General features: G+C 41.3%; 52 protein-coding genes (2 of these 52 cut by a window edge). 11 read left to right on the top strand and 41 right to left on the bottom strand.

The window, feature by feature from the left end; translation table 11 throughout:
* The 3 genes from KO511_RS08380 to KO511_RS08370 form a co-directional block, all read right to left on the bottom strand.
* On the bottom strand, positions 1–35 hold the 5' portion of the coding sequence (locus tag KO511_RS08380) for a M4 family metallopeptidase (RefSeq protein WP_215986995.1). Its footprint begins 2,305 nt before the window's first position; 35 of the gene's 2,340 nt are visible here — the first part of the coding sequence; it begins with the start codon at positions 33–35; its stop codon lies off the left edge, out of view.
* A 674-nt stretch (positions 36–709) separates the two neighbouring features.
* The gene (locus tag KO511_RS08375) at positions 710–1,138 is read right to left on the bottom strand and encodes a YccF domain-containing protein (RefSeq protein ID WP_215986994.1); all 429 of its coding nucleotides are present in this window, start codon (positions 1,136–1,138) and stop codon (positions 710–712) included.
* An 81-nt stretch (positions 1,139–1,219) separates the two neighbouring features.
* Positions 1,220–1,945 carry a sulfite exporter TauE/SafE family protein gene (locus tag KO511_RS08370; protein WP_215986993.1) on the bottom strand — a complete coding sequence of 242 codons (726 nt, stop codon included), beginning with the start codon at positions 1,943–1,945 and terminating at the stop codon, positions 1,220–1,222.
* 355 nt (positions 1,946–2,300) lie between these two features.
* Between KO511_RS08370 and KO511_RS08365 the strand changes: the two genes are divergently transcribed.
* Positions 2,301–3,530, top strand: coding sequence for a hypothetical protein (locus KO511_RS08365; RefSeq protein WP_215986992.1), 1,230 nt, complete (start codon positions 2,301–2,303; stop codon positions 3,528–3,530).
* A gap of 130 nt (positions 3,531–3,660) precedes the next feature.
* Here the strand turns inward: KO511_RS08365 and KO511_RS08360 are convergent, their stop codons facing one another.
* From KO511_RS08360 to KO511_RS08340, 5 genes are all read right to left on the bottom strand, one after another.
* Positions 3,661–5,205 carry a cryptochrome/photolyase family protein gene (locus tag KO511_RS08360; protein ID WP_215986991.1) on the bottom strand — a complete coding sequence of 515 codons (1,545 nt, stop codon included), beginning with the start codon at positions 5,203–5,205 and terminating at the stop codon, positions 3,661–3,663.
* A gap of 1 nt (position 5,206) precedes the next feature.
* Positions 5,207–6,529, bottom strand: coding sequence for a DASH family cryptochrome (locus tag KO511_RS08355; RefSeq protein ID WP_215986990.1), 1,323 nt, complete (start codon positions 6,527–6,529; stop codon positions 5,207–5,209).
* Positions 6,530–6,688: 159 nt separating this feature from the next.
* Complete coding sequence (locus tag KO511_RS08350) at positions 6,689–7,687, bottom strand: succinylglutamate desuccinylase/aspartoacylase family protein (protein ID WP_215986989.1); 999 nt, start codon at positions 7,685–7,687, stop codon at positions 6,689–6,691.
* Positions 7,688–7,737: 50 nt separating this feature from the next.
* The gene (locus KO511_RS08345; protein WP_215986988.1) at positions 7,738–8,463 is read right to left on the bottom strand and encodes an RNA methyltransferase; all 726 of its coding nucleotides are present in this window, start codon (positions 8,461–8,463) and stop codon (positions 7,738–7,740) included.
* 99 nt (positions 8,464–8,562) lie between these two features.
* Entirely contained in the window at positions 8,563–9,741 is a 1,179-nt protein-coding gene (locus tag KO511_RS08340) for an MFS transporter (protein ID WP_215986987.1), read from the bottom strand.
* 254 nt (positions 9,742–9,995) lie between these two features.
* Between KO511_RS08340 and KO511_RS08335 the strand changes: the two genes are divergently transcribed.
* Both KO511_RS08335 and KO511_RS08330 read left to right on the top strand, forming a co-directional pair.
* Positions 9,996–10,727, top strand: a complete 732-nt coding sequence (locus KO511_RS08335) for a PilZ domain-containing protein (protein WP_215986986.1) — start codon at positions 9,996–9,998, stop codon at positions 10,725–10,727.
* Positions 10,728–11,317: 590 nt separating this feature from the next.
* Positions 11,318–11,776 (top strand): GNAT family N-acetyltransferase, encoded by a 459-nt coding sequence (locus tag KO511_RS08330; protein ID WP_215987047.1) that lies wholly within the window; start codon positions 11,318–11,320, stop codon positions 11,774–11,776.
* Positions 11,777–11,795: 19 nt separating this feature from the next.
* On the opposite strand, the gene KO511_RS08325 is transcribed toward KO511_RS08330, so the two are convergent.
* Together KO511_RS08325 and KO511_RS08320 are read right to left on the bottom strand one after the other, a co-directional pair.
* Complete coding sequence (locus tag KO511_RS08325; RefSeq protein WP_215986985.1) at positions 11,796–12,692, bottom strand: DMT family transporter; 897 nt, start codon at positions 12,690–12,692, stop codon at positions 11,796–11,798.
* Between the two features lie 153 nt (positions 12,693–12,845).
* Positions 12,846–13,976: a tetratricopeptide repeat protein gene (locus KO511_RS08320; RefSeq protein ID WP_215986984.1), complete on the bottom strand. Its 1,131-nt coding sequence runs from the start codon at positions 13,974–13,976 to the stop codon at positions 12,846–12,848.
* Positions 13,977–14,344: 368 nt separating this feature from the next.
* Between KO511_RS08320 and nagB the strand changes: the two genes are divergently transcribed.
* A complete protein-coding gene (gene nagB, locus KO511_RS08315) occupies positions 14,345–15,145 on the top strand; it encodes a glucosamine-6-phosphate deaminase (protein ID WP_215986983.1) in 801 nt (266 codons plus the stop codon).
* 103 nt (positions 15,146–15,248) lie between these two features.
* Here the strand turns inward: nagB and KO511_RS08310 are convergent, their stop codons facing one another.
* Positions 15,249–16,022 carry a PilZ domain-containing protein gene (locus KO511_RS08310; RefSeq protein WP_215986982.1) on the bottom strand — a complete coding sequence of 258 codons (774 nt, stop codon included), beginning with the start codon at positions 16,020–16,022 and terminating at the stop codon, positions 15,249–15,251.
* Positions 16,023–16,692: 670 nt separating this feature from the next.
* On the opposite strand from KO511_RS08310, the gene sstT reads away from it, so the two are divergent.
* Positions 16,693–17,910, top strand: coding sequence for a serine/threonine transporter SstT (gene sstT, locus KO511_RS08305; RefSeq protein WP_215986981.1), 1,218 nt, complete (start codon positions 16,693–16,695; stop codon positions 17,908–17,910).
* Positions 17,911–18,163: 253 nt separating this feature from the next.
* A complete protein-coding gene (locus KO511_RS08300) occupies positions 18,164–19,330 on the top strand; it encodes a CyaA/EF/ExoY family adenylyl cyclase toxin (protein WP_215986980.1) in 1,167 nt (388 codons plus the stop codon).
* A 45-nt stretch (positions 19,331–19,375) separates the two neighbouring features.
* Here the strand turns inward: KO511_RS08300 and pstB are convergent, their stop codons facing one another.
* The 23 genes from pstB to KO511_RS22520 form a co-directional block, all read right to left on the bottom strand.
* The gene (gene pstB / locus KO511_RS08295) at positions 19,376–20,125 is read right to left on the bottom strand and encodes a phosphate ABC transporter ATP-binding protein PstB (RefSeq protein WP_215986979.1); all 750 of its coding nucleotides are present in this window, start codon (positions 20,123–20,125) and stop codon (positions 19,376–19,378) included.
* A 47-nt stretch (positions 20,126–20,172) separates the two neighbouring features.
* Positions 20,173–21,036 carry a phosphate ABC transporter permease PstA gene (gene pstA / locus KO511_RS08290; protein WP_215986978.1) on the bottom strand — a complete coding sequence of 288 codons (864 nt, stop codon included), beginning with the start codon at positions 21,034–21,036 and terminating at the stop codon, positions 20,173–20,175.
* 20 nt (positions 21,037–21,056) lie between these two features.
* Positions 21,057–21,989, bottom strand: coding sequence for a phosphate ABC transporter permease subunit PstC (gene pstC, locus KO511_RS08285; protein WP_215986977.1), 933 nt, complete (start codon positions 21,987–21,989; stop codon positions 21,057–21,059).
* 91 nt (positions 21,990–22,080) lie between these two features.
* Positions 22,081–22,902 carry a phosphate ABC transporter substrate-binding protein gene (locus KO511_RS08280; RefSeq protein WP_215986976.1) on the bottom strand — a complete coding sequence of 274 codons (822 nt, stop codon included), beginning with the start codon at positions 22,900–22,902 and terminating at the stop codon, positions 22,081–22,083.
* A 216-nt stretch (positions 22,903–23,118) separates the two neighbouring features.
* Complete coding sequence (locus KO511_RS08275; protein ID WP_215986975.1) at positions 23,119–24,555, bottom strand: coniferyl aldehyde dehydrogenase; 1,437 nt, start codon at positions 24,553–24,555, stop codon at positions 23,119–23,121.
* A gap of 121 nt (positions 24,556–24,676) precedes the next feature.
* A complete protein-coding gene (gene dsbD, locus KO511_RS08270; RefSeq protein WP_215986974.1) occupies positions 24,677–26,419 on the bottom strand; it encodes a protein-disulfide reductase DsbD in 1,743 nt (580 codons plus the stop codon).
* The gene (locus KO511_RS08265; RefSeq protein ID WP_215986973.1) at positions 26,416–27,297 is read right to left on the bottom strand and encodes an FAD:protein FMN transferase; all 882 of its coding nucleotides are present in this window, start codon (positions 27,295–27,297) and stop codon (positions 26,416–26,418) included. The genes dsbD and KO511_RS08265 overlap by 4 nt, the downstream gene beginning before the upstream one ends.
* The gene (locus KO511_RS08260; protein WP_215986972.1) at positions 27,287–28,510 is read right to left on the bottom strand and encodes a DUF3570 domain-containing protein; all 1,224 of its coding nucleotides are present in this window, start codon (positions 28,508–28,510) and stop codon (positions 27,287–27,289) included. Before KO511_RS08260 ends, KO511_RS08265 begins: the two co-directional genes overlap by 11 nt.
* A 17-nt stretch (positions 28,511–28,527) precedes the next feature.
* A complete protein-coding gene (locus KO511_RS08255; RefSeq protein ID WP_215986971.1) occupies positions 28,528–29,001 on the bottom strand; it encodes a DUF4266 domain-containing protein in 474 nt (157 codons plus the stop codon).
* Positions 28,998–29,462, bottom strand: a complete 465-nt coding sequence (locus KO511_RS08250) for a TlpA family protein disulfide reductase (RefSeq protein ID WP_215986970.1) — start codon at positions 29,460–29,462, stop codon at positions 28,998–29,000. Before KO511_RS08250 ends, KO511_RS08255 begins: the two co-directional genes overlap by 4 nt.
* Before the next feature lie 25 nt (positions 29,463–29,487).
* Positions 29,488–30,681 (bottom strand): hypothetical protein, encoded by a 1,194-nt coding sequence (locus KO511_RS08245; RefSeq protein WP_215986969.1) that lies wholly within the window; start codon positions 30,679–30,681, stop codon positions 29,488–29,490.
* A complete protein-coding gene (gene tadF / locus KO511_RS08240) occupies positions 30,674–31,243 on the bottom strand; it encodes a tight adherence pilus pseudopilin TadF (RefSeq protein ID WP_252724287.1) in 570 nt (189 codons plus the stop codon). Before tadF ends, KO511_RS08245 begins: the two co-directional genes overlap by 8 nt.
* On the bottom strand, positions 31,233–31,667 hold the full coding sequence (locus tag KO511_RS08235) for a TadE/TadG family type IV pilus assembly protein (RefSeq protein ID WP_215986968.1): 435 nt from the start codon (positions 31,665–31,667) through the stop codon (positions 31,233–31,235). The genes tadF and KO511_RS08235 overlap by 11 nt, the downstream gene beginning before the upstream one ends.
* Entirely contained in the window at positions 31,667–32,395 is a 729-nt protein-coding gene (locus tag KO511_RS08230) for a tetratricopeptide repeat protein (protein WP_215986967.1), read from the bottom strand. The genes KO511_RS08235 and KO511_RS08230 overlap by 1 nt, the downstream gene beginning before the upstream one ends.
* Positions 32,392–33,243 carry a type II secretion system F family protein gene (locus tag KO511_RS08225; RefSeq protein ID WP_215986966.1) on the bottom strand — a complete coding sequence of 284 codons (852 nt, stop codon included), beginning with the start codon at positions 33,241–33,243 and terminating at the stop codon, positions 32,392–32,394. The genes KO511_RS08230 and KO511_RS08225 overlap by 4 nt, the downstream gene beginning before the upstream one ends.
* Positions 33,240–34,151: a type II secretion system F family protein gene (locus tag KO511_RS08220; protein WP_252724286.1), complete on the bottom strand. Its 912-nt coding sequence runs from the start codon at positions 34,149–34,151 to the stop codon at positions 33,240–33,242. The genes KO511_RS08225 and KO511_RS08220 overlap by 4 nt, the downstream gene beginning before the upstream one ends.
* A complete protein-coding gene (locus KO511_RS08215; RefSeq protein WP_215986965.1) occupies positions 34,148–35,476 on the bottom strand; it encodes a CpaF family protein in 1,329 nt (442 codons plus the stop codon). Before KO511_RS08215 ends, KO511_RS08220 begins: the two co-directional genes overlap by 4 nt.
* Positions 35,476–36,642, bottom strand: a complete 1,167-nt coding sequence (locus KO511_RS08210) for a P-loop NTPase (RefSeq protein WP_215986964.1) — start codon at positions 36,640–36,642, stop codon at positions 35,476–35,478. The genes KO511_RS08215 and KO511_RS08210 overlap by 1 nt, the downstream gene beginning before the upstream one ends.
* A complete protein-coding gene (locus KO511_RS08205; protein ID WP_215986963.1) occupies positions 36,639–37,268 on the bottom strand; it encodes a CpaD family pilus assembly lipoprotein in 630 nt (209 codons plus the stop codon). The genes KO511_RS08210 and KO511_RS08205 overlap by 4 nt, the downstream gene beginning before the upstream one ends.
* A gap of 7 nt (positions 37,269–37,275) precedes the next feature.
* Positions 37,276–38,679, bottom strand: a complete 1,404-nt coding sequence (locus KO511_RS08200; protein ID WP_215986962.1) for a type II and III secretion system protein family protein — start codon at positions 38,677–38,679, stop codon at positions 37,276–37,278.
* 18 nt (positions 38,680–38,697) lie between these two features.
* Positions 38,698–39,537 carry a Flp pilus assembly protein CpaB gene (gene cpaB, locus KO511_RS08195; protein ID WP_215986961.1) on the bottom strand — a complete coding sequence of 280 codons (840 nt, stop codon included), beginning with the start codon at positions 39,535–39,537 and terminating at the stop codon, positions 38,698–38,700.
* 21 nt (positions 39,538–39,558) lie between these two features.
* On the bottom strand, positions 39,559–39,741 hold the full coding sequence (locus tag KO511_RS08190) for a Flp family type IVb pilin (RefSeq protein ID WP_215986960.1): 183 nt from the start codon (positions 39,739–39,741) through the stop codon (positions 39,559–39,561).
* A 39-nt stretch (positions 39,742–39,780) separates the two neighbouring features.
* A complete protein-coding gene (locus tag KO511_RS22520; protein ID WP_215986959.1) occupies positions 39,781–42,423 on the bottom strand; it encodes an Lcl domain-containing protein in 2,643 nt (880 codons plus the stop codon).
* A gap of 162 nt (positions 42,424–42,585) precedes the next feature.
* Here KO511_RS22520 and KO511_RS08180 point away from each other — a divergent pair, with 162 nt between their 5' ends.
* The 4 genes from KO511_RS08180 to KO511_RS08165 all read left to right on the top strand — a co-directional run bounded on the left by KO511_RS08180 (position 42,586) and on the right by KO511_RS08165 (position 48,942).
* The gene (locus KO511_RS08180) at positions 42,586–44,694 is read left to right on the top strand and encodes a hypothetical protein (protein ID WP_215986958.1); all 2,109 of its coding nucleotides are present in this window, start codon (positions 42,586–42,588) and stop codon (positions 44,692–44,694) included.
* Positions 44,695–44,875: 181 nt separating this feature from the next.
* Positions 44,876–45,598, top strand: a complete 723-nt coding sequence (gene nfsA, locus KO511_RS08175; protein WP_215986957.1) for an oxygen-insensitive NADPH nitroreductase — start codon at positions 44,876–44,878, stop codon at positions 45,596–45,598.
* A gap of 454 nt (positions 45,599–46,052) precedes the next feature.
* Positions 46,053–47,804, top strand: coding sequence for an SgrR family transcriptional regulator (locus KO511_RS08170; protein WP_215986956.1), 1,752 nt, complete (start codon positions 46,053–46,055; stop codon positions 47,802–47,804).
* 190 nt (positions 47,805–47,994) lie between these two features.
* Positions 47,995–48,942 (top strand): hypothetical protein, encoded by a 948-nt coding sequence (locus KO511_RS08165; RefSeq protein ID WP_215986955.1) that lies wholly within the window; start codon positions 47,995–47,997, stop codon positions 48,940–48,942.
* 6 nt (positions 48,943–48,948) lie between these two features.
* Here KO511_RS08165 and KO511_RS08160 read toward each other — a convergent pair whose 3' ends face one another.
* The 7 genes from KO511_RS08160 to KO511_RS08130 form a co-directional block, all read right to left on the bottom strand.
* Positions 48,949–49,326: a VOC family protein gene (locus KO511_RS08160; protein WP_215986954.1), complete on the bottom strand. Its 378-nt coding sequence runs from the start codon at positions 49,324–49,326 to the stop codon at positions 48,949–48,951.
* 189 nt (positions 49,327–49,515) lie between these two features.
* Positions 49,516–50,517 carry an HD domain-containing phosphohydrolase gene (locus tag KO511_RS08155; protein ID WP_215986953.1) on the bottom strand — a complete coding sequence of 334 codons (1,002 nt, stop codon included), beginning with the start codon at positions 50,515–50,517 and terminating at the stop codon, positions 49,516–49,518.
* A 14-nt stretch (positions 50,518–50,531) separates the two neighbouring features.
* The gene (locus KO511_RS08150) at positions 50,532–53,258 is read right to left on the bottom strand and encodes a response regulator (protein WP_215986952.1); all 2,727 of its coding nucleotides are present in this window, start codon (positions 53,256–53,258) and stop codon (positions 50,532–50,534) included.
* 17 nt (positions 53,259–53,275) lie between these two features.
* Positions 53,276–53,854 carry a PP2C family protein-serine/threonine phosphatase gene (locus KO511_RS08145; RefSeq protein WP_215986951.1) on the bottom strand — a complete coding sequence of 193 codons (579 nt, stop codon included), beginning with the start codon at positions 53,852–53,854 and terminating at the stop codon, positions 53,276–53,278.
* Positions 53,854–54,255, bottom strand: a complete 402-nt coding sequence (locus KO511_RS08140) for an anti-sigma regulatory factor (protein ID WP_215986950.1) — start codon at positions 54,253–54,255, stop codon at positions 53,854–53,856. Before KO511_RS08140 ends, KO511_RS08145 begins: the two co-directional genes overlap by 1 nt.
* Positions 54,256–54,313: 58 nt before the next feature.
* Entirely contained in the window at positions 54,314–54,691 is a 378-nt protein-coding gene (locus KO511_RS08135; protein ID WP_215986949.1) for an STAS domain-containing protein, read from the bottom strand.
* On the bottom strand, positions 54,684–56,255 hold the full coding sequence (locus KO511_RS08130; RefSeq protein ID WP_215986948.1) for a PAS domain-containing protein: 1,572 nt from the start codon (positions 56,253–56,255) through the stop codon (positions 54,684–54,686). The genes KO511_RS08135 and KO511_RS08130 overlap by 8 nt, the downstream gene beginning before the upstream one ends.
* Before the next feature lie 277 nt (positions 56,256–56,532).
* On the opposite strand from KO511_RS08130, the gene KO511_RS08125 reads away from it, so the two are divergent.
* Positions 56,533–57,671, top strand: the 5' portion of a protein-coding gene (locus tag KO511_RS08125; protein ID WP_215986947.1) for an HlyD family type I secretion periplasmic adaptor subunit. 253 nt of this gene lie beyond the right edge of the window; 1,139 of the gene's 1,392 nt are visible here — the first part of the coding sequence; it begins with the start codon at positions 56,533–56,535; its stop codon lies off the right edge, out of view.

Here is a 57,671-nt window from a genome sequence, read left to right as displayed (position 1 = left end):
ACGGCTATGGCCAATAGACGGTTGTCTAATTTCATTATGATTCTCCTTATCATGGCATTTATAAATGCCACTAGAACCATAACACTAACGATTAAAAAAAAAACAACCCATTCTTAACATAAATTTAATAAACCAAACAAGTGCACAACATTTGTTGTATTTACTTTATAAATTATAAAATAACCAATCAAAAAAAGAATAACTATCGAATTATAATTTAAAAAAATAAATAGACAAAAAAGTCATAATAATAAAAAATATAACCGAATGTTTTACAGCAAGGACTTAAGGTGCATAGAGTAAAGAATAATCATCTACCAAGTTAAAAATAAACATAAACTAGATTCATAATAAAAACCACAACATAGAGTTAGATGCATCAGTAAAAATCAATTTAATAACATAATAAAAAATATGCGGGCATATATTTATGATCTTCTACCAAAATAAAACTCAACAAGTGAGTGTTAATATTTTTTTGAAGTGTGAATTAATATAATAAGAGTAATATTTAAAATATAACCTCAGAATAAAAACTGGATTTCAGGTAAAGTAATATCTTAATAATAAAGATGTTGGACTTAAATATTACAAATTTTAAGCACTATGTTCAGTATAAAAAAGAGAGGCTTAAAGGGAGTGATCTCAGTGGAGTATATGTCCGTCCACCGAGATCATAAGATATACTACTAAAGTATGCCGTTAAGATTTACTGACCATACTTAGCCATAGCGGCTTGCTCTTTCGGTACTATGGTTTTTCCAATAGGAGCGAGTGAAATGTAAGCAAGCTTTAGGTGCTGAATGGCAAATGGAATGCCTATAATAGTCACAAAACAAGCAACAGCTGACATAATATGGCCGATTGCCAGCCAGATACCTGCAAAGAGGAACCAGATAACATTGCCTATTAGCCCCAATGAACCGGTGCCGATATCTTTTCGATTAGTCAGGTCATCACGCGCAACTGCTTCATACCCAAACGGAAAAAAGGAAAAATTTCCAATAACGAAACATGCACGCCCCCAAGGGATACCAATAATGCTTATAAAAGCGAGAAGACCGAAGAACCACCACATCAGGCCCATCATCACTCCACCCAGAACAAACCAAATCACGTTGCCTATGATTCTTAACACTTAACATACTCCCTGATAAATCTGCTATATCCATTATCATGATACATTCTTAATCCAAAATGAATATTGGTAAAAATATTATTACAAACCCTGCCACAGTGCGGTAATACCACTAATGGTGCATAACAATAAAGCCACCAAGCGAATTTTTTCTTTCGGTAAAGTCTGAGTTGTGGATAGTGCTAACTTGTAACCAAGCCAGCTTGCGGGAAGTAACGGAATAGTAATCCATAAATGATGGAGGGTTAAGAAACCAGCGGGAATTTGCACTATCAACGACATGATTGAGCTAAAAACAAAAAATGCAGATAAATTCCCCCTAAGTTGATTGGCTTCCTGATGTTGCAACAATAAAGCCATTGGTGGCCCACCGATGCCGGAGCTGGTTCCAAAAAAACCAGAAAAGAAACCGGCTACTCCCATCCTAGTAGAAGTGGGCTCAATGCGAAAAGGGAGAAGGCTCACTCCAACGGCAAGCAGTACCAAGAGGCCTAACCATAATGCCAATACATCTGTCGAAACCATCACAAGCAGAGCGCCACCAGCAATAGACCCTGGAATACGACCGATTAATGCCATTTTAAGCCCACCAATTTCTACACTATCTCTGTGCTTAAGGGCATTGAGAATCGAAATATAAAGCGCGACTAAACATATTGGTGCCGGTACATAATCAGGTGAGACAAGAAAGAGTAAGGGAGCAGCCACAATTGCCAAACCAAAACCGATCGCCGTCTGAACAAAAGAGCCCAAAAAGATCAAAAACGCCGCAATCAATGCTTCAGTGGTTATCCATTCGGTATACATATTGGTTAAGACTTAACTAACTAGGAATCCTTATCATAACTGAATTTTACCAAAATGAACGCATTGAAAAGTGAGTTTCTGACATTTATTTTCCAGCGTAAAAAGCAGTACAAAACTATACAATATCAAAATGCTCAATATCTCTTTTTGTTACAACAAGCCCATCATACTATTCTGGGAATTAACAGTTCATAGGAATGTCGAGCTGAAAGCCACTTGTGAAAGTGTTAATTGTATTCATTACAATATTTTGTAACAAAGTTTCCCATTTATAAAAATGAGCACCGCATTTCCTTTTGTACACCAATATATCTGATATAACCCAATAAAAATATATAATCAGAGGAATGATACTATGTGGGAATCCCCAGCAACTGCTATAAGTTGGTTGAAGAAGAACAACTTCTCCCGCACGGCAGCTTCAGTTGAGTTTGCAAACTGTCAGTTTCCTCGATTTCAAGTCAGTGACTTGGGGAAGACAGAAGCAGAAAGCCATGTGCGTTACGCTGCGCTTATTTTACAAATCCTTGGCACAATGCGTCCAGAGTTAATTACTCGGCCGATTCTCCTCGATGTAGAACAATCACATTTGTTTGGCTGCAAAGACATAATTTATCTTAGCAACAACATCATATTGCCCAAAGTAAAGACTCAACCTTTTGACTTTCTATTCAAACAAATCATGGCTTTAGAATCAGAATTGGTTAACCCACATGAACGAAGTGTTAAACGTTACTTTGATAACCAGAGAAGACGAACAGCCCAAATTCTTGCTGCGCAGCATAAAAGCAGAGAAATTTTGGAGTTCAAAAAGCTATTTGATGATAACCAAAATGAGATGGCCGCTCACCCTCGAACTAGCTTAACAAGAGTACAGTCCACAGTTTATGACTACAATACTGAAGGTGCGCCTATCGTTTTTATGGGCATGAAAGCAGTTCCAGAGAATGTCGTCAACGCAATTCTAAAAAATGGGCTTATTCCGTTACGTTATCTCTATAACCAGCAGGTAATGGATATGTCTAATAATACACTACGTTGTAAAAACGACCGGCAATCAAAATATTTAAGACGTCGTTTTGTGTTAGATTTGCCAAGGACGAATGGCAATCAACTTAATGTATTCCAACTACTACAGCTCGCTAATGCTCATAAATCTGGCCCTGGCGTCACAACATCTGGCTTCCATTCTACATCAGGTAAACCAAGCTATGCTGTTGAGTATTCCCGAGGCAGTGCGAGCGCTACCACACGTCAAGCTTCATATAATATGGGGCTCGCGATTAAAATAACGCCTCTAACTTACCCATTGATCGTTCAAGATGCGATTGAAGCATGGAATAGGGGAGATGACGATAGAAAGATTGTTATGTCCTATACCAAATCGGATGACAACTGGAAACATGACTATGAGTCTGAGATTCTCTTAGGTGGATGTACGCCAGCAAGCGATTTGGTCTATGTTGGGTTGGCTAAAGTTGAAGCTAAGGCGGTAGGAATGCAGCTTGGAGGACTATTAGGGCAATTATCGGCGGGTAAAAAGCTTAGAAAAACAAGCAGAAGTAAAACACCATCGAAAGTGTAGTAAGAGTCCATTTTTACCTAGAAACCTTTCAGATTATAATCATAAAATACGTCATTTTCAGTCCGTGGAATCGAGTATCCCTACCAAGAAAAGTTGGATACTCGCCAACCGTAAAATTTAAATGAGGGAGTTAGAGCTCATTTAAATGTCCTAAGTAAAATTCAGCTTTTTGCAAGATTTGAGATTGAACATTGCTATCTAAATTATCCCATGACCGATAAATCATACCGATACGAGGGTTTTGAGCGAGAAGATCCCTATGTTTATGCATAAAACGCCAATACAGGCTGTTTAATGGGCATGCGTTGCTCCCTAATTTAACTTTAACATCATAGTGACACCCCTTACAGTAATCACTCATTCTGTTAATATAAGATCCGCTTGCTGCATACGGTTTAGTTCCCACAATCCCGCCATCCGCAAATAGTGCCATACCTCGAGTGTTTGGCATCTCAACCCATTCTAGCGCATCGACATAAATACCAAGATACCACTCATCGACTTGGTCTGGATCTATTTCAGTAAGAAGGCAAAAGTTTCCAGTAACCATTAAGCGCTGAATATGATGAGCATAAGCAAAATCTAGGGACTGACCAATCGCCTCTTTTAAACAGGACATTTTGGTATCTCCTGACCAAAAATAGTCTGGCAGACCTCGACTGGCTTGGAAATGATTACGTTGGGCGTAATCTGGCATATTGGCCCAATACACACCTCGAATGTATTCTCTCCAACCTAAAATTTGACGGATAAACCCTTCAACTTGAGCAATATCGATCTCAGGGTTAGTGTCATAAGCCGATAACGCACTATCTATAACTTCTAGCGGACCCAACATTTTGGTGTTTAAAGCAAAAGCAAGTCGACTGTGGTATAGCGACCACTTTGATTGGTTTGACCTAGTCATCGCATCTTGAAATCGGCCGAAATTGGGCAAGCATACGGAACAAAAATGAGCCAGAAGCGTTAGGCTTTGATTCCTATTTATCGGCCATAACAGCGGCCCAGACAAAAGTCCCACAGTGTCAATATTGTGTCTATTCAATGATTCCAAAATTTCAGTAACATCGGTGCTAAAAAGTAAAGGTGAAGGTAAATTTTCTAAATCCGAGGTCTTAAGCTTGTTACGGTTGCTCGCATCAAAGTTCCATTTTCCGCCTATGGGCTTGCTACCCTCAACCAAAATGCCAAACCTTTTACGCATTTTTCGATAAAAATGTTCCATCATTATGTGCTTTCCGGCAGGAAAATGCTGCGTAATGTCAGAAAACGGCAAGAGAAAGTGCTCACTCTCCACACATTCAATATCACATTCTGTAAGGGTCATTTCATTCAAGGCACTCAAGAGTCGATATTCATCAGGCCTCTGATACTCAAATTTTTCTACGCCAGATGTTTGGATAACATGGCTAATAAGCTGGGTAATGTCTTGAAACTCTCTCGTTTGGTCGAGCTGAAAATATTCAACTTGATGCCCCATTTCTCTTAATTCAAGAGTGAAAGCGCGCATAGCACTAAAAAATGCACAGATTTTTTGGACATGATGCTTAACATAAGTTGCTTCAGGGTGAAGCTCTGCAATGATGTAAAGAACGGATCTATCAGTTTTTTGAAACCATGAATGACGAGCATTGAGCTGATCGCCAAGTATCAGACGAACGGTATGAAACGCCATGTTAACTGTCTCCCTTAAGAGGCGCTATAGGCCAATCGACCATATCGACATGATCAACGTGCCTCATAGCCGCTTTACCTTGCCATTTATTGATAAATACTCCATCCGGATCATACATCTGAGTCTGTTTATCTAAGTTAAACTGACGCGAACCTCTAGGGTCAGCTCCAACCCCAGCCAAATATTGCCAGTTTCCCCAATTCGAGGCGACATCATAATCGATAAGCTGAGTTTCAAAGTATGCAGCCCCATACCGCCAATCTAGCTTTAGCTCATGAATCAAACAGCTCGCAACCACTTGCCTACCTCGGTTTGACATATAGCCTGTTGCGTTGAGCTGCTTCATACAAGCATTCACTATCGGATAGTGAGTTTCACCATGCTTCCATTGTTGAAAGCGATAGTTATAAAAACTCGTCAAAGGCGCACTGAGGCATAAACCTGAAAAGCGAAACAAACGCGTGCCCCACTTTCTTGCATACCATTTAAAATACTCTCTCCAGAGTAGCTCAAAAAAAATCCAATAGGTTGAATCATTCGCTCCTTCTCTCCGCTCAAAATCTTTAAGCAATATAAAGACTCTCACAGGGCTGATGCAGCCCAAAGCTAGCCATGGAGAAAACCTAGTCGAAAATTCAGTACCATCGAGTCCATTCCGTGTTTGTTTATAATGGCTGGCTAAGGTGCCAGAAAAATAGTGATGGCAATGGGAAAGCCCTTCTTGTGTGCCACCCGAAAACTGATCGCAAGGCAGACAATTAACTTCATCTGAATCGATGTAGCCTGATACCGTTGGCGGCAAATCTGACAGTTCCGGGGTCAAGCCTATGGAAAGATGTTCAACTTTCTTTCTGAACTGAGTGAAGGTATTAGGAAGCTCTTCCAATGGAAAAGGCAACAACCCCTCACTAAATAAGGTGTTTACTGGTAGCTGAGTGCAAATGAGTTTGGGGTAAAGGCGTGATAATGATTCAACAACCCTTTGTTCGTTAGCTCCAGAGAACAAATCACAATAGAGATGGGTAACCTTATATTCTTCAATATAAGTGGAGAGTATATCTCGCGATTTACCACGCCGAGTTATAAGCCTCTGGCCCAAGTTGCCAAGTGTCTGAGATAGTGACAATACACTCTGAAACAAGAATGCTTGTCTCTGTTCACCCAACTCTTGCTCTTGAGAATATTGGCATAAATACTTGTCCACACAAGGAAAACAATATACACAAATCAACCGGTCGACATCCTGAGCAGCCTGCCAAAGTAATGCATTATCTTGAACTCTTAGATCGCAGCTAAACCAGTACAGGCCAATTTTTTCTCGCACAATTTACTCCACACTTTTCGTCTTTAATAACTGTTACGAAAAAACTCGCGTTCAAGATTTACTGAATGTGAAATTATCTTGTTTTCTTTTTATTTGCCTCGAACACTTTCAGCGCATGATTTTCAACACTTCAATGAAAGCTATAATTATTAAAAAACCTTAATTAATCAAGCGCACTACGAGAGAGCCAGGCGCCCGTACAGACTCGACATTGTGACTAATAACAGTACCTTTAACAGGTGAAAGGTAAGTATGTATTTCGTCACCAAAGCTGTTGTATTGTGAAGCCAGCACCTGCCCTATTTCTACTATCTCAAGCAAAGAAACATGACAAATAACAAAGCCACCTTGTTCTGCTCGTACACTCGTTATGTGACTCCCTTCGACACATGGCTTGCTATTACTATCAACTTGACCATCGATAACTTTATAGTACTTACAAATGTTTATGATACCCAAAGTTGCACGCTCAATCATATCGATATCAGTATATCGGCCAATGCCGACTTCAACAGTAATAGAGGGAATACCCGCTTGATTATACACAGTTTCCAAAATACCCGGATCACCTGGGTCATTGAGGATAACATCCGGACAAACAAGTCTCGCCATTTGAATGGCATCATCTAATCTATAATCTGCAAACGCATAAAGAGGGTAAGCTGAACCACTAGTTTGGGAATGAAGATCAATCGCAAGATCCGCGTTTGGCTTGAGGAGGTTTTCCCACAAACTATATGCATAACGGTTAGCATCATCCCCCTCCGGACTACCGGGAAAGAGTCTATTAAGATTGGCTGATGAGCTATCAGGAGCTGCTGAATGAAAGTCACGACTATGACGAGCAATCCCAGAAAGATTCACAGCTGGCACTATGGTAATACACCCCATGATAGTTTGCTTCCCAAGCACTCTTGCTAGTCTCTGGGCAGTCAAAATCCCGTTTTGCTCGTCACCATGCACACCAGCGGTAATAACTATACGCTTACCAGGTTTACGACCTTTAAATACCCTCACAGGCAACGTTTGAGGGTGGCCAATTGCATCAGTTGCAACAGCAAACCAGAACTTATGTTCACCTGCCTCTATGGTATCAACATCTAAAGATTGTAACGTCGGGTACATAGGTACTATACATTCGTTCAATGTTTTACTCATTCTATTCCCACCTCAAATACCAAGTATCTTATAAACTCTGATCAAGCTTACTAACGACGCATATTATCCAAAATGATGCCTGTTGCCATAGCGACATTAAGCGACTCAGCTCCACCAAATGACGGAATAGTAATTTTGTCAGTCACAAATTGGGCTGCTTCTTCACGAATGCCATGGGACTCACTCCCCATCAGCAAAATACCCTGTTCTGCAAACCTTGTTTTGTGAACGCTGGCCCCTTCCAGAAATGCACCATAAACAGGAAGATTGGACTGCTGAAGAAAATCAGGTAGGTCGAGTGGCGTGACTGTTACTCGACCAAAACTCCCCATAGTTGCACTGATGGTTTTTGGGTTATACGGATCCGCACAATCTTTACTTGCAATTATATGCTTTATTCCGTACCAGTCAGCAACTCGAATAATAGTACCGAGGTTCCCCGGATCCGAGACACCATCTAAAGCAATAATAACTCCTTCCGACCTAGGAACTTTAATCTCAGGGATCTCAACCACAGCAATCGCAGCATTGTTACTCACTAGAGTGCTAGACTTGGTCAGTTCCTCTAGAGATGCTTCGATGCATGCAACACTATTTAGTATATCTTTGTTAGACGACAGGAACTCAGCAGTAGCAAAAACATGTTGTGTTTTTAAACCACTACCAACCAACTCAATTACATTTTTCTCCCCTTGGACTAAAAAAAGCCCTTGTGCCTTCCGTTGCTTTTTTTGGCCTAATGCACGCAAAAGTTTGAGCTGGTTTTTCGAAATCATAATCTACCCAAGATGAAAGGGGTAATCCCCTACTAAAACACGTGCGGGATTATAGAATAAAGCACATAAGAGCTAAAGAGGCTTTCAAAGAAGCCAACCTTAGCCCCAACGTAAAATCCGCACTTCATTCCCTTCTTCCGGCTTGGCAGGAATATTAAGAGATAACACTAATGAGATAACAGCCATCATAGCACCTATATAGAAAACTGCCGCAGGCGATACAAGCCAAATAAAACCAAATGAGACTGGAATAAATACCGCAGCAATGTGATTAATGGTAAATGAAACGCCTGCTGTAGAAGCCATATCTGCTGGATCAGCAATTTTCTGCAAATAGGTTTTAATCGCCAATGCCAAAGCAAAAAATAAATGATCAATAACATACAAAGCCGCAGCCCATTCCGCATTCTGTACCAATGCGTAACCAATAAATACACCAATTAATCCAATATATTCAAACATCAGTGCCTTACGCTCACCAACTTTACCTATATACTTGCCAATCTTTTTGGCAAATAGAAAATTGAATAAATAATTAATTAAGAAAAGTAGCGTTATATCAGCTACTGAATAACCAAACTTTTCGACCATCAAGAAACCAGCAAATACCGTAAAAATCTGTCTGCGAGCGCCACTCATAAAGGTCAAAGCATAATACAGCCAGTATCTTTTTCTTAGTAACAGTTTTTTGTTTTGCTGAGTCTCGGTTTTGAACTGAGGAAATGCAAATGCCATCCAAACAACCAGCGTAAAACCGACACCACCAAAAGTCAGATAGACCCATTGGTAATCCATTTTAAAAACCTGTAAACATACCCAAAGCGCCCCATAAGTAAATAAAGAAGCCAGTGCACCAACCGAGATAAATTTACCCAACATTTCCGGTGCTTCATCCTTTGATAGCCACTGCAAAGATAACGACTGCTTTAAGGTTTCAAAGTAATGAAACCCCGTCGACATCAATAGAGTGGTAAGTAAAAGCCCGAATAAAGAAGGAAAAAAACCGGTAATAGCAGTACCTATGGTTAAAGCGCCAAGCGCAAGCAACATAAATCTCTGCTCGCGTATAAAGAGCAATACAAACACAGCGGTAAACGCCAGAAATCCAGGGATTTCACGCACACTTTGCAAAAGCCCAATATCCGACCCATCAAAATTAGCGCGTTCAATAACAAAGTTGTTCAGTAATGCCATCCAACTCGAAAAAGCAATAGGAACCACAATAGAGATAATAATTAAAAAGTTTTGAGGCGTTTTCCAACCCGCAGAGTGCGTCATGATTAAATCCTTATAGAGCAACACACTTACCTTAAATCTATCCGGAATAATAGACAAATTTATTTACAATTCATTCACGCTTGAAACAAAAATGCATACCTACCTATTGCATAAGTTAATGGAAATATAGAGATCTTCCGTTCAACACTGAAATCATGTAGCAAATAAGTTTAATAAATGACCATTCCAACTTTGACTAGAGACACTTATAATTATAATATCATCAATAGCGATGTCGTAATGTTGGAGGCTAGATGGATACAAAGGAAGAAGATCATTCAGAGCAGGTCTCAAAACATATGGAAAAAGGATTCACATCAATCAATAGTACAGATGCTCTAGGGATGTTAGAGCACGGTGGTGAGCTAACTGTCACCATTACCACACCAGTAGGCCGAGCCTTCAGCTGTAAAACTTTATTCATTGGTGCCCATTCACACAACCTAATTCTGGCCGAGCTACCAAATTTATCCATCGAAGACACCGGATTTTTCTTCCAATCTGGTTTTTGGGCGACAATACGAGCCATTTCTCCTAGAGGTGAAGGCGCTTTAGTTTCATTTAAGACCCAGCTAGAATACATTTTATCTAATCCAATCCCTATCATCGCCTTCAACATCCCAAATACTATGCAGGTCAACCAACTGCGTAGAGAACCTAGATATAGTATTGATCTCCCCGCAAGTGTTACATCTCAGGGTGTTAAATTGGAATGTCAAATGCGGGATCTTTCTGTACATGGTTGCCGATTCGTCACCCCACCTTTAAGTAAAGCGTTCCAAGTCGGTGATGAGATTTCCTTGTGTATCCATGAAGCTCTTGCGAAAAAACATCAATTTCAGTCACTCACTGGCCAAGTGCGCAACTCCCAAAGTTCAGTCCACTACGCAAGCTATGGTATAGAATTTGATGAAAAAGGAATTGATGCCTCAAAGCAACTCCTTTCTAAACTTAAGTTCAGCGGTAATAAGCTTATCTTGAGGTGAAATCACTTATCCTCTAACCAGAATCAGTATCAAATTAATTTTAGTGTGTTAAGTGTGCCCAAAAAGAGTCAGAAGCTATATCATTTACAACTTCATTTTGTTGGTCTTAAGAGGTGGACTATCTTGTTTTTAGTTGTCAAATGTGAGCTGGAAGTCATCTCAACTCGCTTTATTACAGAGTAAAAAACTGCCAGTTATAATGCCTACTATGATTGCAAACAGGAAAAGGTTACCCGTACTTTGTTGTTGATAGGCATTTTTATCAATAGTTTACTTATCGCTCAAAAGCTTACTTCTTTCATCTCACTGCGCACGCCATATTATTCATTGTAAAAACAAATGGTGTAGTTTTGAGAAGTCGAACTATAAGATTAATTTATGAGATTCGAATCAATCATCAATGAATAATGAAAAATGAAAAATGAAGCTACTGAATTGTTATTTATGAGATCCAGCGCTTTGTTATACAAATCACCATACTGCAATCAGTAGTTAGAGGCATCTCACATATGCAAGCATGAGATCATTTGTATTCAAAAAGTCTATGATGCAGAATGAGATACATTTTAAATCATCTGCAAGGGCAAGGAATGCAAATTAAAGTAGATAAACTAGGCCATCCTGCGGTGGCAAAGCTACTCAAAGAGCACATGGACGATATGAATGCTACATCACCACCAGAAAGTGTACACGCGTTAAACAGAGAAGAGTTGCAACATCCAGAAACTATATTTTGGACCAGTTGGAAAGAAAATGAGTTACTTGGCTGCGCAGCAATCAAACCAATTTCTGAATTACATGTAGAGCTAAAAACAATGCGCACCGTCTCAGAAGCTCGTAATCAGGGTGTTGCATCAGCATTACTGTTACATATCATTGTTCAAGCGAAAAATGATGGATATCAAAGAATTAGCCTTGAGACGGGATCAATGTCCTTCTTTAAGCCAGCGCGAGAACTATATAAAAAATTTGGTTTTAAATATTGTTCTCCATTTGCAAACTATCAACCTGACCCTAACAGTAACTTTATGACCTTAGAACTCGGTTAATAGTATTAGCAATTTGTACCTAAACCTGCTCAACCCTTGGTCTTTTTCTAACAAGTTGAGCAGGCGAAAACCCCGTGACCAACATAGTTCCGGCCAACACTAGAAAAGTTCCCACAAAAGTGTTCATTCCAATGGGCTCATCAAGGACTAAAGCTCCCCATAAAATACCGAACACCGGAATAAGAAAAGTAACGGACAGAGCAGATGCCGCTCCCTCATCAACCACCAATCGAAAGTAAAGCAAATAAGCGATAGCTGTACACACTACGCCTAATACTAAGACAGACAACATTTCTTTTGAAGTAGGCTCACCCTGCATAGGAACAAAAGGCAACAAGGGGAGTATCCAGATGACAGCTGCCCACATATTGCCATGAGCATTTTCAAAAGCATTAATATTAGGAGCGGTTTTAGTGTAATTGGTTGCAATCCCATAACTACATGCAGCCATAACACCTGCCGCGATAGGTAAGACGGCCTCAAGCCCAATATTAACGGCATCCCAACCAACAAGAACGACAACTCCTATCACTCCCATGAGCATGCCAAGCATAGCTTTAGCAGTCAAAATGGCGTTGTGCCAAAAAATACCAATTAAAGCCCCCCAAATTGCCGCTGTAGAGTTAAGCACTGATAGTGTAGAAGCATTTAAAGTCTGTGCTGCATAAGCAAATAGCAGAAATGGCAAGGCTGAATTAAACAAACCAATAATCATGAAATGCTTAAAGTGACCTATAAAAGCAAGCTTCTTACGTAGATAGATAGAGATAAGAAATAAACTCAACGCGGCAAAACCCACTCTAAATTCTATGAGGTATGCTGGGCCAAAGGTGTAGGTTGAAATTTTCATGAAAAGGAACGAACTACCCCAAATAGCGGCAAGACAGATTAAACGCAAAAAACTTGTAGTCGACATGGTTTACCTCTTTCAATAGTTTGCGTTTAATGTGGGGGAGTTTTAAATGATAATCAATCAAAAGTCACTACTAGGCCAGTGTACACAAGACTCGGTATTTTGGGTTTATCCACCTTTTATAGTCACTGAGCTCCCTTTCGGTCTTATCTATATTTACTGAGCAATATCGGGCTTTTGTTCAACGGGCGTTGCCGTAGATTCGATCTCATCGCTAGCAGCTGCTGTAGGATCTGTTTCCTGAAGCGTTTCGGATTCTGTCTCTTGATGCTGCAAAATATCTTGTTCTTCTAGCAAAATACCTCGCTTATAGAGTTTGTTCAGCGCTTTAATAACCGAATGCTTTCCAACTTTGTTTTCTGAGATTTTTTTCAAAATCGGTTTTGCCAAAGATTGCAAGCCTACTACAGTATCGACACCAATATTGAGAGCAATTTGATCGCGTAAGCCCGCGGATTGATTATGGCCAAGTTGAGCAGCAATAAATAGCCAAATATACGCCACTGATTCGCCATCTGGTGGCTTCTTCATCCATTCTTCAGCAACCTTATACATTGCTTCTGTATAACCTTTTTCTGCTGCACGTTCCATCCAGTAGCAACCTTTAAGAGAATTCGCTGAGACCCCTACACCATGAATATAATTTAGGCCAAGTTTCAATCGCCCTTCATTGCTTCGCATAGCAGCAGCTTTCTGGTAATACTCAGTAGACAGGTTCGGCTTGGGGTTGGTGTTTTTTGGTGAAACAAACCACTCACCTAAAAATAACTGAGCATTAACAAAATTATGGTCAGCAGCCTGCATCATCACTTTTAGGGCCTTCTCAACATCCTGATCAGTACCCAAACCATTAAACAAGGCTATCGCCATTTCATATTTATCGGGTAGGCTACCCTCAAGAGCTTTAATACATACTTGCCAAAATTTAGCCTGCTCATTTAATACCGCATCGTTAAATTTTTCACTAAGGCGCACAATACCACACATACCATTAACATTATCGAGCTGTGCCGCTTTAGTATACCAATACACTGCGTCTTTCTGATTCATTCTCTCTGCTTCTTTCGCGAGGAATAGGATCGTTGTGATATCGCCTCCTTCTGCTTTTTTCACTCGGTCTTTTTCTTCCTGCTGACGGTTGTTTTCAAGGGCTTTACGTTTAGCGATACTTCGCTCTATACGCTGCTCTTCTAGCCTTTTTTTACGCATTTGTAGTACTAACATCCAAATAAAGGAGCCAAGTAGTAACAAACCCGTTGCGCCAATAGCGATTCCAATTAAATTCATCTGTTTACTTTCATTGCCTTTCACCAGCTCTACTGGTTTCTATCCCAGTCACCCCACTCAATATTGGGATCGACGCATTTTTATCCTTATCTAAGTGTACAGTACTCAGAGGATTAGTTGATGATTAAAAATAAAACATCGGTAACAAGATCAAACATCAGACCTTATTTCTTGAAAGAAATTTTTGTAGATAAACGTTGAATACTATCTAGGGTTCATTACTTAAAAGACGAATAAAAGCTTTAAAGACGTTTAAAAATCAAAAATGAAAAGCAAAATTGACCAAAAACAATAGCCGCACGGAGTAACTTATTTTATAATGAAAAATAACAAGCAAAAGCACTAATTTTCATTATTAGAGGTAACCAATGAGACTCATCCCGTTACTCAAAGCAGCCCAAGTTGGTCAGTGGGCTGCAGCTCATATTGCCAAACGCATTAACTACTTTCAGCCATCGGAAGAACGTCCCTTTGTATTAGGCTTACCAACAGGTGGTACGCCACTAGCAACTTATAAAGCACTTATTGAACTCTATAACTTAGGCGAAGTTAGCTTCAAACATGTCGTTACCTTCAATATGGATGAGTATATAGACATACCAGCAGATCACCCTGAATCTTATCGGTCGTTTATGTATAAGAATTTTTTTGATCATATTGATATTGAAGAAAAAAACATTAACCTTCTGGATGGTAACACTGCTGATCATGAAGCTGAATGCCAGCGTTACGAACACAAAATTAAGTCCTACGGCCGGATTAATCTTTTTATGGGTGGTGTAGGTAATGATGGCCACATTGCATTTAACGAACCCGCTTCCTCGCTCTCTTCCCGTACTCGTATCAAAACCCTCACTGAAGATACTCGTATTGCAAACTCTCGCTTCTTCGAAGGAGATATTAAACAAGTTCCTAAGTATGCTTTAACAATAGGGGTGGGAACACTTCTCGATGCCGAAGAAATTATGATTTTGGTTACAGGACACAATAAAGCTCTCGCATTAGAAGCCGCCGTCGAAGGATGTGTCAATCATCTCTGGACAGTATCTGCCCTGCAACTTCATCCTAAGTCAGTCATTGTTTGTGATGAGCCTTCAACGCAAGAACTAAAAGTAAAAACGGTGAAGTATTTCACCGAACTAGAAGCAAACAATATCAAAGGGTTTTGAGACAAAGTTCTTAAACCCGATGCCAGTAGCGTCGGGTTTAAGTCAGCTAACTCAAAAAAGTATTGCCCACTTTCAACCGCAAAGGCACTACACAAAAAATTTACTACAAAGTGAACTTTTGGCTCATACGACAGAAGTTTAAGTTATCGATTAAATTTGCTACTGGTTCTAGGCTATTCTCTTCAAACTGGACGCCAATCTTACTATAGCGACCAGTCGTCTTAACATTGCGAACCACCGCTTCAAGGATATCTGAAGACACTGATTCTTCCCCACCGGTATCTTCAATACGCAATGAGACGACATCACCCACCTTATGCTTGGTTAAATCTTTCTCTAATACTACAAGGCAACCTTGACTGGAAATATCGCGGACCTGACAACTTAATTTATTACTTTTAGGAGCAAGTACACCGCCCAAAATCAACTCCAAGCGAGCGCTTTCCCTAAGACCAAACGCAACCTGAGTCGCTAAGGGAAGAGAAATCAAAAACAAACTGTTATCACCCGCTTCAAGTACATACTCAACCTTACTTTTGAAGTAAATCCTAGCACCACCTCCAGATTCAGAGATCACACAAGCTTTAATAGGGAACCCACGTTGAAAATAGACCGCCATTTCCTTAGGTGATGCATTAGGTGTTTCAAGAAGCATCAGGTTATTGGAATGTAACCCTACATACTTGGTTTTACCTTTAAATGTCTTCCCTGTCGGAGTCATGATAAAAAAAGCAACTTCACTCAAAGGTCTTATATCACTGAATACATCCTCACCATAGCAGATGCTTTCCGAGGAAGGTAACTCTGCCTGTTGTTGCCCTGCGCCGGATGTAAGCTCTATTGCCTCTTCCGATTCTTTCGGCTTTTCCTCTGCCATAATATCAGCCCAAACAATAAGTCTACTGGTGCTTTAAAGTGTATACCCAATTCGCCTTTACCCACAAAATTAAGCACTCATCTAAACTGAATTCGTTGGTAAATAGAAATGGTTATTCTACTATTCCAGTTCGGTTAAAAAACAAACTCAAATAAAAGTTCAAGAAATGTAGTGTATAAAGGTGGTAGGGCGGACAGGAGCGATAAAAAAGAACGATATTGCCTCGTCAGAGCTGAGGGCAAGCATACCCTTGTCATCATAAGTATTAAAATAAATCGATAATACTTAATTCTAGACATCGTGTTTTAGCCCATATGACGGTGCTTATATAAGCTATTGATCTCAATTTATTTTCAATCAAAACCAGTGATATGATTCAAGACACTTTTCTATACTCACAAATGAGCCTTGGAGTCTGTATCATGCTATCAAAAAGTATCTAACATAATAAATTTAAAGATAAAAGTTGACTAATTGAGATAGAATTAGTCACTACCGACAACATTAAACATGAGGTTTTTAATAACATCCTATATATATGTCCGAATTTTCATGCTACATGTCAATTAAACCTAGACACATTATTTCAAAACGCTAGTATTGTCCCACTCAGTTAGCGAAAACTGAGGTCACGCAGAAATTTATATAACAATTCATTGCAGGGATCATTATGCAACACAACTCTTTATTTGCCCGCTTTGCGCGTGGAAATTTGGTGTTACAGATCTTAGCCGGTATCGTTCTCGGTGTAGGTCTTGCCACCATTTCTCCTGAATATGCACAAAGTGTTGGTTTACTTGGAAGTCTATTTGTCGGTGCTTTAAAAGCCGTCGCCCCCATTCTTGTTTTTATCCTAGTTGCGGCTTCAATTGCCAACCAGAAAAAAAACCAACATACATACATGCGCCCTATCGTTATATTGTATCTATTTGGTACCTTTACGGCAGCTCTAACGGCCGTCGTATTAAGCTTCATGTTCCCAACCACATTAACACTGGTTTCTGGAGCTGAAGGTGCAACACCACCTCAAGGTATCGCTGAGGTCATGAATACATTGCTATTTAAGATCGTCGACAACCCAGTGAATGCATTAATGGATGCCAACTATATAGGCATTTTGGCTTGGGCCGTTGGTCTGGGTTTAGCTTTGCATCATGCTTCAGCTACCACGAAAGCGGTTTTTGAAGACTTAAGCCACGGCGTTTCGCAAATTGTTCGCTTTATTATTCGTTTAGCACCATTCGGTATTTTTGGCCTTGTGTCTTCAACTCTAGCAACTACTGGCTTTGATGCGTTAGCAGGCTACGCTCAACTTCTTGCAGTTTTACTGGGCGCTATGGCTATCATCGCTTTAGTAGTTAACCCAATTATCGTGTTGGTTAAAACGGGCGAAAATCCATACCCACTTGTATTCCAATGTCTACGCGAAAGTGGCGTGACAGCTTTCTTTACTCGTTCAAGTGCTGCGAACATTCCTGTCAATATGGCCTTATGTGAAAAGCTAAAACTTGACGAAGATACCTATTCAGTTTCAATTCCACTTGGTGCAACCATTAATATGGCTGGCGCGGCAATTACCATTACTACACTCACACTTGCAGCTGTACACACCATGGGCATTGAAATTGACATACTTACCGCTTTGCTCCTTAGCGTTGTTGCGGCCGTTTCTGCATGTGGAGCATCAGGGGTTGCGGGTGGATCGCTACTTTTGATTCCACTAGCATGTGGCCTATTTGGCATTCCAAATGAGATCGCTATGCAAGTAGTCGCTGTAGGCTTTATTATCGGTGTTGTACAAGACTCAGCTGAAACTGCATTAAATAGCTCAACCGATGTGGTATTTACCGCTGCTGTTTGTAAAGCAAAACACAAGCAAAATGCTTAACTGTACCTTATTCAATAAGGTCTAAGTCCACCCAAATATAAAGCCCCCAAATAGTTGGATAATCCATTGTTAGGGGGTTTTTTATTATAAATTTACTATGAAAATTTATAGCTGCTTGCAGATCACTCCAACACAGAGAAGGATCTTTTACGATATTACTATGATATTACTTTAACTTTACGTGAAATAGCCAATCCAGTAGCCATCCTATTGTATATATTGACCCTTATGACCCATCACTATATTCGCAATTATGTTTTTAGGTGAATCTGCTGTTAAACACTCTGGAATCGTTCCTGCCCATGAGAAAATTATTGTTAATACGGCCAAGCTACATGACTGTATTATTATGGTTCGCCCAGTCAATCGCCTTTCTACCACGCTTATCGAAGAAGGTTATGCAACCAAAGATTTACATGTAAAAGGCAAGTCTTCCGACTGGGGCCCCCAAGCGGGTTTTATATGCTGCGATCAATATTACAGTAAGCTAGTTCACAAAGGCTGGCGAGAAATAGAGAAGTTCAATCACAAGGCTACAGAGTCAATACGCAATGGATCAGCAAAGGCAGTACCTCTACTAATTTCTGAGGAGAGATTACAGTATTTACTCAAACAGAAAATGCTTCATGGGGTATCGAAAAAAGAGGGAACCTTTCAAGTTACCTGTCATGGAAAGCCACACCAAGACTTTATTCTCTACCCTAATGGGCGTATACCATTCAGCGAACATTCACATTTTCACCGGCAGTACCGCAAAGATCTTCATCCCATGTTTGAAATACTACCGCACTTGAGAAACGGATATTGGGTAATGACCAAAAAAGGGAATAGTGTCGAACCGATTATGGCACTGGCAGAAACATCAAATAGTGTTCCCTTAACGGCAGACTATGACTTATTTTGTGTTGCTCCGCATCTAAGCCAATTTGATTCGGATAAACCTACACGGCTTAAGTTTGTGGTGAAAATAGTGCAAGGTGCACTTGCTCAAAAAGACCGTAGGATAGTCGATGCCGACCTAGGTAAAATTTCACAACTAACTCAAAAAGTGAAGCAGAAAATCAATCAAGACATCGGCGTCAATAGTGTGATTCACCATGGCTGTGAAGTCGACAACCCCGTGACAGAGCTCGACTACCCTATTACCGCTTTTACGCCTTGGAAACAAGTGGTTGGCGCGACCAACCAACAAGAATTACAGACCCTAGCTAAAGATATACTCCGCATTGGCTATATCTTTTATCCCAATCGGCTTTGGAGCCAGACTGACGCAATTAACAGTAATTGCAGTCAATCTCCACTAAAAAATTATCAATGGAACACCAATATCCAAGAAAGCGAGTTATCTAAACCGGAAGTACTGTCACCACCTAATGACTATACTCACCCACAAAAAGCCCCTCATAAAGAGGGGCAATAGACCATCGCTTATTGTTATAGTGACACTCTTTAGGATTTTCGAAACTTAACCAAAATCGCCATTGACGTAACCTTTCGTGCGGTCATCTCTAGGCTGACTGAAAATAACCTGAGTCGAGTCATGCTCAACCAACTCTCCCATAAGGAAAAAGGCCGTACGATCTGAAATCCGGCGAGCTTGCTGCATAGAATGAGTAACAATCACAATCGTATAGTTTTTTTTCAGCTCTTCCATCAGTTCTTCAATTTTATGCGTTGCAATAGGATCGAGCGCTGAGGTTGGTTCATCCATCAAAATCACATCAGGCTCCATTGCAATAGTACGTGCTATGCATAAACGCTGCTGCTGACCGCCTGATAGACCAAATGCATGAGATTTTAGGCGATCTTTCACTTCATCCCATAAAGCTGCACTTCTCAATGAACGTTCAACAACCTGATCAATGTGCTTTTTCTCTTTTATACCTTGGGCTCTAAGTCCATAGGCCACATTCTCATAGATACTCATCGGAAATGGATTCGGTTTTTGGAAAACCATTCCAACTTTTATCCGCAGGTCAGCCACATCGATATTGCCATAAATATCATCGCCGTCCATATCCAATTTACCCGTTATCTTGACCCCTTCAATCAAGTCATTCATACGGTTAAGGCAGCGCAGCAAGGTTGACTTACCACAGCCAGATGGCCCTATAAGCGCTGTTACTTGGCGAACAGGTATCGGTAAATTAATCGATTTGAGTGCCTGATTGTCACCGTAAAACAGGTCTAAATTTTCGATATCAAATTTGTTCATGGTCTTCATCTCTTAAATCTAAAATGGGTCGCTATAAGCTTGATTACCTAATAATTCGCCGTATTAAAACGGCGGGCAATGAGCTTAGTGATCATATTGATCACCAGAACCACCACAATCAGTACTGTCGCTGTGCCATAAGCCTGATTCCACTCTTCAATGGTAAATAATTCAGTGGTCAGCTTATATAAATGAACCGTTAGTGTTCGCCCAGAATCAAGTAGTGAGTCAGGTATACGCGCAACCATCCCCGCGGTCAAAAATACTGGGGCAGACTCACCTATCACTCGTCCAATACTCAATATAACCGAGGTTATAATACCCGGCATAGCGCTTGGCAATATCAGCCGCCAAATCGTATAAATCTTAGCTGCTCCCAAACCATATGACCCTTCTCGATAGGTTTGAGGAACGGCCATAAGTGCTTCTTCTGTGGTGCGTATAATTACCGGCAAAATTAAGATACTCAAAGTCAGAGCACCTGAAAGAATTGAAAAGCCGAGTCCGAGAATCGCAACAAAGAAAGTCATACCGAACAAACCGAAGATAATGGACGGTATACCTGCTAAGGATTCGGTACAAAAACGAATCACTTTAACTAGCTTACTGCCAACTTGGGCATATTCAGTAAGATAAATTGCCGTCATAATCCCAATCGGAGCAGCGACAGCAATCGAAGAGACAACCATATAAAGCGTCGACACTATCATAGGGAAGATACCATGCTCTTCACCAGTGCGTGTGTAGTTATCGGTAATAAAGTTCCAGTCTACATGTTGTAGGCCGTTCGATAAGATGTACCAAATAATCCAGAATAAAAAGCCAACCGTCAGAGCGGCCGCGGCCCAGATTAAACTCTTGAGAACATTGTCTTTAAATTGACGATGTTTTTTTAGTGCAATGCGATCCATAATCTTTACTTCCTAAGCCACTATTTCGCTTTCTCACGATTAAGATAAAGCAGGCCAGCATTGAGCATCATAATAAATACCAGCAGTACTACGCCTGTCGCATATAAAGCATTCGCGTGCACGCCACTTGCGTAAGACATTTCAATCGCAATATTGGCGGTTAAAGTACGTGCAGAGTCAAGAATACCTTGTGGCATTGCAGGCGCATTACCCATCACCATAATAATCGCCATTGTCTCACCAAGCGCTCGGCCGATTCCGAGTATTACACCCGTCATGATGCCGGATCGTGCAGCAGGAACCAGCAGCTTAAAAATGGTAAAAATCTTTGATGCACCAAGTGCTAAAGAACCTTCTTTATAGGTACTCGGCACAGCGCGTATTGACGTTTCAGATACCGTAATCACAGTAGGAAGAATCATCACACCTAATACGATGATCCCAGCTAAAATTGTATTACCCGCTGGTACTTCAAAAATATCCTGAATTAAAGGGACAATGATAATAAGGCCAAAAAAACCATACACGACAGATGGAATACCTGCTAGCAATTCAACCGCAGGGCGGATGATATCGGCAAGACGTTTAGGCGCAATCTCAGCAATAAAAATTGCCGTCAAAATGCCAACTGGCACGCCAACTAGGACAGCACCTAAAGTTGATACCACAGACGCAACAATCATGGTTGCTACGCCATAAAGAGCCGGTGGCAACCAGTCTTGACCAAGAACAATGTTAGACACCCCTACCTCTTTAAAAGCGGGGATCGATTCTTGAACAATGAAATAGGCGATAACCGCCAAAGAGACAATGCCGATGACAGCACTGGTAAGAAATAAGCCATGAAAGATACGCTCTTTCATATCAACACGACGTTTCGCGCGCAAGCGTGGCTTAGATAATTGAGTCGCTTGAGTATTCATAAGCTCGTCACTATTTGTTGCAATGGTCATAATAATTTTACCCTTCTAACAAACCAGGTTTGCTCGAAGTAAAGCAAAAGCCCAGCCCAAAACGGGCCGAGCAATAAAAATATCAATAATATTAATGAACAGAGATGTAGCCGTTATTATCAACTAAAGTTTGAGCCTCTGGAGAGTGCATCCAATCTAAGAACTTTTGAGTCTCTGACGATGGCTTACCTTCTTTGTATAAAACGAGGAAAGGACGAGCCACTTTGTAAGTACCATTTTTCACATTGCCTACATTAGCTTCCACACCATCTATCGGCAAAGCATGAACTGAATTATCGACAGTCCCTAAAGAAATATAACCAATCGCATATGGGTTTGAGGCAACCATGGTTTTTAAAGCGCCATTGCCGTTCGCAACTTGAGCCCGTTGTGAAATAGCCGATACTTTTTGACCGGATATTTTCTTTTTCAGTTTCATGATGTCTTCAAAAGCGCCGCGAGTACCTGAAGCCGTGTCACGAGTAATTGTTACTATTGGCTTGTCTTCACCACCAACCTCTTTCCAGTTGGTAATATCACCCTTGTAGATTGAGCTTACTTGCTCAGCAGTTAACGCTTGGAGAGTATTTTTAGGGTTAACCACTACTGCAATGCCATCAAGTGCCACTTTCATTTCTTTAAGCTCGGGCTCCTGCTCTGAAGCTTTCAGGTTACGAGAGGACATACCAAGATCAGCTGAGCCATTTTTTGCAGCTTTAACACCAGCTGACGAACCAGGACCTTGCACTTCAATAAATACGTTCGAATGGGTTTTCATGTATGTTTCAGAGAAAACTTCCATCAGTGGCGTTACGCTACTAGAGCCCACTGCAGAGATCGTCTCTTTAGCAGAAACGGAAGTCACTGCCATTGCGCCTAGAAGTGCAATTGCACCGATAACTGTCTTTTTCATCACAATTTCCTTAGTTGGCATCATTGCCACTGTGTTTCATTTGAACAATGCTAACTTTAGGACTCAATTGTGACAGTTGTGTTTCACTTCGTTGAAGGCTATATGACAAAGGGGATTTATTTTGATTTTTTTATTGATAAGGCTCGAAAGTACAAAAAATAAAATCAATACTCTATGTTAAAAGCTGCATAGATGGATGTATTACAGGTATAAAAATTAACGAATAAACAACGTTCCCAGTATCTTTTCGGCTGTTTTTCTATAACGCAGTAGCACTGTGCTTCTTGGCAGCCAAGCCGGCGTATACAGAATTGTTTTCGCTTTAGAAAAGGTTAAAAAACCTTCTTTTCCATGGTATTGGCCAATACCCGATGCGCCAATTCCACCAAATGGTGCATCTTCAATAGCTACCTGGAGCAATGTATCATTGATAGCAATACCTCCGCTATGAGTTTGCTCAATCACTTGACGCTGTAATACTTTATCTGTTGACATCAAATACAACGCGAGTGGCCGAGGGTTAAAATTGATATAACTTAGCGCCTCATTCAAGCGACGATAACCAATCACAGGTAAAATAGGGCCAAAGATTTCTTGCTGCATAACCTGCATATGCTCGGTCACACCGGTAATAAGATGTGGCAGCATCTGGCCCTGTTCTAACTCCACATGTTCAATGGTGTGGATACCAGCACCGCGAGATCGCGCATCTTCTAACATGAGGCTCAGCCGATTATACTGCTGTGGATTAATAATATGAGTAATAGAAGTTGCTTCATTACCTTGTAAATACAAAGATTGATATCGTTTGAGATAGAGCTCAACAAACATCTGCTCTTTCCCTGTTGGTAATAGTACATAATCTGGAGACACACAGATTTGCCCTGAGTTAACGGACTTACCAAACAATACCGCATCGACTGCGGCTCTTAAGTCTATATTGTTATCTATAATGACCGGAGATTTACCGCCAAGTTCCAAGGTTACAGGTGTTAAATTTTTCGCTGCTGCTTGTGCAACCAACTTACCAACTGGCGTGGATCCCGTAAAAATAAGGTGATCAAATGGCAACTTGGAAAAGTAACTGGAAATATCAACCTCACCTTCAACAGGATAAATATGCCCTCCCACACTGGTGAATATATTACTTAATACTTGATTAGTGTGATGAGTATGTTCGCTCAACTTAACCATTACTCGATTGCCTGCAGCAATTGCAGTCACAATTGGCGCAATACTGAGAACAATAGGAAAGTTCCAAGGGACAATAACTCCCACCACACCAAGTGGTTGATATTCTACCCTAACCGATGACGGAAAGAGTAATAAGCCAGATTTACGCCTACTTGGCTTCATCCACTGTTTCAGATGCTTAATTGTGAAGCTTATATGCTTTATTGCTGGCAGTAGGTCACAAATAAGACTATCAAAACGACTTCTTAAGCCGTAATCTAAACTCAAGGATTCAATAAGAGCCTCTTGATGTTCAACCAAGGCTCGTTTAAGGGTTTTGAGTCTCTCTATACGTATGCGATAAGACGAACAAGGCTCACTTTGATAGTATGTTTTAACTTCGGCATACAGTTGATAAAGCTCTTCCTCGGTTCGGATATGCTCTTTTTGCCAGCGACTAAAGTCAACAACATCTTCCATATATCATCACCACCTGATTGGTATCTCCTTCCCGCAACTATAGTACGGTAGATCGAGACTGCGCAGTGACCCTTGACACAAATACCAAACAGGTGATTAGGATCAACAGATACTAGCCATATCACAATTGAGACATCACCGACTGAAAATTTTCAAGTCCAATAGAACCTACCACTCTTTGCTTAGCCATTTCTAAACCGCTTGAGTCATAAAAAAACACAGCAGGAGGACCAAACACATTTCTTTCTGCTAACCAGGCCATCTGCTCAGGCGTACTTTTGGTAACATCAAACTTTATCGTTTTCCAATCTGAAAATTTATCTAGCACCGACTGTTCGGTAAATATTTCTTTTTCGATAACCTTACAAGATACACACCAGTCTGCATAAAGATCCAAAATCACTCGCTGCTCCTGCTGCTTAGCCAACGTCAAGTTTTGTTCCAATAAAGACACAGAGTCAACCTTAGCGAAAGGTAACATAGAGAGAGTAGTTTGCTTACTTGGCATGGAAACAAGGCCCAGTGGTTTGAGAGGATCTTGCGAACCAAGCAGCATACCTACAAATACAACCAAGCCATAAAATAAAGACATAAATGCGGCTAGCTTCCGCGTTCTAGCCCATCCTGGTTGAGCTGAATCCAAAGCACCAAAATGAATTCCACTACCAATCGCCAGCACGGCCCAAGCCAACATTATCAACCATGATGGCGCAAATCTGCTCACTAATACGATAGCGACCGCGAGTAGCAAAATACCAAATAGCTGTTTAACGGCTATCATCCAAGGACCAGATTTGGGTAACAACTTACCACCGCTAATCCCAATTAAGATAAGTGGCACACCCATACCCAATGCCATAACAAATAACGTCACTCCACCCAAGACCCAGTCTTGAGTAGTCGAAACATACAGTAAAGCCCCCGCTAATGGCGCACTCACACAAGGTGACACAACCAAAGCAGACACCGCCCCCATGGCAAATACGCTAACTACTTTTCCTCCACTCACGTTATCTGAGTGACTAGTAAGTTTTTGCTGGATTGAAGACGGTAGTTGCAATTCATAAAAGCCAAACATGGCTAAGGCGAGCAAAACAAATACGATGGCAAACAAGGATAACAGCCAAGGCTGCTGCATAGCAGCCTGAAGATTGACTCCTTTGGCTAGTGTAGTGACCAAAATTCCAGTCAATGCATAACTTGACGCCATTCCAAATACATAGGAACTGGATAATATCAAACCTTTTTTACCTGTCATATTGGCATCACCACCAATAATACTCGATAGAATCGGTACCATAGGCAGTACACATGGTGTCATTGATAAGCCAAGACCAAGTAAAAAGAAAATGAGTAACGCCTGAATTTTTGGTGTGTTGGTGAGAAGATCAGATAATCCTGCCGTATTTTCTGCCAAACCGCTGATTTTTTGCCAAGTCAAATCAGGGTCAGACTTTGATACTCCATTGGGCAAATCCATTGTGATTGTCTGCGGTAAATAACATAACCCTTTGTCAGAACAGCCTTGATAACGAATTTTAATTTGTCCTTCACCACTGTATGGAATTAACACCGTCATAGGTTGATCGAAAACCACCACATCGCCAAAATATTTATCTTGCTTGGGCTTGCCAGCAATTGAAAACTGCGGCTCACGGAGTAACACTTGGCTACTGGATGAAAATTTAAATCTGCTCTTATAGAGGTAGTATTGTGGCTGGATAGCGAAATGAATCTGCACGCCTTTATCACTCACAGACCATTGGTACGGGAATGCTTCTTCCACAGGCAAAAACTCTGGTTCTTGCGCTAATAACACCAAAGGAAGGTAGGCGATAAGAGCGAGGATGAGAGTTCTTATCATGCAATAAACTCCGAATCTTGATGAATGGATAATTGATCGTCAATAAACACGACACCAACCTCATTAGGTACTGCTAGCGTCGGTTCTATGGTAAGTGCGGTACTCAAAGCACCAGCTTCTAGAGCTGTCGGTGCCAACACACTTACCGAAAGTACTTGAGGATGCGTCCCGCACTGAGCTAAAATGTGCGAGCTTTGCTGATCACCAAATTTAAAGCCACGTTCATAGTGTGCAGACGTTGTCAGCGCCGCATTAACCAAAGGTAAAGAGAACCAAGGTTCACTTTTATTTTTCGGGTTTCTCACCGCAACATTAAACGCAGAGCCATCTGGCTTAACGCCGAACGCTCGAATGTCTCCACCAAAATTAACCAATGCTGCTGATGCGCCGAGTGATTGTGCAATATTTATGGCCTGATCGACAGCAAACTCTTTGATTACGCCACCAAGATCAAACTGAGTCTCTGCGTTGTGTATGACAAGCGTCTGTTCAGATAAATGCCATGCTTTAATACCCATAAAATTTTTAGCATAACCATAAGCCGCATCTCTACCCATACTTGGGTTTTGTTTCATTAGTGACTTAACTGACCCTATTGCTGGGTCAAAGGTCCCTTGAGTACCATCAACCAAACGCTTGACTACTTCAAACACTGTATAGCTTTCTTCATCAAGCATCACTGTTGCAGCTTTACGATTATTTACCGCTTTGTTAAGCCATGATGTCGGCGCATAAAAGTTATACTTTTCTTCTAATCGAAGTGTATTAGATTCAATAGTGGTAACAATCTCTTTCGCCTGCTCAGTACCAAATAGCTGGACTTCACACACAACTGTCATAGCTTGGAAACGATGTATCAATGGCGAACTAGAACTCATAAGTTGCTCCAATAGCCCACCATTGAGCCTCAAACCCATTAGACTGCTCGTAGTATGCCCCCAAAAGGTTCAAACGCAGGGATTTATGAAGTTTTAAACTCGCACCTAACTCATAAGCGTTGGCGGTAAAATTTCCCAAACGAAGATCAGATGTTGCATATCCTTGTGAGGCAAATGTAGGATCACTGCCATTAGGATCACGGTAAAAATCGGCGGCGGCTTGAGTATACCAAAAATAGCCTGGTGCCAATGTTAACCAAGTGTTTAGATTCCAAGATAACTTTCCACCCACTTGATGTGAACTTACACCCCAATCGTCATTAAAAAATTTATAACGTGGGCGCACAACTATTAAATCAGATAATGACCAAAAAGCTTGAATATTCAGGCCACCAGATAAACGCTTATCTGGGCGGGAGTCTTGTCCAAGAAAGACTTCATCAGAACCAATAGTACCACTCCCATCAATGTCAACTTCACGCAATACCGTCAAATAGTGATTACTAAGATACCCCGACCGATAACCTGCATAAGCCGTATATATCATGTAATAATTAGGAGTAAAGGTTTGTGATAATCCAGCTTCTACACTTCCAGTAAATATGTCTTCCCAAGTTTGGGAATTACCTGTGGTACCATACTTACCAAATGCTAGAGTTTCATCAAACAAAGTCGATATACCCAAACTGTATGAGCGATTTTTTTGAGAATCGGCGTAAATTAACCCTTTAGCATTTAATCCAATACTCCGATAGTCTTCTTCCGTGGAAAAATTCCCCCCCATAGTCCACTCATTTCGCCGCTCATCTCTGTAGGTCACGCTACCACTGACCGATTGGCGCGTATCCTCTAGTTGATATTTTTGAATCTTATAGTTACTACTATTGGGGTCATAGCCAGCTCTTATTACTTGATCTGTCATCACCTGAGCTTGCTGAGTTTTCGTTACTCGATTATTAGCATCCGCAGGGCCTGATAAGGGCGTTGTAGGCCCCCAAGAAGGTGATGCTCCAGAGACAGTATCATAGCCAAGTTCAAGATTTATCGTCCAATCTAAGCCAATGCTTTTCTCAATAGAAACAATACTATCTCCAGCTTCAACTTTATCATCATATTCTTGGTAATTCAGATAATGAACTGATATATGATCTTCAGCCAACACATTATTGGCTACTGCAGCTGCACCAAGCAGCGTTATAGGTAATTTTTTCATTTTGTTTTATTTAATAATTAGTTACAACCGCAACCGCCACCACCGACGCCACTACCACCAACCGAGCCTTGCTTATATGAAAAAACCTTTTCCGAAAACAAATCGAACTCTGGAATTTCCCCACCTGGCTTCATCTCTTTTTTTGCCAGTGTTCCTTTTTGCCAAGGTTTTACCGCTTCGATGCCAAGTACTTCATCAACGAAAGCCAAAGCCGACGTTTCATTGCTAACAGGCTTGGGTTGTTCTGCCCTTGGTAAGCTTAAGCCACCAGCCTTTGGCTTAACCAATTCAATATTACGCCTTAACCCGATTTCAGAGCTACCACTGGTGTATACCTGACTGGATATTACCTCTTCTTCCATACTATCTTGCTTCACAGTAGGCTCCGTTTTTGTGGGTTTTTTTTTACCCAAATTGCTAAGGTCAACTTTGGGTGCAGCAACACTTAGGGTTGAAAAAAGCAACGCCAAAACAAATGTACTCAGCTTCATAACTGCACTCCCATCTGTGTCAAATCATCTAGGATGACAGAGCGAATATCAGTGATTGCGCCAAACCGTACTTTGAGTACTTGTCCCTGATAAACATAATAAAGTGCAGGCATTCCGACAGGTTTAAACTCTGCAATCAATTGCTGCTTAGGATCGTTAACAACTGGAAAACTCAATCCCAGAGATTTTTGAAACTCAAGACCAACCTCAATATCTTCATCAACATCGACTCCGACAAAAGTTACACCAGTTCCTGATAGCTCACTATATAGCTGATTGACTATGGGTAATTCATGACGACATGACACACACCATTCGGCAAAAAAATCTACTATGGTTAGCTGATCAGGTTCCAGCTTTAGCCCTTTCGCAACGCTTTCTGTCACGGTTTCCCCTTCTTGAAATGCTAGCGTTGAGAAAGACGCGCACACGGCGAGCACTATAGCCAGTTGCTTTATCATTCTTTTTTCCTTATATTTTCGAGGTTCATTTCTGCCCAAAGTTAAGAGTCGTGTCATAGTCGACATAAAGCACTTTTGAAAAATACTCATCAAGTTCTTGAGTATTGGTTGCCGACAAAACCTGCCCCTTAAGCTGACTATCCTGTGCCGCATTAACGCAACGAGTAAACTGTTCTAATCGATAGTCTGGGATATTAAAGCCAATAAAATTCAGCTGGATACCAAACTCATTAGCCAAACGGTCACAAATACCTGCCGAAACCAACTTGTCCAGTGCAGAGCTGCCATCGACGCCATCAGTCATCAAAATCAGTTTTTGCGTAGGACGAATTGAGTAGGGACGGTAATTCCATTCGTGACGCCACTTAGGTATAAGCTGTCTAGCCCCCCAAATCAGACCTTGGAATGAGCTTGTCCCTCCAGCCGTTTCTAGGGTATCAATGGCGTATTTGATTTCTCTCATATTGTCAGTCAAAGGCACTAAAGGTGAGGAGCCGCTGCAATCGAAAAGAAAATCATCCTGCAGCTTTAACTCTACTTGCTTTTCTGAGTGAATAGTGTCTAGGTTAGCCACCGTTTGCTCGGCCGAAAAAACATCGTGTTCATCTTTGGTTAGACCATTAGCACATTGCACACCCGTGACATTTGCCCATGCGGGATTAACAACCGACACACCGTCAGAAAAAGGGACAATTGAGATACTCACCGCTCTGCGCCCAGCAAGCTCAATATTGTTATCCTCAATGCGATCAATCGCTCGACCAAGAATACTTTTCAGAGTATCGATGGAATCCACCATTGAGCTGGAAATGTCGAGAACCAACGTCATTTCAGTTGGCGTCACTTTCGCAACATGGTGGATATATGTGTGCTCAGAAGCGCGAGAATACGCTGAATAAGATCCTTGACCTATATTCAGCAACGAGAATGGATCATCGAGATGGTAGTTGATACTGATATCACAGTCAGGACCAGATTGAAACTCACCTAGTACCCCATTGATATTAGGCTGATAATAGCTAAGATAAGTTTGGTTAACATCTGTTTCTGAGCTAGCACTAAAAGTGCAGGCCAAAGCAGCTGCGTCAGCAGCTTGCATTGCACGATTGTGAAGTTGGACGTTAAATCCTACCATAATCGTACTCAACACCAGTGCCAATACAGGCAGCAATAAAGCGAGAAAAGATAAAGAAACAGAACCAATTACCTGCCTAGGCACTATATTTTCTCCCGATAACCGCAGCTTGGCTTCGAAGCGAAGAAGGAAATGGCAGACCTAACCATTTAAAAATAGGACTCATCGACTCTAAGGGCTGGGATACACACAAGGTCACCTGATATAAGTTAGCGGTTTTACCTTGAAGCGATGCAACCGTCCTTTTACTCATTGGCGCTAGTGTTGCAAGTGAGTCTATCTTTTGTTCTACCTGACAATCGTTCCCCGCTCGCTGTGTAATCACCTCAGTTTCATCACTAGCAGAAAAGCGCATTTCCAATATCAAACCAACACGCGTCATGTCCAATTCAGCAGGTAAAGAACGTCTCGCCAAAATCATTAAGTGCTCAGCGCTATCTGAGTGATAATTTTTAGCTTGTCCATTGGAAACCAAAGCCCGTGATGCCACACTCACCATGGAATAAGCAGCACTATCTAGCCTAGTTTGCAGATAAAATATTTTGTATACCGCGAACAAGCCAAGTATGACCACAAGCAGCCCCACAACTACCGCGGGAAATTCAATCACGGCCGAACCGCGTTGTTTGTTGCGCTCATGCATCATAACTGACCATTACGGTGCGACTGAGGGTCGTCACCGATGGAAACGCTTCCGATAATCTTGGAGCTAGCAAAAAATGAAAGTGATAGCGAATTTTATATTCAGCGATAGTAGCTTGATGCGAACTAATCAAATCTCCTGAAGCTAAAGACGCCACGCTATCAGCGTAGCGAGGAATATCCATTTGAATATTCCCGGCAGTAAGTAAAGGAAATTTAGCAATCTGAACGCTAATTTGCTCTTCCACAAACGAAGAGGGCGCCATTGTACGCGCATTGCGCATTGCTGAAGATACAGCTGATTCAAAAACCATAGTGACCCACATCAAGCGGACAACCTCAAAGCCCACCAAAAAAACCATCATTAACGGTAAAATCACCATTGCAAATTCGATTGTCTGACTCCCAGATTGACGACGCAAAGCCATTAGTTAATACCTTGTTCAGCAAGAGTCTGATAATACGCAAGTGTGCTCTCTAGCTCCGATTGATTCAGTTCACTCATAGCAATCGTTTTAGCTGCATCAATTTTACCGTTAGCAGCATAGGCTAGAGCAAGGTTAAGCCGAACTTTGCTCGTTGCTTCTCCTCGCAGATAGATAGGGTATAAAATCTGAATACTTTGTTCAGGCTGCCCATCTAAAAGCCATCCCAGTGCAAGGTTGTTTCGGTATTCCAGGCTATCTGGTCGAATGTTAATTGCGCCTTTAAAGGCACTACGGGCTTTTATATAATTTTTTTGCAATGAATAAGTCACACCTAAGCTATTTAGTGCAATATCATCGTCTTGGTTATTATCAACGGCTTTCAACAACGTATTGGTGGCTAATCGAATGTTGCCCAAAGCAAGATGAGCTCGACCTAACTCTCGATCAAATTCCGACGATGGAGCGACTGCGCTGCCCTTGTTAAGATAGTACAGCGCCTCATCATAACGTGCAGCTTGGTTACAAGCACTGCCAGCTAAAAAGAGCAGCTGAGCATCATCGGGGGCTTGCTTAAGCTTATGTTTATAAATAACCAGCGCATTTTCCGCATGGCCATTTGTCAACGCTGTCAGGGCAAGTTTCAAGTCTTGATCAGTTTTTTGTGTTCCTGTCGACTGACAGCCAAACATCAACAAACTGAGGCATAAGATGGCTAACGATGAGTTCATAACCTCTCCAATGTCTCAAATAGGCTTAATACAACAGGTGCAACAATCATGATTACCACAGGTAACATAATCAAAACGACAAGAGGAAAAGACATCTTCGCCGGAATTTTTCCGGCCCATTCTTCCAGTTCAAGCAACTGATAATGGCGGCTATCTGCAGCCATTAGACTAAGCGCCTTTGAAAGCGGCGTACCAAACTTAAGTGCTTGAGACATAGTCACTACCATATTGTTGATATCCGATAGCTCTAATCTTTGATCTAGATTAACAAGTGCTTGTTGTGGTGAATCAAGCACAGCCATTTCTGTTGCCGTCTGACACCACTGACGAGCAAACGCAGGAGATACGGAAGCCATTTCTTGACCAACAACACGAAACATTTTTTCTAGTGTTAAGCCAGAGGCAACACAAACAACCATAAGATCGAGCGCATCAGGAGTCACTCTTGCTACCTGACATCGAATGCGATCGACCCAAACTTGCAATGAACGATCAACTAAGATCCCCAATATAATTGAGATAGCAATACACTGGGCAACATCAGCTACTGACCAGCTCAAACTTCTTGAAGTAAACCAAAGCCATGATCCACAAAGCATGATCACACATCGAACTACAACAAACTGTGTTTCAGCATCGTCATGACTAAAACCTATCAAGGCTAAATGCTTACAGCGGGATGGATTCGATTTCCAGCGCCATCTATTTTTGTTTGGGTGAGCTGCTGAGGCATAGCTCACCTGACTAAGACGACGCTGAACAACATCCTGTTGCCGCGCGACATGAAAACACAGCAGTGAACTCAAAATACCGATAACGATCAGAAACGTTGCAATCATCAATATCATGAAAACTTCCTGTTTTTGGTTAAAGAATTAAGTGTCACACCACCCAAAACCAGGCTAATGGAGCAGTAAAAAAGCACCCACTGACCACTTTCGCTGTATATGAGTAAATCAAACAAAGACACATCAATCCAAGCGATCGCTAAAATGAGAAAAACCGGTAGCAGCGACAAAAATTTTGCTGTCATTCTTGGTTCTGCGGTAATACTTGCGACTTTTTTGCGCATTGCACGATTGTCATGCATGGTTCGGCTTAGATTATGCAAAATATCTCTCAATTGCCCACCATTGCTCTGATTTAGCACTAATGCTACCGTGAAATATCGAAAGGTGTTATACGGTAGGCGAGTGCATGCCTCATCCAATATCTGGCGTAGCGGTATCCCGAGCGCTAGGTTGTCGGTGATGAGAGAAAATTCACGTCCTAACACCCCATCTTGTGTTTTAGCTACCTGCTCTAAGGCCTGTGGAACAGACAAGCCAGCAGACACTGCTCGACTTACAAGTCCCAGTACCTGAACTATGCCTTGCTCAAATTCTTCTATTTGCTGCCTACGGCGCAGCATGAAAACCGTGGTAAACAAACAAACCAAAGCGGACAAAATCAACAAGATCTGCCAATACCAGTTTTGAGGCGGTAACCACCAATAAACAAAAAACGGTAGCGCACAACCACAAAAAGCGAAAAGAACTTTGTCTTTATGGGTTAAAAGTGCTTGAGTTCGACGCCAAAAACTACCGATTCGACCGCTAGTGTATTGCGGCTTAATGATGGTTTTGACTTGTCTTGTATTAGTCTGAGAAACGTACCTTGTTAATCTTGATTTAACGCTCCGACGAAGCTTCCAATAATGGGTCAACATCACCACAATGCTCAAGCACCAAATAGCGATTAACAATATTGCCATCATACTAGCCCCATTGCCGAGCGCAGTTGAGCATCAAGTTGATAATATTGAGCTTTAGAAACAAAAGAAGGCAAGCGACATGCGCTAACGTATTGGCCCAAGACTTTTCCTTGGTGATCCTCACCAGTAATGTCAAAGTGATACAAATCTTGAGTAACATATTGATCACTTTCAATACCGATCACTTCAGTAATCGCAACAACACGTCTTTTACCATCACGCATACGGTCCACCTGCACTATGATGTCGATTGTATCTGCGATTTGTCGCCGCAGAGCAAATAAGGGTAAGGTGGATTGCGCCATCATGAGCATGTTTTCAACTCTAACCAAGGCATCAGTTGGCGAATTGGCATGCAGAGTAGACAATGAACCATCATGGCCTGTGTTCATCGCCTGCATCATTTCAAATGCTTCTTCACCACGCACTTCACCAAGGATAATACGATCAGGTCGCATCCTTAACGCATTCCTAACCAGTTCACGTTGTGTTATCGCAGCCAGACCTTCTGCATTTTCAGAGCGAGTTTCAGCACGTACAACATGAGGCTGTTGAAGCTGAAGCTCCGCAGCATCTTCAATCGTAATAATACGTTCATGGGGAGGAATGCTAAATGACATCGCATTGAGAAGCGTTGTCTTACCTGCCCCCGTTCCCCCAGCGATCAATACGTTCAATCGACAACGTACTATGGTATCGAGCAGCCGCATCATTCCTTCACACATCACATCATTTTGCGCCATATGGCTCAAAGAAAGCTTTTCATGATTGAACTTTCGGATAGAAATACACGTTCCATCAAGTGCTAGTGGCGGGATCATAACATTAACGCGACTACCATCTTCTAAACGTGCGTCAACCAATGGTGAGCTTTCATCGATCCGACGCCCCACTTTACTCACGATTCTCCTTGCCAAGTTGAGTAGTTGTTCTTCAGAACGAAACTCAACGGCGGTTTTATGCAACCTACCTAGTTTTTCGACATAAACCTCATTCGGCCCATTGACCATAATGTCGCTCACACTAGGATCGTCTATTAACGGCTGAAGAGGGCCGAGCCCCAGTAATTCATCAACTAACTGTTGCACCACTTTCGCCACCTCGCGATGGCCAAGTGGCAGTTGACGAGTCGCCACCACATCAGTCACCAAAGCCAGAATTCGTGACTCCAACTCATGGGGGTTCAGTTTTACAACAACACTTGCTTCAAGTGCATTCACCACCTGAGAGTGAATCAACTGATAATGCTCACGAATTGGATCCAGATGAGGCTGGGCATTTTGCGCATTACCAAAAGCGGGTTCTTTGAGTCGTGATGACTTAAACATCAAGCTCCCCTCTTCCAGAAGTGAAATGAGCTCTGTCTATTGATACCAGTGACTTTGTCGGCTAATAAAGAGAAGGCGTGACTGACTTTACGGTTCCCTTTTATCGCAGACTGTCCAAGTGCGCTTTTGTTTAAGAAATGAAGAGGGGCAAATGGGATTGAAACATCAATTTCAGCGCCCAAAGCCCGATGAATATCGTTTAGCGCCAGTAAAGAAGCTTTATCAGATTTAGTATGATTCACTACCAATAAGTTAGTCTTGGTAGGATCAGTCTGTGCCCCTTTGGAAAGCAAACTTAAAATCTGACCGGCATTACGGATCGATGCCAAGCTAGGTTCAACTACCACAATGCGCACATCAGAACTCTTTAGAGCGCTCATTCCCACCTGATCTCTAAGTGAGAATGATGGAATATCAAAAATCAGACTATCTGCTTGCTGTAAGCAAAACTTGCTAAGATACTCAAGCGCGCGTTTCTCAGGCCAAAATGGATCGCTGTCTAAAGGTAGGTAGCCAGTTAATAGAGAAAGATTAGCAGCAACACTAATACTGCTACGCTCAAAAACAACGGGCTCAAGGCGTTCTGGGTATTGCAACATTTCAACCAATGCTGTGTTACTCTGAACATCAAAATGTAAATCAAGATCCCCCGCTGAGAAATCAAGATCGGCAACAGTCACTGAGTGCTGTCGATGGCTTAATGTCCAAGCCAAACTGGCTACAATCGTCGATGTTCCAACTCCTCCTTTACTCCCTACCACAGACACACGCCGACCACTTAATTGGGCTTGTACCTGGCTATGGAAGTCGACTGAAGCAAAAGCTTGTTGAGATATCGGATTAACTAAATATTCAATCGCACCTGCATCGCGGGCGCTGCGGTAGTATGGTATTGTCTCATCATCACCGATAGCGACAACTTTACACCCTGTACGACTGCTAATGTCGCTGATCCAGTCATGTGCCTGTTCAAGCGGCATACCCATCACATCTAACACCACCACCTTATGCCCATCCGATAGCGCTATTTTAATAATCTGCTCTCGTTCCAAAGGTACCTGAATCAGTTGGGTGATCCCTTGTTCAGCAAACGCTAAATTTAAATAGTAGGCATCGATTAAAGGAGATGCGGCGACTAATACAGAAAGGTTGTCAACTTTCATCATTCGTTACCTGCTGTGATATTGGAGTTAGAAACTGAGTTTTGACTACTGCCACTGTGAGATACAGGGCTAATATACGCATCAAGTGAAGCTACCGCTTTTTCTCCATTGGCAGGCCCCAAACGCTCACCGACAATTAAGTCTTTCGGGTTAGCGACCATTTGTGCAAGTGCTGCGGCATTGCTGCATCCATAAGCTTGGTGAGATTGATATTGATTGAATGCCACTGGTGGCAGCTTGCTAGACCCACAGTTTGAAACTTTAGCGCGAAATGACTCCACAATAACTTGTACGTCACCTTGTTGAGATAGACTAGAAAACTCTGTCACTATTTGATGCTTTGCTATTCCCTGTGTTAATAGCAGCTGATACAGCTTTTCAAGCTGGCCGTTACCTTTAGCAGAATAGCTGACTAGCTTGACGCGCAAAGCATAAGAGTTACCGCGCTTGGCAATAAAATCTTCTACTTCTAACACTTGATCGTCTGATAATTTATGTTTATCTAACGTGAGAGTTAGTTTATTAGTCACTGTGACCACATCGATAGCAGGCTGCTTAGCAATAGGGTCATGTACACAACCAGTTATCAATATCAGCAGAACAGGCAAAACAAACAAGTTTGGTTTCATACACACCTCAGTAATAGAATCCGTTATCACCCAATAAACGTGGTTTGCGGTTGTCGGTAAAAGTGGCATTACCTTCTATTGCAGTATTCTTTTTATTCGGCAATGCCAGTAATCTCTCCAAATCACTCTGGGGAATCAGGGTATCAGTAGGCAAAGTAAAATTATCGCTACGTGAAGGCTCAACCAGATAAGCCGTTGCGATAATGATCAGCTCAGTTTCTCGACGCTGATATTGATTAGAACGAAATAAAGCGCCTAGGATTGGAATATCTCCCACTCCTGGAACCTTTTGCAATTGACTGATTTCACTGCTTTGTAGTAACCCACCGAGAGCAAAACTCTGGCCACTAGCAAGTTCTATAGTGGTCGAGGCTCTGCGAGAGGTGAAAGAAGGCAGCACATTGCCATTAAACACTGCCTGATTTTCCACCGAAACACTGCTCACTTCTGGCTCTACTTTCAAACTAATTCGATCCGGACCAAGTATCACAGGCTTAAAGTTAAGATTGACACCGAAAGGACGATATTCGACCCGAGCAGTATCTCCCTGAATCAGCGGAATCGGTACCTCTCCACCAACAAGAAAGCTCGCCTCTTCGCCTGAAACCGCTGATAAATTGGGCTCTGCTAAAATGGACATATCGCCAGTAGACGCCAAAGCATCGACCAAAGCACTGAAGTTAGGTTTAGTCCAGCTACTTACACCTGATGGCTTGTTATACATAAAGCTGCCAATCACATTCTCGGCGCTACTACCTTCCCCCATCAGTGATCCCCACTTAATACCCAGTGTGTTTGAAACATTACGGGATACTTCAGCGATGCGGACACGTATATTGACCTGAGTTGGCATAGTGATCAGCAACTGGTTAATCAACTCATCATTATCTGAACTTGACTGCGTTTGCTCAGCTGAAGAATCGCTGGATTGAGATGAATCAGTATCGTTAGAGCCTTGCTGAGCGACGATCGGCGAGAGATACCCTTTAGCCACATTAACTATGCTATGTGCCATAGCAGGACTTGGTACTGAGCCTTTAAGCCATAATTTGCCACCCAGAGATTCGGTTTTCACTGATGCCTCAGGAAACTGAGCTTCAATCAAGTTATCTAGCTCCTGAGTAGCATGAACAACGCGAATCTTTTTGGTGTAAATCACCTGCTCTTTATCATTCAAAATGGTGATTGTCGCTGTGCCAGCCTGCTTACCAAAGACCATTAATTTGGTATTTGTCATTGGCTGATAATCAGCAATATGCGTGTTAGAAATGAAAATCGATTTTGCCTTTTGCGACAAACGAACCATTTGCGCTTCATTAATATTCACTTCAAGCTCAGCCGCCCATGATGGTAGTGTAAAAAACAAGCTAGGAAGCAATAACAAGCTCCACCAGCGCAATAATGTAGTCATTGGTTGTTCCTGAAATTGTTAGTTATTTTTGCTATTAGGGCGTAGCTGAATCAAGTCCACATCAGGGGCTATCAATTTGCTCTGCGAGTTGAGCTGCGTAGAAGTAATCATAGGATTTATAGAGTCGATAACATCAATCTCTCCAGCACCACGTAAAGACAAAGTCAAGCGGCCAAGTTGATTGGCGAGGACAATCTGTGTCGCTTGTTCTGGAGAGACTTCAAGCGATACAGAACTATTATCGGGTATCTTAGCTCCGTAATCTCGACGTTGTTCTTGAAACCCTTCCGATGATGACAAGTTATTGAAAGCAAGGATACGTACATTATGCGCAATAGTGCTGACATATAAGCCTTCAACTTGATTGTCATACTTTTTTAGTTCACTGAGCTTTGACGCCAACAGTAACACGTCAACTTTATCTCCCGGTTGAACAAAGCCTGAGTTGGCTGTTACTTGATCAACAGGTACTGATATGGCTCGATAACCTGACCTAACTTTGAGAGCAAGCGAGACACCGCCGCGCGGTGGGGTTAAGTCCGCAGAACTTATCACCTGACCTTTCTCAATCGCAATATGCGCAACCCCAGCAGAAAGGTGAGCAGACTCAATCTCATCTTCTGTAATATAATCTAGATAATCATCCAACTCTTTTTGTGGCATATCCTGCCAACGAAACATGGTGGCGCTATACACGCCGCCTACTCCAATATTTTGATTTGAAACTAGAACTCGCTTAAACACCGCTGCAGCTTGGTTTGCTTCCGGTGACTCAGGCGTGGGTGAATTCAAAAGTAGCAATCCTATGCCTATCCCTGACAATAAGATAGACACCAACATCAATCGCTTCGCTGTCATGACTTGTCCTTGTTTGTCTTTTTAATTGCCTGAGTCTTGAGTCTGTTCAAGTGACTCAATCACAGTGTCATAGGCGCCAACAATTGCGCGGGTTAGCTTGCCATCACTGCCACCTACAAATGACAGCAGCACCACAGACATGGCCGCGGCTAAAATAGCGTATTCAATCGCAGCTGCCCCACATTGCTTTGTATTACGTAACATTAATAAACTCCTGAAAATGCTGTTCAGTCTCATTTAGACTTAAGGTGTTGCGATAAAACGGTATAGGTATTTGTTACTATCAAGACCGAATTGGCGATCTTTCAAATTCATATGGCTAAAGCTATTATCCGACGTAGATGTAATAGAGATAAAATATGTCTCTAACATCCTCGGAGGCATGAGGTTCGGATCCACGACTTCGCTATTAATAAATACATCTCTATCTATCGGTAATAGGCTAGTTAGCTCACTAATACCCTGTAAACGCCAATTCGAAGCTCCACACACTTGGTTTGAATTCTGGCTGTTTAAACGATCCATGATCTCGCTTTGAGAAACTAATCTCTTACTATTGTCGTTATCATCAAACAACTGCCAAATATGACCTGTCACAAGGTTTTTTGCGCAGCTTGCCTCTACGCGGTTTTCCACCAACCCGCCACTTACATCTAAATATTGCCATTGATTAGGTAAAGTGTTTTCACTCACAAGACGCACTAGAGCCGCCATATTATTGGTTAGTAGGGGCTTGGACACCTCTTTGTCACTGTCATTGTATTTGTTATTGTCATTGTCATTTATTGATGCATAGGAGTAAGCCGTTTGTTTACCCTCTTTTTCTGGCTTAGAAGACCAATAATAAACTGGCTGATTGTACGGATGATTAACAAATACATTGGTGTCGATGCTAAGGCCTTTATCACTTAAATACCCGGAGGGTTTAACATACCCAGAGGCCAAGCTTTGTAGCTGGAGAATATTAGGTACTTTCCAATCACTGATCCCGCAAGGTGCCTCTTGATTGACTTTTGAAACATACCCTTTGGGGCCTAACACATTGTTACTTTCATCATGGCTGCCTTGATAAGCCAAATACTCGAGTGTGTTTGCTTCAACTGTGGGCTGAAGCATCCAGATTCTTCTTCTATCGCCCGAACCAAGCTCTAAGACGCAGCGCCAGCCTTGCTCATAAGTAGCATCTTTGGCTAAATACAGCCCTTCTTTGTCCAACTTGGCATACTGTTTACCGGCTGCATCAACAATCATGGCTTCATGTTGCGAGACAACTTCCCCTGAATTTTGTGCCTTTTCTCGTGCCTCAGTAATAAGCTGCTCTATCTTTTCCTTATCGTAGTGACTTAACAAATCGTATTTATCTATCAACGCCAAGGCACTATTACTTTTTAAGTTTGGTAGACTCTCAAGCCAAGCCGTTAGCTCAGCCCTTAATTGCTGGGAGGTAAACAAAACCTTGTGAAGACGATTTGCGCCAATCTGCTGGTTTTTACCGTCCTGTGTCGCATCCAGTGCTGCTATGCTACTGGCAATAATAGCATTTTGCTGCTGGAGCTTAGCCAGACTATCAACTGCTTGCAGCTCTTTGAGTAAGGCTGCGACGACTAAAAAGTTCTTCTCGTATTTACGCCAGTCACCAACATAGTTGCTCACCTTTAACACGAACTCTTGGCTTTTGCTGTCGCTACGATGTTTTGCCAAGACCGCTTGCTGAACAAAAAAAGTCATCGAGGGTTGGTGCCCAGAATAGATATCTTGCCATGATGCCAAGGCGCTGCTTAATAGAGTTTGATGCTGGTCGTTTTCAGCACTGAGTCTGGCGTAGTCAACTGTGGCATTGTCTAACAAGCTAAGCAGATTCACTACGGCATCACGAGCGTCTTGTATAGTGTCAGCTTGTTCATTTAATCGAACTTTCTGAGTAAGTTCAGCACCATCAATCTTATCCACCAACTGTATCCCAATTGGCAATGACCACCTGATATACAAATAGTTAGTATTCCAGATATCTAACGCCTTTACCCTTGGTACTTTAGTTTTTTCATCATCGGAAACCTTATCAAGGTAGACAACCACAAGCTGCTCTTGATCAACATGAACGACATTGCCAGCAAATTTTGACACTACAAACTCACTAAAATTGCCTAGTTCTGCTGGAAGAAGCAAAGCAGATTTAACTTCATCAATATCTGGTAGTTTCCATTCGTGGATACCGCATGCTTTTGATTGAGAAATATGCTCATTCAATAACTGGACATTGTTTTCACCCCAATTTCTCCTCTTGGCCCAAAAAATAGGCTCACCAGAACCATCTGGCTTATACTCTGCAACGCATTTAGCTTGTGTGTAGTCCCAGCCTTTATCCCCGAAGGTCACCACTTGGTTTATGTTTTTCATAGGAACAAATTGCAGCGCCACGAACTCCCCTCGACTGGTGTTGGTGGCAAAAAGAGTCTCACTAGGCGGAGATGGCATACCTTCAATAGCATCTTGCTTTACCCGTAGACCAACCTTACTTTTTGCATATGCTTGCGTGCCAATAAACTGAGGCTTGGAGATCACCATCTGCCAAGTACTTCCACCATCAATGGTATATTCATAGTGCTCAGGTTTATCAAAAGTTACTGGCGAGTTCCAGATACTCACACTAAGGTAGTCCCAATAAATCATATTTCCATAGATGGGGTTATCGTCTGATGTTGAGCGAATCACCATATTCTCTGGTGCTGGGAACTTAGGCTTACTGTTAGAAGAAACATTATCTGCGGTCGTGCTAGCAGCAAGGTTAGTAGCGTCGAGCTTAGGGTCGGACTCATTACCTCCTCCACACCCAGCAATAAAAGCCGCATAGGCCATAATTCCAAAGGTTTGAGCGACTATTTTCACGACCAATTACTCCTAAAACTTTGTGTTCCCTACAAAATCAGGCCGAGATAGTAATGCAAATGATAGTTAGTATCAATATCATTTGATCTTTTATTTGCATCAGTGATTAAATAAGCGCACACGATAACACTTTAAACCAAAATTGGTAAACAATTGATCAAAATGAACAAACTACCATCACCTCGCGCAGTTGCCATCGCTGTTTCAGCAGCAATCTCGCTTTATGGATGTGGCGGCAGTGATAGCTCAGACAGTACTTCGCCTACCACGAGCTATGCTCACTACAATCAAAAAGCATGTGCTGATACAAACTTTGATGGCCAATGCAGTCAATATGAACAAAAATTATTACTGGCCAGTGGTTACCCTAAGATGCTCAATGTTGGTGGCACTATTCTGACCGCTCCCGGCGAACTTGATATTATTTCTCCCTTTACAACCTTAATACACAGTGAAATGCTTTATAACCCCTTGGTTCAAGGGCAAGTCGTCAATGCCAAAGCATACTTACAGGCCAAATTAGGCAATTATGCTGGTGTTAATTTCGACACACTCGATATCAATTACGGGCCTAAAAATGAGAGCCAAGTCTTAACTCAATCGCTTATTCAAGCACAACAAAGCGGTCCAAGTGGCGCTTCTCCTTTGGTCAAAATCGCTCATGCTCTTGATGTGATGATAAAGCATAAAACACTTGATCTTAGCTCAATAAACTTAGACAAAGAGAGTTCACAACAGCTGAACCTTGATGGAGCAGTTCTTATACATGGGTCTCAGGAGGAAAATGGACTCAAGTCACTTAAATCGATTGCACTAAACCCAGCCAACAATAAACTCCTCTATCTCGACGACTTAGATACGGTTAAAGAACTGAGTACTTCAGTCAAAAGAGCAGCTGGCTTAGCGACTTACCAGCAAGCGCCCTCAGAGGGAGCAATAGCCCCAAGTTCAATAACAAGAACAAGTCTCAGAAGCGATGACCATCACGAATCAGACCATGATAAGGAACACGACGAGTTTGGTGGTAACGCAAGTAAACTGCCATATTTTGAAAAGGATGCTTCTCGAGAGTTAAAACAAGTATTACCTGCATTAAATGGCGTTCAATCCTATAAGCTTTATAACCCTCAAAACCACGCTATGCAGGCCGATACATGTGAAGCAAGCGGCGGCAATGGTATTTTACTGACCAGCCTACAAGATAACACTGGCCACGACAGCTCTTCAGAGGCTCCTGACCTAATCACAATTCAACCAGCTATGGCTATTGATACTATCGGCGGGGCATCTGGCAGCGAGTTACCAACCTTGCCACCCGCGCCAGTGGTAATTGAGCCCTCTTCTGCCGCCTGTTACAACGATAACTTTGAATGGATGAAGCCCCTATACAGTCAGAGTAGTATTCTAGCCCGTTGGGATAATGGCTTAGATACAAAAAAGGACCAGCTCTGGCTTTTGGATGAAATAAACCTAAATAAATTATCACTACTGGATCAAGTCTCTGAAAAAAATATTCTTGTATCTAAGGATGAACAAGACATTCTGCTCATTGCGGATAGTGACAGCCAAACAATTGGCACATTAGAAGCTAAGTTGATCCCACTGACCAATCGAAGTTTTGGCTCTCCATCAATGATCAAACTTCAGAAAGACGATAGTTACCCCATTATTACTACCGCCAGTTTCGCTGCCAACCAGCTGATTGTATTTGCCTTACAAGACGAAAATAAAACAAAGCACAAAATCACTTGGGTAAATAAAAGCGCACCGAGTAAACCCTTATATAGTATCCAAGGCCAAGGGGTTATAAAGTATTTAGAATCATCGCCCGATGGTAAGTTTACCGTTGCAGTTACGGCAAAAAATATCTACTTGCTAAATAACCAAACACAGCAAATATCAAGAACAATTGATTTTGATTCAGCTGGCATAACGAACCTATTTGTCCAAAATGATAAAGCCATTGCAGTGGGTGACGGAAAAATTGATTATTTCCAATTTGCTAATCTTTCGGGGCCAAAATTGCTGGTCGCCACTCATCTAATTACCGAAGAATTGGTTAAAAAGTGGGGCAAATCGCAAGAAGGTTCCACCACTTTGTACCAAATGCTGAGCGAGACTCCCCAGTACACTACGTTGGAAGCCCACCAAACCATTTCTCCATTCGAAAGCATTAATTTGGATTGGAATATATTACAAGGTGATGTGAAAAGTGTGGACATCAGTGGTACCTATCGAGGAGAAAAGATTATTATTACCAAGCCTCTATAATTAATGAGTGTGTTGACCTGTCCCTAAGTCGAACGTCAACACTACTTCCTTTACCAAAGGCTAGTAGCAATAAGATCAATTTATTCTATAAAATAATCCAAATTCCAGCATCCAATTACTCGACATTAGGGTTCACTACCGATATGTTTCTCAAGCATAAATATGATAACAGGACATTCTTATGACCCCAACCATAGAGACTATCTTATCCCACCGTTCTATTCGAAAATTTACTGAGCAAACGATTGAGCCAAAACAGCTCGATACCATTATTCAATCTGGGCTAGCAGCTTCCTCATCGAGCATGCTCCAAGTCGTTTCCATTATTAGAGTGACAGACCAAAGCAAACGCAAAACCTTAGCAAAATTGGCAGGAAACCAACCCTATGTGGCAAACTCAGCAGAGTTTTTAGTATTTTGTATCGATTACCACAGACACTTTGCTATCAACCCTAAAATCAATACTGAGTATACAGAACTTACTATTATAGGCGCAGTAGACTGTGGAATAATGGCGCAAAACTGCCTTTTAGCAGCTGAGTCACTTGGGTTAGGTGGTGTATATATTGGTGGTCTTCGAAATGCGGCAACTGAGGTTGATAAGCTCCTTGGTTTGCCCAAACATTGCGCCGTGTTGTTTGGTTTATGTCTTGGCTACCCTGCTCAAGATCCACAAACAAAACCCCGCTTACCAGCGAAAGTGATCATGCATGAAAACAGCTACCAAACTTTAAATTTATCCAACATTGATAGTTACGATAAAAGGATGCAAGACTACTACGCTAGCCGTAGCTCCAACCAAAAACAAAGCACTTGGTCTCAAGAAGTCACCACAAAGCTTGTTGGTGAGTCTCGTCCCCACATTAAAAACTACCTAAATAGTAAAGGGCTAACCAAGCGCTAATATCAATTTAGGTGAGATAAAAAGCAGCACTGACTTTCATGTTCTTGGGGGTGTCAGGAGCATGTTTTTTTGACAGTGCTGCATGGTTCTTTTAATCCTTGGAGTTTTTGACCTTAAACATTCTTCACTTCTTTTGGAGAAATTCTTCCTACCATTGACACAGATTAATTAAGTTAAAAATAGCAGAGCGCTCCCACTCGGATTGAGCCAGCTCTAGTCTAGCGTAATAATACGCTGTCATGTCATTATGCTTGTTCATGTACATCGCTTTATCCTCGTTGGTTGTATAAGCCATTATCAGGCTATATTAGGAAGGATAAAACTGAGCAATATGAATAATATCTTTCCTATTTTTGCTTAAAATAACAATATTAAGCATTTTATTAGCTCTAATTTGGTAAAATGCGGAAAATAAAATCTAAACCAATGCTGTATTTAGTGATTTGGAGTGTTTATGTCTGATCTTAATTTGCTACGCTACTATGTTCGACTTGAACCATTAGGCGTGGGTACAACCATAAGAACGGCTCTGCCACATGTTGCTGAACGCCTATTCACGAGTCATCGCCACGCAAGAAACTTGCTTAACCAAATGCAACAGCTAGGGTGGCTTTCTTGGTTACCCAAAGTGGGAAGGCACCAAAAATCCTCTCTAATACTTAACCTGACAACCTCAGAACTAAAATTTCAATTAGCAGGTAAGCGTGTACTGCAAGGTAAATATGAGCTTGCACTGAGTATTCTCGATAATGACACAAAAGCCTTTGGTCGCTTATTACAAAATACTTCTGGGGCCACTATGCGTGAAGGTCTGTTACATATACAGCTGACCTATAAACGCTCCTTTGAACGTTTGGTACCGCACCAATTGCAACGCTCAAGTGAACGCTATTTACTTAGGCAAATATATTGTTGTTTGGTAAGTAGCAGCGACGAAGGCCACATAAATCCTCAGCTTGCCCACCACTGGGAGTGTGATAAAAATGGTTATCAATGGACCTTTTATCTCAGGCCTGCATTGACCTTTCACAATGGAGCCTCAATTGATGCCGATAGTATCGTTAGCCTATTTGCCAAGCTATCAACTCTACCAAATTACCAAGATGAACTTGCCCATTTAGTCAGTGTCAATTCTCCGCTACCAAATAAAGTGGTGTTTGAATTTTCAAAACCGGACCTAGGCTTTGGCGGCTTGATCTCTGGTGTAAAGTACGCCATACAGCCAACCAGCCAAGTCAACAACTCTAACCATCTTACTGTGGTCGGTTCAGGACCATTTGAGGTCAGTGAACACCTAGAGGATCGTCTTTGCCTGCAAGCGTTTGAGCGCTACTATGGCTGCCGAGCCCTCACCGATCAAGTCACTATCTGGAAACTGGATGAAAAAGAACTCGCTAATAGACAGATTCAAACCAATCAACCTGGCGTGCAAACCAATAATGAGTGTGAATATCACCTTTCTCACACAGATGATGCACAACATAACAGTAACAGTCAGAAATCACGCCTAGAAGATGGATGTATGCTGGTGTTATTCAATAAATCCGCTCCCTTTGCGCTTGATAATAACCAAAAGCGCTATTTATCATGCATACTCAATCCACAGCGTGTTTATGACCAGCTCAAACTTAACCAGACACTTTTTGGTTGCAGCCACGCATACAACATACTCCCTGGATGGCCACCAGTGCTAAGACCACCAATGCCAGAAGCCAACCGGCCACCACATATCGACATTGCTGTCTATGACTACAAAGCGCTAATAGACTGTGCTCTAGCAATTAAGAGCATATTAGATAAACTGGGTATTAAAACTAAGGTCAGCATCTATTCTTATCGCAAGCTTTATGAAATGGCGCAAAACAAACAGTTAACCGAAGCGCTAGTAGTGACCAATATTAACTTGGATGACAACAAACATTCTTCAGCCTTTTACAATTTATATCATAACCCCGTTCTTCACTATTGTATCGGCGAGCAAGCGAAATGTTGGCTAATCGCTTCACTTGAGAGTATTCGCGAACAGACTCCTCTGGATAAATACCTTGATGCCATAGAACTCATTGCATCGACATTGATCCATCAGTACTGGCTAACCCCCCTATTTCACCATCGTCAGACACTTCGCTTTCATGGTGTTCTTAAAAATGTTGAGCTGACCAATTGGGGCTGGCCAGACATTAAAAACGTGTGGTCAACAGACTAAAACGACTAAACGAAGTTATGTGTTTTTGGCTCAAATAATGTTTTAACACTCATCAATAAAAGGCTAATTTAAGTCAGGTATCACGTAATATGAACAAACGTTTTATCTTGAGCTGGGAGTTTGAAATCTGTCACAAGACATCCCTTGAATTTCAAACTTGATTACGTATCTTTACATAACAAACCACTGTATGGATAAACAGTTGAAGGGAACTAAATTTCAATTTCACTATTATTTTAATGATGATTCTCATTCGATGGATGCCATGGTACGCAATCAGTGCGAGATTGAGATCCTTTCAATACTTTATGAAATCGCAAATCTACTCGATGCTCCTATCAAGATAGAAAGTGAAGCACATCAAGAAGGAGGATTACGTGATATTTGGAAGTTAGCCAATGCAAATGCTGGGGTTTTATCTGTCATTGTCGGAGTCGCTTCCATTGCCATACCCTTATTACCCAAATCAGATTCAGAGTTAGAACGTCTCCAAAAAGAAGATTTACACCTTAGTATCCAAGAGCGAAAGCTGAGGATAAAAATCCTTAAACAACAGGTTAACGCCAATAAGGTAGAACCAAAAATGATTGAAAAAATGGCAGATGTGGTTAATGAAAACTATAAAATTATTACACGTCGTTCCAATCTCTTTAAACATTTATGCGCGTACCCCAAAGTTAGCAAGGTCGGTGTAAATGGGCTTAATTATAATGGCATACCTTCAGCTCCTGAGTCTCTAATTTTACGCTCTGCGTTTAAAAAATTTGTACTACCTTCTCATAGACTTCCGATACGAACCGTTGATAACGCCATAATTGAAATCATCTCTCCTGTACTCAGGCAAGGTAGGTATAAGTGGAAAGGAATATGGCAAGGTCAAAATATTCATTTTGCTATGTGTGATAAATGCTTCATACAAGATGTCTTAAACCAGAAAATGAGCTTTAAAAGTGGTTCAATTATCCGATGCGTCCTAAGTATTCGATCTAAGCTGGATCACATCGGAGATATTGTTATTACAGGTTACTCTGTAGAGACTGTTCTTTCCTTTGGCATTGATGAAACACCACAAAGTAGAGTGCATCGCCATCAAAGTAACTTAGAAAAAGCGCAGGGCGATCTCTTTGCAAGTAATTGAACTCTTTTATAACTCAGCTACTTTTGGGCTAAAGACTCGAATACGATGACCATCAGGATCTATTGCCACAAAATTAACGCCAAACGACAATTGTATTGGATGCTGAGCAAATTCAACCAATTGACCTTTCCAGCTTTGATAGAGTTGCTGAAGCTTTATCGAGTCTGAAACTACAACAGATAATTCACTACCGCCCCCTGTAATACTGCTTACGGGCGTTAAGTCTGTATTTTGTTTTAGTGTCACTGTGATATTATTTGCAAAATTAATCGCAACAAAAGTGGGGGATAAGATTGTCGACTCACACCCAAGCACTTGGGTGTAAAACCGTTGGCTAACCTCAATATCTTTAACATAAAGAACTACAGAATCAATAGTAAGCATTTCATTTCCTTGAACTGGTAAAGTCAGTGAACAATGGCATTAATATAATCCATACCATTGTCAAAACCTGTCAGGAGAGTTGTATTAGATGTTAAGCAAAAACAGTTGAGGCTATATTAAGTAAATAAGGCAACACATACTTTAAAGCCGATATGTAATGATTAAAAGCTTAGTTAGAAGCATAAAGATCTACTCAATAGAATTTTCATCTTTAAGGCTCCATTTGTGGTAGATTTCCCTGATCTCATCCTCTAGGCCTAAAAAAATCTCTACTAAATCTGGATCAAAGTGTGAACCAGAATTATTTTTAATTTCAATCAGCGCTTCTTCTATTGACCAAGCTTTTTTGTAAGGTCGCTCCATAGTTAGAGCATCAAATACATCGCAAATAGCTACAATCCTTGCACCTTGTGGTATCTGTTGACCCACTAAACCTTCAGGATATCCGGTACCATCCCAACGTTCATGATGCGATTTTGCGACGTCTGCGCCTAATTGGAATACAGGGTTAGAAGACATAGATAATATTTCGTGTCCAATCTCTGAATGTTTCTTCATAACCACCCATTCATCATCATCCAACCCTCTTGGGGCTTTTAGGATCGCATCAGGTATGCCGATTTTACCAGTGTCATGTAATGGTGCAGCCAGCTCCAACCGGTTATAATTTTCATAATCCCAACCCACAGCTTTCGCCAATAATTTACAATACTCCGCCATACGCCAAATATGGCTGCCAGTATCGGTATCGTTATAGTGACCAGCGACACCCAGCATTCGAATCGCTGATAGCGCCAAGGAATCAACTTCAGCCAACCGTGTGAGTGAGAGGTGAGTCGCCACACGTCTAAGTACAATAGCTGGGGAGAATGGCTTCGTAATATAATCAACGGCCCCTAGGTCAAAACCCATTGACTGATCGTCGGTATCATCCTTGGCAGAAATAAAAATAACAGGAATATGAGAGGTCTCAGGGTTACGCTTTAGCCTGCGGCAGACTTCAAAGCCATCCATCTCTGGCATCATGATATCGAGTAAAATGATATTAGGTTGAGGAGATGTACTGGCCAGTTTTAACGCTTTCTCACCGTTTGTTGCAGCTCTGACCGAGTAATTTCCTTTCTCCAATACACTTTTTAGAATACGGATGTTATCTGGAACATCATCAACAACTAGGATAGTTTTGTCCATTTTTATCTCTTACTTTATCCTTGTAGACTGGATAACATTTCATCCACGCATTTTAGCGCTTCATCACTATCATATATTTCAACGGCATCATTCAAGCGTTCAATATCACCATCCGCTACATGTCCTTGTAACATTGCAATTAGATTTGCTATGCTGTCTTCTTCAAATTCCCCTAATTCAAGCTGCTCTCTGATCTGTGCGCTAAGTGCTGTCACAACTTTACGATCAAATTTTTGAACATTAACTGGCGAAACTTCTGGCTGAGGTTCGATTAAAGCAATCGCTTTTAGGACTTGCTGTAATGCCGATGAAAGTTCGTTCCATGACTCCGGAGAAACATCTTTGTCTTGGTGCTTAAATGCTTGCTCAAAAATAAAAGCAACTTGAGATAAGCGATGCGCGCCTAAAGAAGCAGAAGCTCCTTTCAAGGTATGGGCTGTAATTTCACCCTGGCCATAGTCTTTATCTGCCCATGAGGTATTCAATTCACTGAATGTGTTGTGATTATTTTTTGAAAAACTATTGAGAAGCTTAGTGAACAGTATTCTGTCATCATTGACTCTAGAGAGACCTTCTTCAACATCAATGCCAGGTAACTCAGGAAATGCAACATGATCTGTAGTATCATCACTCTGCTGCGGAGATGTAAACTCAAAATTGTCATCTTTAAATTTAGGATCGATCCATTTAAGTAACTTGCTATACAGCTCACTAGTGTCTATGGGTTTAGCAATATGGTCGTTCATACCGGCTTCAGCGCACCGCTCTCGATCCTGTTGCATTGCATTAGCCGTCATAGCTATGATAGGCATCTCTTTGTGAGTGGGTTGTTCACGAAGCACTCTTGCTGCTTCTAAACCATCCATTACTGGCATTTGTAAGTCCATTAAGATGATGGAAAATTTCCCATCAAGTGCCTTGTCTACTCCTTCTTTGCCGTTGTTCGCCACTTCAACATTAAGACCAACACTTTCAAGAAGCTCAATAGCAATAATTTGGTTAACCTCATTATCCTCTACTAGAAGCACTGGCGCACCACGAACTGAAGCAAAGCTATCGTATAAGGCTTCACTCTCATTATTTTGACTAATGCTGTCAGAAACCACAGCTTTACCCATAACCTCCATAACAGTATCCAATAGTGCTGAAGCACTAACAGGTTTCACCAAGAAACCATCAATTTTTGCTTCAGACGCTTGTAGAACCACTTCTTCTCTTCCATAAGCGGTCATCAGAATAATTTTGGGGGGGCAATCGAGTGTCTTGATAATTTCAGATGCCTTAATACCATTCATTTCTGGCATTTGCCAGTCCATAACAACAAGTTCATAAGGGCTATCTTCAGACATTGCTTTCTTAACCATATCAATGGCTTCAAATCCATTTACTGCGGTTGAAATGTCAAGAGAGTAGGAGTTAAGTAGTTCTTTGTTAATCTCGCGAGCGCTTTTATTGTCATCAACAACCAGCACTTTCATACCTTTGAGCTTTTTCCAATTGTAGATGCGCTCTTGCTGGTTTTCGATCTCTGTATCAAGAACACCAAACTCAGCGGTAAAGATAAAGCTACTCCCTTCTTGATAAACACTTTCTACCCAAATATCACCCTTCATCAGGTGCACCAAATTCTGACAGATACTTAAACCTAAACCAGTACCTCCGTATTTACGAGTCGTTGAAGTATCGGCCTGACTAAACGCACTAAAAAGCTTTTGTATCTGTTCTGGTTTTAATCCTATACCGGTATCTTTGATTTCAAATTGTAATTTAACCCATTCATTTAACTGCTCGCAATTTGTGACCTTAACAATGATCTCTCCTTGCTCAGTAAACTTAATCGCATTATTGCAAAGGTTAGTGAGTATTTGACCAAGACGTAAAGGATCCCCGACCAAAGAATTGGGCAACTCAGGTGGAGTCGAGAAAATGACCTCCAACCCCTTTTCTTGTGCTTTGAGAGTGATTATTGTGCATAAATCATCAAACACCTTATCAAGTTGAAAGGGTATTGACTCCATTTCCATTTTACCCGCTTCAATTTTAGAGATATCAAGAATGTCATTTATAATACCCAACAATGCACGACCTGCTGAGTTTATCTTGCTAACGTAATCATGCTGTTTTGACGTCAATTGGGTCTTTAAAACCAACTCACTTAGGCCAATCACCGCATTCATCGGGGTACGTATTTCATGGCTCATATTAGCGAGAAAATCCCCTTTGGCTACATCTGCTTCTTTGGTTTTCTCTAAAGATATTTCTAATTCACGCATTAGTTCTTGCTGCGAAAGCTGATTAAGCTTCTTACGTTGAATATCGACATATTCTTTAGGATAAAAATGTGGACTGGGAAAACGTTTAAATGCCGTCAGCGTACAGGAATGGTTACTCGCCGTCTCGAGCGTAAAATAATCAAATATGTAGTCGTAATTCATTGAAGTAACAGAACCAACGGCACTGTTAATCTCCAGTTCAATTCCCCAGCGGTCTGCATGACGAGAGAAAAAAAGAGCAACATTAAAACTGTCACAAGTAGATAACACCTTATGACAGACTTCAGAAACAGCTGTCGTAAAACGCACTGAATTGACCCTAGAAAACTGGAAGTCTAGAGCAAGCCTCTTTACCTTGTTTCTAAAATCAACAATAGATGGGCTATCTTCAATACTGTATTCAGCAAGCTTAATGCTGTCTTCCTTAGACGCTTGCTCCATTTCTTTTATGATGGTTTCGAGATTCATAGTCCATTTCCGAGTTCTCAATTAACCCGGATGACTAGACAAGTTGCATCATCTGATGCTTTTGCAAATTTCCGAGTGATATTTTGGGCAATAGTTTCAGCATTATCAGTATAGATGTTCGGATAATCTTTTGGATCAAAATTACTCATAATTCCATCAGAATAAAGGATCAATATTTCTCCAGGTACCAGTTGAACTGTATTTTTGACAGGTGTACGTATCTGATAACCAAGTACCCCTTGCTGGCAGATAAACCTTTGAACTTCCTTGCCAACTTTGCACATGAATATATTTCCAATGCCCACATAATCAAAACGTAATGAGTTCAGATCCAAATTAGCAATTATGGCAACACCACCGTTCGTGCTGCGCAAGTTGCTGTGTAATTTTTCCATCAAAGCGGGCAGATCTGTCTGGTAAGATTGTTTCAAAAAGCTTCTTGTTGTACTGGCAATACTATGGGCACTTTTCCCATGACCAGCACCATCGAACAAGCTAATAAAATAGCCATCACCATTCTGCTGATAAAAAGCATCATCTCCGTTGACTTCTTCGAGTGGTTTTTCACCTATCGCTATCTCAATTTTTTCAGCCATTATCTACGCCATTTCCTTACCGTCACTTCAGTGCCAACACCAATTTCGGTTTCTATTTGCAGTGAGTCCATTAATCTCTGAGTGCCAGGTAAGCCAACTCCCATAGTGCCGTGTGTACTGTAATTATCACTCAAGGCTTTTTGCACATCATGTATACCGCCACCACTATCTTTGGCAACGATTTCAACTCCAGTTCTTTTGTCATCTTCTAGATATTTTAAATACAACACTCCATGACCTGCATGATTAAGAATATTACGTGTCAGTTCACTAACTGCTATTGAAATCATGTATTGATCGACTGTCGAAAAACCAAGTTTTAAAGCAAATTTTTTCGCGTCCAAGCTAGCGTATCCAACGTCAGAGTCAGTCTCTATGTCTATTTTGATAATATTATCCAATTCTAATCCAACCTCCGATTCAGAAATAAAAGGCACTCACTCTACATTCTTCATCGTTTTATTTGTGATAATTGAGTAGGTAATCTAAAGCCCCCTCCATATTCCTTTTAGTCTTTAGATTGGTGGTGTCCATATTTGAATCTATCATCGAAGCAATAATGCCTGGGCTTAAACCAGTTACTGCTACATGAGAACCCATTACTTGGATCATATTGGCCGATTTGATGAAAACATCCCATAGAGAACTATCAACAATATCTACCCCAGAGAAATCAATAATCACACCAGCCACATGACGAGAGCCTAGCGTGTCCAAAATAACTTCTTGAACTCTTTTAGCATCCTCAATAGACAATTCATCTTGTATGGGGACAATCAAGCAACGACTCATGTTATGAGTCACCACTTTGATCATGTTTTCTGCCGTACTACTCATGCCATGATTCCTGATGTTCATCACTTTGAATCAAGGTGTAACCGGCAATTTTAAACGAGTTGTTAACACCCTCTTTTAAGGTAGACTGAGTCACAACATCGTTTAACTCAATGCCAAGATTAACTATTGCTTGAGCAACAACGGGAGAAATACCTGTCACTATACAAACACAGCCCATAAGCCGCGTTGCTTTAGCCACTTTCAGAAGGTGATTGGCTACAGCGCTGTCTACCGTAGGTACGCCTTGTATATCTATCACTATCACACGTGCTTCATAATCAATCACTTTTTGCAACACTGCTTCCATAATCATCTGGATCCGGTTTGAATCAATTAATCCAATCACAGGTAACATCAGTACTTTATCCCAAAGCTGCATGACTGGAGTCGACATCTCCATGATCATTGATGCCTGCTTAGCACGTTCTTCAGACATTTTTTTTCTTTCCGTAATATCTGAAGCCACTTTAAGTACTTTGTATGGTTCACCTTTAAGATCTAATACTGGGTTATAAGTTGCTTGGATAAATACCTCACGACCATTTTTGGCAATACGTTTAAATTCTCCTGACACAAACTGCCCTGAGCCAAGTTCACGCCAAAACTCTCTGTACTGCTCTGTCTCACTGTATTCACGCTCACAAAATAGTCGGTGATGCTTGCCTTGAATTTCAGCAAGGCTGTATCCTATGAGATTCAAGAAATTTTGGTTAGCGGTAAGAATAGTCCCATCAAGATTAAATTCTATTGTGCCGAGTGATTTATCAATAGCATCGGCTTTAGCCTGTGCTTCATTAGTAACAGTTTTAAATTCCGTAATATCTGAAGCGACTTTCAATACTTTTACTAGCTTGCCCTGCTCGTTGAATACAGGATTATACGTTGCCTGAATAAAGACGATACCCCCGCCCTTTGCCACACGAATAAATTCACCTGAACTGAACTCACCTTTGCCCAAGCTATCCCAGAACTGGCTGTATTCGACACTTTGGCGATATTGCTCTTCACAAAAAATCCTGTGGTGTTTTCCTTTGATTTCATCAAGAGAATAATGCATTAAATCAAGAAAGTTCTGGTTAGCGGTGATAATCGTGCCGTCTAGATTAAACTCAATCGTAGCCAATGATTTGTTGATGGCCTCAGTATGAGCTTTTGCCTTTAGACTAAGCAGTTTATTTTCCGTAATATCTGTCGCAATCTTGATGACTCTTATGGGCTTACCGCTGTTATCGAACACAGGATTATAAGTCGCTTGAAGGTAGATATCTTTGCCACTTTTGGCCACTCTTTTGTACTCACCGGAGTCAAACTCACCTTTACCCAATTTACTCCAAAAGTCTTTATAAGCACGGCTGCGAGCATGCGCTGGTTGGACAAATATTCTGTGATGCTTGCCTTTTATTTCATCAAGCGTGTAACCAACCACATCTAGGAAGTTCTGATTAGCATTGTAAATAGTACCATCGAGCTCAAATTCTATTACACCCTGAGATCTGCTGATTGCATTGTGTACACTCTCATATAATGCTGCTTCAGAATCAAAACCTTTATTCGTTTTTTTCATCGACACTCCTTGAATTCACTTTACCGAACAGAAATACCTAAACAACTCGATGGTATTAATCACTCAACTATAGAATAAGCCAGCAAAAACAGCCTACCTCAAATCAAATCACCAGCAAATATTAGCCAATATTTACACATATAACTCAACGCACAAATTGCACATTTTCTTTTATTTAAATACTTGATACACCAATAACTTACTACTGCAATCTAGTAAAATTAGCTATTCTTAAAACAAAACTAGTGAGATACGAAAGAATAATGGGAATAATTGAATGACTCAGGGTAACTACAACAAGCTTTCTGACAGTGAACTTGAGTATGTGGATGATAAAACTGCCGCACTATTATTAAATACGCCCAGTAGTGCTCGTATTATGCTTTGGGTAATGTTGCTGTTTTTAATCCTAGCGGGTATTTGGGCTTCATGGGCAAAAATAGATAAAGTGACCGTAGGGGAAGGTAAGGTAGTCCCCTCTTCTCAAGTACAAATAGTACAGAATCTAGAAGGAGGGCTTGTTAAAGAAATCTTAGTTCGTGAAGGTCAGTCGGTTCAAAAAGGCCAACAGCTACTTTTAATTGATGACACGCGTTTTAAGTCCGACTTTCGCGAACGTGAGCAGCAAATCGCTAACCTAACCGCGAGCGTTTTACAGTTATCTGCATCCATCACCAGCGTTACCGTCAATAAAAAATTCGATCAAAAATCTTGGCAAAAACGTGTCCAGATTAACTTTAATAAATTAGCCTTCCCTCCTTCTTTATCTGAAAGACAACCACAACTGGTCGCCAGACAACGCGCCGAATACCAACAAGATCTGAATAATTTAAGTAATCGGCTTTCGCTAATTGATCAGCAAGTGAAGCAAAAGCAACAAGACTTGGTTGAAATCCAAGCTCGTGTGGAAAACTTACGTGAAAGTTATAACTTTGCTCTTAAAGAACTAGACATCACTAAGCCACTCGCAGACGAAGGTGTAGTCCCACAAATAGAACTATTGAAATTACAAAGACAGGTCAACGATACACAAACAGAAATGACCTCAAGTGAACTTAAGGTCCCTGTACTACAATCGGCCATTCAAGAGGCCATGTTAAATCGCATTGATGCTGCTCAGAAATTTCGCTCAGAACAACAGGAAAAGCTCAACCAAGCTCAGGATAAACTCTCCTCACTTACTGAATCCAGTGTAGGCTTAGAGGATAGAGTAAACCGAACCATCGTTATTTCACCCGTGATGGGAACCGTTAAAACACTCAATGTGAATACCGTAGGTGGCGTAATACAGCCAGGTATGGATATAGTAGAAATAGTGCCTAGCGAAGATACTTTGCTCGTTGAAGCAAAAATTGCCCCACAGGACATTGCTTTTTTGCGGCCAAACTTAAATGCCATTGTCAAATTTAGTGCTTA

It is taken from the genome of Vibrio hepatarius, assembly GCF_018860525.1.
Classification (GTDB): domain Bacteria; phylum Pseudomonadota; class Gammaproteobacteria; order Enterobacterales; family Vibrionaceae; genus Vibrio; species Vibrio hepatarius_B.
Note: the sequence above shows the minus strand (reverse complement) of the source record. Positions and strands in the feature narration are given on the sequence as shown.

Bases quoted from the DNA above. Each gene is read 5' to 3' on its own strand.
- KO511_RS08190 (WP_215986960.1), bottom strand. From the start codon at position 39,741: ATGTTACGTAATACAAAGCAATGTGGGGCAGCTGCGATTGAATACGCT.
- KO511_RS08215 (WP_215986965.1), bottom strand. From the start codon at position 35,476: ATGTTTAAGTCATCACGACTCAAAGAACCCGCTTTTGGTAATGCGCAA.
- KO511_RS08130 (WP_215986948.1), bottom strand. From the start codon at position 56,255: ATGAAAAAAACGAATAAAGGTTTTGATTCTGAAGCAGCATTATATGAG.
- KO511_RS08340 (WP_215986987.1), bottom strand. From the start codon at position 9,741: ATGACGCACTCTGCGGGTTGGAAAACGCCTCAAAACTTTTTAATTATT.
- KO511_RS08320 (WP_215986984.1), bottom strand. From the start codon at position 13,976: ATGAATTTAATTGGAATCGCTATTGGCGCAACGGGTTTGTTACTACTT.
- KO511_RS08360 (WP_215986991.1), bottom strand. From the start codon at position 5,205: ATGGCGTTTCATACCGTTCGTCTGATACTTGGCGATCAGCTCAATGCT.
- KO511_RS08335 (WP_215986986.1), top strand. From the start codon at position 9,996: ATGGATACAAAGGAAGAAGATCATTCAGAGCAGGTCTCAAAACATATG.
- KO511_RS08260 (WP_215986972.1), bottom strand. From the start codon at position 28,510: ATGAAAAAATTACCTATAACGCTGCTTGGTGCAGCTGCAGTAGCCAAT.
- KO511_RS08200 (WP_215986962.1), bottom strand. From the start codon at position 38,679: ATGACTACATTATTGCGCTGGTGGAGCTTGTTATTGCTTCCTAGCTTG.
- KO511_RS08155 (WP_215986953.1), bottom strand. From the start codon at position 50,517: ATGGACAAAACTATCCTAGTTGTTGATGATGTTCCAGATAACATCCGT.
- KO511_RS08330 (WP_215987047.1), top strand. From the start codon at position 11,318: ATGCAAATTAAAGTAGATAAACTAGGCCATCCTGCGGTGGCAAAGCTA.
- KO511_RS08170 (WP_215986956.1), top strand. From the start codon at position 46,053: ATGTCTGATCTTAATTTGCTACGCTACTATGTTCGACTTGAACCATTA.
- KO511_RS08365 (WP_215986992.1), top strand. From the start codon at position 2,301: ATGTGGGAATCCCCAGCAACTGCTATAAGTTGGTTGAAGAAGAACAAC.
- KO511_RS08225 (WP_215986966.1), bottom strand. From the start codon at position 33,243: ATGATATTGATGATTGCAACGTTTCTGATCGTTATCGGTATTTTGAGT.
- nfsA (WP_215986957.1), top strand. From the start codon at position 44,876: ATGACCCCAACCATAGAGACTATCTTATCCCACCGTTCTATTCGAAAA.
- KO511_RS08255 (WP_215986971.1), bottom strand. From the start codon at position 29,001: ATGAAGCTGAGTACATTTGTTTTGGCGTTGCTTTTTTCAACCCTAAGT.
- KO511_RS08280 (WP_215986976.1), bottom strand. From the start codon at position 22,902: ATGAAAAAGACAGTTATCGGTGCAATTGCACTTCTAGGCGCAATGGCA.
- nagB (WP_215986983.1), top strand. From the start codon at position 14,345: ATGAGACTCATCCCGTTACTCAAAGCAGCCCAAGTTGGTCAGTGGGCT.
- pstA (WP_215986978.1), bottom strand. From the start codon at position 21,036: ATGGATCGCATTGCACTAAAAAAACATCGTCAATTTAAAGACAATGTT.
- KO511_RS08250 (WP_215986970.1), bottom strand. From the start codon at position 29,462: ATGATAAAGCAACTGGCTATAGTGCTCGCCGTGTGCGCGTCTTTCTCA.
- KO511_RS08310 (WP_215986982.1), bottom strand. From the start codon at position 16,022: ATGGCAGAGGAAAAGCCGAAAGAATCGGAAGAGGCAATAGAGCTTACA.
- KO511_RS08235 (WP_215986968.1), bottom strand. From the start codon at position 31,667: ATGGCTTTGCGTCGTCAATCTGGGAGTCAGACAATCGAATTTGCAATG.
- KO511_RS08370 (WP_215986993.1), bottom strand. From the start codon at position 1,945: ATGTATACCGAATGGATAACCACTGAAGCATTGATTGCGGCGTTTTTG.
- KO511_RS08345 (WP_215986988.1), bottom strand. From the start codon at position 8,463: ATGATTTCGAAAAACCAGCTCAAACTTTTGCGTGCATTAGGCCAAAAA.
- KO511_RS08265 (WP_215986973.1), bottom strand. From the start codon at position 27,297: ATGAGTTCTAGTTCGCCATTGATACATCGTTTCCAAGCTATGACAGTT.
- KO511_RS08145 (WP_215986951.1), bottom strand. From the start codon at position 53,854: ATGGCTGAAAAAATTGAGATAGCGATAGGTGAAAAACCACTCGAAGAA.
- KO511_RS08160 (WP_215986954.1), bottom strand. From the start codon at position 49,326: ATGCTTACTATTGATTCTGTAGTTCTTTATGTTAAAGATATTGAGGTT.
- cpaB (WP_215986961.1), bottom strand. From the start codon at position 39,537: ATGACAGCGAAGCGATTGATGTTGGTGTCTATCTTATTGTCAGGGATA.
- KO511_RS08230 (WP_215986967.1), bottom strand. From the start codon at position 32,395: ATGAACTCATCGTTAGCCATCTTATGCCTCAGTTTGTTGATGTTTGGC.
- KO511_RS08135 (WP_215986949.1), bottom strand. From the start codon at position 54,691: ATGAGTAGTACGGCAGAAAACATGATCAAAGTGGTGACTCATAACATG.
- KO511_RS08150 (WP_215986952.1), bottom strand. From the start codon at position 53,258: ATGAATCTCGAAACCATCATAAAAGAAATGGAGCAAGCGTCTAAGGAA.
- KO511_RS08300 (WP_215986980.1), top strand. From the start codon at position 18,164: ATGTTTTTAGGTGAATCTGCTGTTAAACACTCTGGAATCGTTCCTGCC.
- KO511_RS08350 (WP_215986989.1), bottom strand. From the start codon at position 7,687: ATGAGTAAAACATTGAACGAATGTATAGTACCTATGTACCCGACGTTA.
- tadF (WP_252724287.1), bottom strand. From the start codon at position 31,243: ATGATGCATGAGCGCAACAAACAACGCGGTTCGGCCGTGATTGAATTT.
- KO511_RS08205 (WP_215986963.1), bottom strand. From the start codon at position 37,268: ATGAAACCAAACTTGTTTGTTTTGCCTGTTCTGCTGATATTGATAACT.
- pstB (WP_215986979.1), bottom strand. From the start codon at position 20,125: ATGAACAAATTTGATATCGAAAATTTAGACCTGTTTTACGGTGACAAT.
- dsbD (WP_215986974.1), bottom strand. From the start codon at position 26,419: ATGATAAGAACTCTCATCCTCGCTCTTATCGCCTACCTTCCTTTGGTG.
- KO511_RS08275 (WP_215986975.1), bottom strand. From the start codon at position 24,555: ATGGAAGATGTTGTTGACTTTAGTCGCTGGCAAAAAGAGCATATCCGA.
- KO511_RS08325 (WP_215986985.1), bottom strand. From the start codon at position 12,692: ATGTCGACTACAAGTTTTTTGCGTTTAATCTGTCTTGCCGCTATTTGG.
- KO511_RS08220 (WP_252724286.1), bottom strand. From the start codon at position 34,151: ATGATGGCAATATTGTTAATCGCTATTTGGTGCTTGAGCATTGTGGTG.
- KO511_RS08165 (WP_215986955.1), top strand. From the start codon at position 47,995: ATGGATAAACAGTTGAAGGGAACTAAATTTCAATTTCACTATTATTTT.
- KO511_RS08180 (WP_215986958.1), top strand. From the start codon at position 42,586: ATGAACAAACTACCATCACCTCGCGCAGTTGCCATCGCTGTTTCAGCA.
- sstT (WP_215986981.1), top strand. From the start codon at position 16,693: ATGCAACACAACTCTTTATTTGCCCGCTTTGCGCGTGGAAATTTGGTG.
- pstC (WP_215986977.1), bottom strand. From the start codon at position 21,989: ATGACCATTGCAACAAATAGTGACGAGCTTATGAATACTCAAGCGACT.
- KO511_RS08210 (WP_215986964.1), bottom strand. From the start codon at position 36,642: ATGATGAAAGTTGACAACCTTTCTGTATTAGTCGCCGCATCTCCTTTA.